This window comes from Vitiosangium sp. GDMCC 1.1324 (assembly GCF_003044305.1).
Classification (GTDB): domain Bacteria; phylum Myxococcota; class Myxococcia; order Myxococcales; family Myxococcaceae; genus Archangium.
Map to the genome: position 1 here is coordinate 1 of NZ_PZOX01000041.1, position 41,536 is coordinate 41,536.

Consider the following 41,536-nt stretch of genomic DNA (forward strand, 5'->3'; position numbering starts at 1 on the left):
AAAGGGCTCGCCCAGCTGAAGACCGTCGCCGAGGGCAAGCAGGTAGCAACAGCGGCCGCTGGCGCGGCTCAGGCTGACGCCGACAAAGCCGCCGCCGAAGAGTAGGCGTGCGGGAAGAATTCTCAGCAAGACGCACTTCTGCGCCTTCGCCATGCTCACGCTGGAGGTCGAGGACATCCAGGGTTCGCTGCGCGGGAACGCTCAAACTGCCTGGCTCGATGAAGGTGTGCGGAGCCGAGTGGATGGGAGGATAGGGGTGCTGGGAAGGACGGCTGCTCTGACGGAAAGGCATCCCCTATGTGGAGGGGGCTGGATGCTTCAGCCAGAACTTGCGTCCCCTACTTCGTAGGGCTGCCTCCAAGAACTCCGAGAAGGACGTGGCGATCTGTTTGCACTGCTTTGGATCCGGCCATGCTTCATGCCACCCGTCGATGAGGGGATAACCGCCGTCTTCCTGGCGACTCACGTCCACCACGACGTAGTCGCCATCCTGTAGATAGCAGAGCGCATACACCGAGGCTGGACCCCACTGGTCGTCATCTTCGTCGTAGATGGCCACCCTCGCCCGGATGATCTCGGACAAGGGAAGGATGCGGTAGGGACAACCTGGTCGCTGCTTGAACAGCTCGGCCCCGTTGCAATGCAGATAGAACGCTCGAAGGTCCGGATCCAATCGCCAGCCCACTCGCTGCTCGAACTCGTTGATCTCCTCGGGTGTGGCGGGGGGATACGGAAAGTGGTCGCGGGAGACCTCTTCGAGCAGGCGACTCATGGACGTGGCCATTATCAGTTGTCCGTGTACGGAAGGTCGGGGCCTACTGAATTCCAGGGCGATTGGCCTCTGTAGCAGGCGGGGTACGCCTTGTTGAAGAGCTTGTGCGTACCCGGCTGCGCGGGAATGATGTTGTTGCGATCGACCGGGTTGCCCCCGTGCTTGAGATCGCGAATGTGGTGTCCTGGCCAATTCTCACCCTTGTCGGTGGGCCACTTCCCGAATTTCTTCGACCAGTCTTCCCGGAAAGAGTCTCTGAAGTCGTCCCAGCGATCGCGCAGGGTCTCTTTCTCTTCAGTCGACAGCTCGGGGTAGTTGCAGCAGCAGTGATAGACGCCGTATCGGCTACCGGCTTTGACGGGGATGGGTAGGGCCACGAGGCTGCCCTCCCAGTCCAGCTTGATATCGGCCAGCCACATGCAGCCCATGAGCGGGTAGCCCTGCTGAGCGCACTCCTTCTGGCACCCGTTCATGAACTCCTGCCTGCACTGCCAGGGACCGTAGAAGAGTGTCGTCTTCATCCGCCCACCTGGCACGTTCAGCCAGGGCAGCTCCTTCTTCGTCGCGGGCCTGGCTCCTGGTGATGGCGAGGGGCTGGCTCCGTCCGCTCCGTGGGCCGTCATGCATGGGGTGAGCAGTACCAGCAGCACCGCCCTCCATCCTGGATTCATGGGGATTCTCCCGGGGTGATGGCCCCTTTGATTGGGCTGCCCTGACGGTAGTCGAACCCGTGCCCACCCCTGCACGGCTCCGTGCAACGCCCTGCACAGCGACGACTCCTCCCTCCCGTAAGGGGGGTGGACTGGGCATCGCGGCCCGGCCCGTGCAAGTCTCGTTCGGAGATGAACACCGTGGGACTCATTCACACCGGGACGGCGCTGGCGATGCTGGTGCTGGTGTTGTTGGAACTGCGCGACCCGCAGTTTCGCGCGGACAGCTTCGCGGCGGGGCCGAGGCGCCGGCGCAACTGGGCCTTCTTCTTCACCAGCTTCGTGCCGACACTGGTGGTGCAGTCCGCGGCGGCGTGGTTCCACTCACACCTGCCGACGCTGATGCGGCCGGGGACGCTGCCTCTGGTGGTGGACTTCGTGGCCTGCACGCTCGTGGCCGAGCTGGTGAGCTGGGTGAGCCACTGGGTGAAGCACCAGCACCCGTTCCTGTGGCGCTTCCACTTCCAGCACCACCGCGAGGAGCACTTCAGCGTGTGGATGGTGACGCACACGCACGCGCTGGAGGTGGTGTTGTCGGGCACGGCGCTGGTTGCACTGCTGGCGGGGCTCGGCTTCTCGCCCGTGTCGGTGCAGCTCTACTTCGCGCTGTACTCGGTGGTGCTCACCTACCACCACTCGTCGCGTGGGTACTCGCTGGGGTGGTTGGACTGGCTCATCATCAGCCCGGCCTACCACCGCCACCACCACCGGCGCGTGGGGACGGGCAATTACGGTGGGACGCTGACGGTGTGGGACGTCGTCTTCGGCACCGCGCGCTGGCCCGAGCCCGAAACGGCCACCGCTCCCGTGGGGCTGCCTCCGCACGCCCGTGAGCCGTTCGGCTTCCGCAAGGAGATGCTGTACTTCCTCTCCGGTTGGCGTAGGCAGCGGTCGTGACCTGGCTCGTCTTCTTCGAGCGTCTGCTGGCGCACCGGGGGCGGCTCGGTCTGGGTCTGCTCGCGTTGTGTGTGCTGGCGGGACTGGGCGCCGCGCGTGTGCCGATGGACCCCTCCATCGAGCGGATGCATCCCATCGGAGACGCGGCCAAGACGGACTTCGAGCGCTACCGGCGCGCCTTTCCCGGCGAGGACTCGCAGGTGTTCGTCATCGCCGAGGGCCCTGATGTCTTCTCTCCCGGGGGCCTGGCCATGCTGGCGAAGCTGGAGGAGGAACTGCGCGGCCTGTCCCGGGTGCGGCATGTGGTGGGGCCCGCCTCGGCCCGGAGTGCGGAGGGACTCCTCTTCCCCGAGGAATCCCGGGGGCGGGCGGAGGAACTCCGTGAGGCGCTCGCGCGGGCTCGGAAGGAGCCGTTGGCCCGGACGATGGTGCACCCCACGCGTGAGCTCGCGGTGGTGCAGGTGTCGCTCGCGTCGGGGGCGGGCGTCGAGCGGATTCTCGCCGAGCGCGCCTTCACCCTCCAGGCCGGAGAGGTGCTGGCCCGCCATGCGGGGCCGGAGCTGAGGCTGACGCTCTCGGGGGCTCCCGCGGTGCGCGCCACCCTGGCTCGCATGGTGGAGGAGGACATGGGGCGGCTGCTGCCCCTGGCTCTGCTCGTCATCCTCGGCCTGGTGGCGTTCGCCTATCGCGACCTCTGGTCCGTGCTGGCCACGGCGGCGACGCTGGTGGTGGCGTGGATGTGGATGGTGGGGGCGATGGGCTGGGTGGGAGTGCCCTTCGGAGTGCTCACCTCGTTCGCGCCCATTGTCATCCTCATTGTGTCGCTGACGGACACGGTGCACGTGCTGTCGGACCTGGAGGAGCGCCGGCGCTCGGGGACTCCGTATGCGCGAGCATTGACCGAGGCCATGGCGGGCGCCGCCGGGCCGTGTCTGGCCACCGAGTTGGTCATCGCCTCGGGCTTCCTGTCCATGGGCTTCATCGGCCTCACCGCGGTGTGGGAGTTCGGTCTGGCCACGGCCATGGGCGTGGTGCTGGCGTGGGTGGCCAACATGCTGGTGTTGCCGTGGATGCTGTCCCTGCGCTCGCGGGCCTCGGCGGCCCGGGCGCGGCGGGAGCTGGAGTCCTCGCGCACTCGGCCCCTGGACTCGGTGCTGGGGTGGGTGGAGCGGCAGGTGGTGCACCGCCCTCGGCGGGTGATGGGGGCGGCGGCGGTGGTGGCCCTGCTGAGTCTGCTGTGCATGACCCGGCTGCGGCACGAGTACCGCGTGTTCGATGATCTGCGGCCGGACTCTCCACTGGCGGCCGAGCTGACGTACGCGGAGGGTGCGCTCGGGGGGTTGGTGCCGCTGGCCGTCTTCCTGGAGCCAGAGAAGGGGCGCGAGGGGGCCGCGCTGTCGCCGGAGGCCATGGACTTCCAGGAGCGGGTGGATGCGTACCTCGCGGCCCTGCCCGAGCACCCGCCGGTGGTGAGCCTGCCTCGCCTGGTGGAGCCGGTGCACCGGGCGGTATTCGGGCCGCTGGGATTGCTCACCAGGACCGAGGAGACCACGGCGAAGGCGGTGACGCGGCTGGCGCGCTACCAGCCCCTGGACTCGGTGCTGTCGGAGGATCGGAGCGCGGCGGGAGTGGTGGCGCTGCTGCCCAACGTGGGATCGGGGCGGATGCACGAGCTGGTGGAGTCGGCGCGGACGTTCGTGTCGCGCGAGGTGCCCCCGGGCTACCGGGCGACGGTGACGGGCAACCTGGCGATGACGGAGCACGTGACGGGGATGCTGACGCAGGGGCTGCTCCAGAGTTTCCTGTCCGCGCTGGCGGTGAGCTTCCTGGCGTTCTTCCTGGTGCTGCGCAGCGCGAAGCTGGCGCTCATCGGGCTGGTGCCCAACGTGTTGCCGGTGGGCGTGCTGTTCGGGGTGATGCCGCTGCTGGGCATCAGCCTGAAGCCGTCCACGGTCATCATCGCCAGCATGGCGCTGGTCATCGCGGATGACGACACGTTGCAGTACCTGGTGCGTTTCAAGCGGCGCTATCTGGCGCTGAAGGCCGAGGGGGCTCAGGCGCCTCACGAGCGCGCGGCGCTGGAGTCCCTGGCCGAGTGCGGACGGGCGATGTTCGTGACCTCGGCGGCGGTGGCGGGAGGCTTCCTGCTGTTGCAGTTCTCGCGCTTCGAGGGCATTGCCCACCTGGGCCTGCTCACCGGGCTGACGCTGTGGGTGGCGGGCCTGGCGGATGCCTTCCTGAGTCCGGTGTTGTTGATGGCATTGAAGCCGGAACTGCGCCCGTCCCGCGAGCGCTGAGGTGCGGAGAGGGGCCCGTGCGCTCCTTCCTTTCGTTGCTCGCAATCAGTCCAAAGCCGGTGCTGTTCCTCCCTCAGGAGGGGTCGTGTCCGACTCTCATACCGAGGTGCAGGCGCACGGCGCCCTGGTGACGTCCTCCGGCGAGGGTTCCGGCGTGGGTGCGGAGAAGACGCTGCGGGAGATCCAGCAGGTCCTGCTCTGCCAGCGCCGGCTCGACGCCCTGCGCCGCACGGCCCTCCTGGACACTCCTGCCGAGGAGGCATTCGACCGTCTGGCGCGATTGGCCACCCGGATGATCAACGCTCCGGTGGGGCTCGTCACGCTGGTGGACAAGGACCGCCAGTTCTTCAAGAGCTGCGTGGGGCTGCCCCCTCCCTGGTGCGACGTGCGCCAGACCCCCCTGACGCACTCCTTCTGCATGCACGTGGTGGCCACCGGAGAGCCGCTCATCATCGAGGACGCGCGCCTGCATCCCGTGCTGCGGGAGAATCTGGCCGTCGATCAGCTCGGAGTGGTGGCCTACGCGGGCATGCCCCTCACCACGTCCGAAGGGGAGGTCATTGGTACCTTCTGTGTCCTCGACACCCAGCCGCGTGTCTGGACGGATGATGACCTGTATGTCCTCAACGAGCTGGCCACCTCGGTGATGACGGAAATCGAGCTGCGCACCCGCCGCGCGCTCGAGACACAGGCCCGGGCGGTGGAGGCGGCACGTGCCGAGGCGGAGGCCGCACGTCAGCGCTTCGCCCTGCTGGCCGAGCTCAGTGCCGTGCTCGCCGAGGGCTTCGATGTCCGGGCCATGCTCGCCCGGGCCGCGCGCTGGGTGGTTCCCTTGGTGGCGGATGGATGCATGGTGGAGCTGCTCGAGCGTGACGGCCGGTTGCGGCGGGTGGCGGTGGTCCACCGGGATGCGGCCGAGGAGGCGCGGCTGCGCTCCCTTCCCGAGTCCCTCGCCCTGCTCGAACCCGAGCCGAAGGATGCTTCGTTGGTGGCCGGCCATGTCCGCCTCACGGGGCCCGAGGGCGCCTGCCTCCGGTTGCCGCTGACGAGCCACGACCGGGTGCTCGGCGTCGCGACCTTCACCACCCAGCCCTCGCGCCCTCTGCGCGAGGTCGAGCTGTCCCTGGCCCAGGAGGTGGCCCGCCGCATGGCGATGGCCATCGAGAGTGCCCGGCTTTACGAGGAGGCCCACGAGGCCATCCAACTGAGGGACAGGTTTCTCTCCATCGCCTCGCACGAGCTGCGCACGCCCCTGACCGCGCTGCGGTTGCAGGCGCAGAGCCTGCTGCGGGGCATGAGCCAGCCGGTGCGGCCGCTCGCGCAGGGGGAGCTCACCAACAAGGTGCGGGGCATCTCCCGGCAGGTGGAGCGGCTGGGGTTGCTGGTGGACGAGTTGCTGGACATCTCGCGCCTGTCGGAGGGGCATCTGTCCTTCCACTTCGAGGACGTGGACCTGGTCGACGTGGTGCGCGAGGTGGCGGCGCGCTTCCGCGAGGAACTGGCGCAGGCGGGCAACGTGCTGATGATGACCGGGCTGGATGTGTCCGTGGTGGGGCGGTGGAATCGGCTGCGTCTGGAGCAGGTGGTCGTCAACCTGCTGACCAACGCCATCAAGTATGGACGGGGGCGGCCCATCTCGATGGAGGTGCGGGCGGACGTGGACCGTGCCCGGCTCATCGTGCGTGATGAGGGCATCGGCATCTCGCCTCAGGACCAGGCGCGCATCTTCGAGCGCTTCGAGCGTGCCGTGTCCGAGCAGCACTATACCGGCCTGGGATTGGGGCTGTGGATCGTCCGGGAGATCGTCCGCAAGCTGGGCGGCTCCATTTCCGTGAACAGCATGCCGGGCGTGGGCTCGGCCTTCCTGGTGGAACTCCCCCTCCATCCGGTGCCCGTCTCGCTGCTTCACTGAGAGCCACTCCGTTTCCTGGGCGCGATGCCCATCCCATTTTCCGGACAGGCGACGCACGGCCTCCCAGGGCGTGCCGCTCGGAGCGCACCCCTGGGTGGAACTGGCAGGCCCCGTGCACGGGGCGGCGCGGATGACCCCACGAGGAGACCTCATGAAGCGCCTGTGCGTCGTGCCCCTGTTCCTGTTCACCACTCTCGGCTGCGGCTCCGCGGGCCAGCGGTTCCTCGGCCTGTATGCGGTGACGGGGACCGCCCACTACAGCATCCAGGAGCTCGGCAACCCGTCCTCCCAGGTCTCCGACACCTTCCGCGTGTCGGAGGGCACGACGGCGGATCTCGTCCTCACCGATTCGGCGGGAAGGTGCTTCCTGCTCGCGGACATAGAGGGGGAGGTGGCGCGCCTCGAGCGGGGCACCTCCTGCACCTGGAGCGACAACGGCATCACCTTCACCCTGACCCTCACACACGGAACGGTCTCGCTCTCCGGGGAGAGCGGCCGGTTCGACATGGCCGGCACCGTGACGGCCACGGCTCGAGGGAAGATGTACCCGGGCTCCTTCTTCCAGAACGCCACGCTCACCCGGGTCGGGGAGTAGGTACCGGCGGGCCGTAGACCGATTTTCCGCGTCGTCCGTTGAACCCTCCATTCCACTCGATTTGGAGGTCCCAACAATGGCCCGACCGGCCCTGGCCGCGCTTTGTCTGGCGCTGACCCTTCCCGCGTTCGCGCAGGCGCCCAACACCTCGCCGCCCCCCGCTCCCCCGGTGAAGTGCGAGCTCCAGCCCCCGCAGGTGGCCGCGTCACGGGGTGACCCGAAGGCCCGCGAGGCCGCGCACAAGGGACTGGGATATCTCTCCCGCTCCAGCGCGCAGTGGACCGCGCAGCACCAGTGCTTTGGCTGTCACGTCCAGGCCGTCACGCTCGAGGCGCTCACGGCCGGCAGGCACCACCAGTACGACGTCGCCCCGAAGGACATCGACGCCATGGTCAAGGCCCTCAAGCTGGGCGTCACGGCGGGCGGCCATGTGACGGGCGTCGCCTTCGAGGGCTCGGCCTGGGCCCGGTACGACCGGTGGGTCGACTCCAAGTACACCGATGAGCTGCTGCGGTACGCGAAGGAACTCGTCTCCCTCCAGGCGCAGAACGGCAGCCTCCCGGATGACGATGCGCGCCGTCCGGTGACGGGGGGCACGATGCAGACGACCTTCCAGGCCGCCCAGACGTGGCGTCAGGCCCATGCCAGGACGGCGGATGCGAAGTGGCTCGCGCCGCTGCGCAAGGCCGAATCGTTCCTCACCTCGACGTCCGCCCAGTGGCAGCGCTCGGGCGCCGACGTCTACCTCCAGGACATCAACTTCGCGCTGCTCGGCCTGAATGCCGCGGGCGTTGGCCGCGCCGAGCCCGGCTCGCTCCGGCTCCAGCGGATGCTCCTCGAGCGGCAGAACCAGGATGGCGGCTGGGGGCTGGAGAAGGGCAAGAGCGATGCGTTCGCCACCGGCCAGACGGTCTACACCCTCAAGCTCGCGGGCTACTCGGACGCGGACGCGCCCATCTCCCGTGCCATCCGCTACCTGGTGCAGCGCCAGGACGCTTCCGGCGCGTGGAAGACGTACGCGAGCGGCCAGGGCGGCGCGGAGAAGGCGGAGACCATGTGGGCCGTGCTCGGGCTCGTCACGGTCGACGTCGCGAGCATCGCCGTGAACGGGCTCGTGGATGGTCAGCACGTCACGGACACGATGAACCTCCAGGTGGAGGCCTCGGACAACCAGTCCGGCGGTATCGCCCGGCTGGAACTGCTCGTCGATGACCTCCCGGTGCACACGGCCTGTGGCGGGAAGCTCTCGTACGCGTGGCGCACCGCGGGCCTGAAGGATGGCAAGCACGTGCTGGACATCGTCGCCACCAACGCGAAGGGACAGACGAGCCGTCGCCGGTTCGAGGTGTTCGCCGGCAATGTCTTCATGACGCAGGTGGGAGCGAACTTCGACGAGGCCTCGCAGCGCTCGCTCATCACCCTGCGCGACCTGTCTGCCCCGGGCTCCGGTGGCACCATCGCGTTCGAGGTCTGGGACGTGGGCGAGGGCAGCGAGGCGAAGCCGAAGTCCAAGGTGTTCTCCACGACGCGGAAGGGAGAGGGCGGCGCGGTCGAGCTCGCCTGGGACGGGAAGGGGAGTGACGGCAAGGCGAGGCCGCGCGGGCGGTATCAGGCCCGGATCACGTACCAGGACGCGGGCGGCAAGGTGTTGCAGACCGAGAGCGTGCTCTTCTTCCACGACAGCGAGTCCGTCCAGCGCCAGCGGTACGGGGAGATCGAGGGGCAGCTCTCCCTCGCCGGAGGCCAGGGCCAGTCCGCGAACACGCTCATGGAGCTCGTCGACGAGAAGGGCAACGTCGTGCAGTCGACCATGACCACGGAGCAGGGCAACTACCGGTTCAAGAACGTGGACAAGGGCAACTACCGCGTCCGCGCGAAGAAGGAGGGGTTCCGTGATCTCGAGCAGGGCGTCTCCACGCAGCCCGCCGCCGCGCCAGCGAAGGCCAGCATGAGCTGGTGAGCAGGACGCCCGCGCCATGCCCAGATTCCCCCGGGCCTTCCACGGGGCCCGGGTGGATCCGAATCGAGGAGGTGTGGCGTGGAGAATCTGACGCTTGGCTATGGAACCCTGCTGACGACGCTCGGTGTCGGCGGGTTCGTCGCGACGGGAGCGCAGCACAAGACGGCGCTCATCCCCGCGGGCTTTGGGACGGCGGCCCTGGGGCTCGGTTTGCTGGAGCGGCGGGGCGTCCCCCGGAGACCGGTGCTGGGCGGCTCGGCGCTCCTGGGGCTGCTCGGCTTCCTGGGGGCGGCGCGTGGGCTCGTCAGGCTGCCCGCGCTGCTGCGGGGCGAGAAGGTGGAGCGGCCCGCCGCGATCGTGGCCCAGTCCGTCATGGCGGGGCTCTCCGTGGCGTATGGGGTGCTCTGCCTGCGCAACCTGTTGGCGAAGTAGTCAGCGGGAGGCCCGTGAATGACTCGCGGGCCTCCCTCCGCTTCACGGTCCGGTCATTCGCCGGCCGTCTCGTTCGCGCCCTGCTGTGAGTTCAGCAGCGGGAGGACCCACAGCTCGTTGCCGTGGACCGCGTCATTGGCGACGAAGAAGACCTTCGAGCCCACGCGGGTGAAGCTCCGGGGGTAGGAGGCATTGGGTCCCGGGGCGATGTCCTGCAGCAGCCGTGTGTCCTTCACCGTCCCGTTGGTCACCCACAGCTCCAGGCTCGTCGCGCTGTCGAAGCCGCTGAAGAGGACGCGGTCGTCCAGGGCGAACATCGTGGACCCGAACTCGTCGTTCAGGCTCAACGGGCGGTGCAGCAGCTTCGTCCCGGAACTCGTCCCATCGCTCACCCAGAGCTGTGAATCCACCGGGGCCGGGCCGAAGCCGAAGAAGGCCAGCTCGAAGTACAGCTTCCCGTTCGCGACGACGGATTGGAGGATGGTGCCATCCACGTTCGGTTGGCTGAAGGGATTGGGCAGGGTGGTGACGAGCTTCACGTGAGCGTCACCCGTGGCGTCCTTCAGCTTGTACAGGCGCGCCCGGCGGGTGGAAGGATCGGACGTCGAGAAGTACAGGCAGTTCCCGATGGGCTCGAGGACCCGGATGAAGTTGCTGTCCGGGCCCGGCGTCACGTCCGCGATGAGCTCCGTGCCGGCGCTGGTGCCATCGCTCCTCCACAGCTCGTTTCCGTGCGCTGGCTCCGTGGCGGTGAAGAAGACGTCGCTGCCCACGGCGCGCAGTTCGAACGGGAAGGAGCTGTCGGGGCCCGGGTTGATGTCCTTGACGAGCTGCGTACCGGCGTCGGTGCCATCGGTCTTCCACAGCTCGCTCCCGTGGGCCGGCTCCGTGAAGTTGAAGTAGAGCGTGTCGTTCACGACGAGCAGCGCGTTGCCCACGCTCGTGTCGGCCCCCAGGTCCTTCACGCGTACCGTGCCGGCCTCGGTGCCGTCGCTCTTCCACAGCTCCGTGTGCTCGGGCGTGGTGGGTGTCGCGAGGGTGGAAGTGAAGAAGAGCAGGGTGCTCCCCACGACCCTCAGGCTGTTCGGATTCGAGTCACCGGCCCCCGGTGTGATGTCCTTCACCAGGTGCGTGCCCCCGGTGGTTCCATCGCTGACCCACAGCTCCCGGCCGTGGGCCTCGTCGCTCACCACGAAGAAGAGCTTGGAGCCCAGGGGGGTCAGCTCCCTCATCGAGGAGAAGGAGGACCCCGGGAACGGCGGGAACCGCTTGATGGGCACGGTGCCCGCCAGGGTGCCGTCGCTCTTCCACAGCTCCCTGCGGCCGTCATTGAAGTTGGCGGCGAAGTAGAGCTTCCCCCGGAACTCCACCAGGCTCTCCGGGAACGGCCCGAACCAGGCGGGCACGTCTTGCTGGGGGAAGATGTCCTTGACGAGCCGCGCCGTCCCCAACGCCGGGCTGCCCCACTGCGCGGTCAACTCTCCGTCCCCTGCCTCGGCTGGTGAGCCGGCTTGCGGCCGTTCGCCTTCTTGTAGGGACTCCTCCGGGAGCGGCCCTCCACAACCCACCGCCAGCGAGCCGACCAGTGCCATATGACGCCACACACCCATCCCCTACCTCCCATGTATTCGGTGATACGAGAGGGTGGGGCGGGGAGGTCGGTTCGTCCAGTGCCTCCCGGGGACGTGCGCGACACGCATGTCACACCGGGAGTGGCTCCAGGTGCGTCTCCCAGAGGGAAGAGGGCGCGGCACGAGGTTTGCGAGTGCTCATGCGGGAGAGGACCGCCCATGACGAAGACCCCGCGTCGCCTGCTGCTCTCCCTGACGGCCCTGTCGTGCCTCGCCGGTTGCGATCCCGCCTTCACCGCGCCGGTGGAGGTGACCGTCTCCGAGCGGTTCCAGGCGCAGTGGGACAAGGGTTTCCCGGCGGAGGTGGGCATCCGCTACGAGTCCCGGGCGGGCCTGCCGAAGGACAGGACGGGCCTCCGGTTGGGCTACTTCTGTGACGCCGCCTCCGCCTCCGTGAAGCTCCTGACCACCCTGGATGAGCTGGGCTGTGTCCCGGAGGACCTGAAGGTGACGGTGTGGATCGCCCCGGCTCCCGGGCTCGCGCGGAGCCGGTGCACGGAGCAGGGCAGCACGGTGGGCCAGGAGGGGACTCCCTCCAAGCCGGAGACCACCCCCGAGCAGGGCGTGGCCAGGACGGTCACGGTGAAGGCCAGGAGCTGTATGCAGGGGGAGACCGCGTTCCTCGACTTCTGAGGGCCGGGCTCCCGGCTCGCCTGCTCAGTTGGGCCGCACGTCGAAGGAGAGGAACTGGGGCGCGCGGCACGACGAGCACTGCACGCGGAGCACGGTGATCATCCGGCCGTCGCTCCCCGTGTGCCGCAGTTGCAGGGCGTCCGGTACGCGCTCGAAGGTGCCGCCGCAGGAGCAGTGCTCGCGGCGGATGTGCTGCTCGGCCTGATCCAGGCTGTCCACGACGATGGTGGACGGACCCTTCTCCTCCCGCTCGCGCAGGTGCCGCGTGGGACGTGGCGCGGTGGCTCGCCGGGCCCGCCGCTCACGCACGAAGCCGCGGACGCGCTGGGGCAGGCGCAGCCCGAAGACTCCCAGCAGCAGCAGGAACGTGCCGCTGAGGGCGAGGCTGGTGGTCCTCGACAGTTGCCCGGGCTCGGAGCTGGAAGTGGAGGAGGTGGCCCCCGGCGGCGCGGAGAAGGACAGGCCCAGGTGCGAGCGCATCTCGCCCACCGCCTCGACGTGTTTCGCCAGCGCGTCCGGTGCCACCCGGTCCACCAGACTCCGGTACTCCGCCTGGTAGACGAACCCGCCGAACTCGGAGAGCACGGACGTCTCCAGACGCGAGGCCGGGCCCTCCACCGTGTGCTGGTCCGAGGCCACATTCAGCAGGGAGTCGGAGTGCACCTCCCAGCGGACGCGGATATGGCTCGGGTAGGGGACCGTCAGGGGGAAGACGCGCCCCTCGGTGCGGCGCGGGAGGGCGAGCTCCTCGCCGAGTTGCGTGACGCCGACGCTCAGTCCGCCGCTGGCCCAGACGTCCTCGAGCTTGTAGCGCTCCTCCAGCGTCACCGTGTTGGCGTCCTCGTCGTCCTGTGCGCGCGGAGTGCCCTCGGCTTGGAGCTTGGGAAAGAAGGCGCGAGTGCGATCCAGGGAGCGGGTGGTGAGCTGCTCCGCCGACAGGCTCGCGAGCCACGAGCGGGCCCGGTCCGCCTGCGAGCGGCTGTAGCGGGTGGTGATGGCGAGCGTCCCGGTGCCATCGTCCTCCACCGAGAGCACGTAGCGCGCATCCATCTCCGGCTCGACCGGAGCGGGCTCGGGGATGGACTCCAGGTCCGTGATGCCGGGCGCGAGCACGAGCGCCTTCCCATAGGGCAGCGGGCTGCGTGCGCCGAGCTTGCCCCGCTGATGGGTCATGGTGGCATCTACCCACTCGGTGCGCCCGGCGACCTGGGCGCGCACGATGGCGTGGTTGAAGGCATAGGGCGACGGGAGGAAGGCGGCCACGCCCCCGTGCCGCCGGGAGTGCACCAGGGCCACCTCCGCGGGGATGCCCAGCGTGCGCAGCAGGGTGGCGAGGAGGAGCGCCTTGTCCTTGCAATCACCGAAGCGCTGGGCGAGCACCTGTCCCGGTGCGTGGGGCTGGTGGGTGTTGGGGCCGAGCTCGATGCCCAGGTAGCGCACCTCGTCCTGGACGAATCGCGTCGCGGCGAGGAAACGCGCCTCCTCGGTGGGCAGCGAGCGCCAGGACTCGGCGCGTGCCGTCACCTCGGGTGAGACGGGCAGCCCCTGTTGCAGCGCGAGGCCCCAGGCGGCCACGTCCGCCCAGCTCTGGAAGCTGCTCACCTGGACATGGGGCCAGACCACCAGGTCGGAGGGGATGCCGTCCTCCGGGGTGAGGGGACGCACGTCCTTGCGCTCCCACCGGTACTCGCGCAGGGCACCCCGCTCGCGCACCGTGGGCTCGGCGGCCGCCGCGCCGTGCGTCTTGAAGGTGAGCTTCAGGTCCGCTGGCGCGAGCAGCCGGTGGACGAGATGGCCCGTGGGGACCTCGCTCACCAGGGCGATGGACTCCAGGAGATGCCCGCGGAAGAGCGGATGGGTGTCCTCCACCGTGTAGGACTCCTCGATGAGGTCGCCCACGCGCACGTCCTGGAGGAAGACGAGGGCGGTGCGCTCGTCGCTGTAGATGCCCATGTCCAGCGCGCGCTCCTGCTGGAGCAGCTTCACGTCCTCGGCGCGCAGTAGTTGGGTGCGCACGCCGTCACGGGTGCGCCAGATGCCGTGCAGGCGCAGGCGCTCGTGGGCGTTGCGGAAGTTCACCCGGAGCTCCGAGCCCGTCTCCACACCGCGGCTGCTGACCACGCGCCGCACCTGGCGCACGAAGCGCTCGGTCATCTCCGGCGAGACGCGGACCTGCTCCTCGGACAGCAGCACGTGGAGCCCCGAGACGGCGTCCTCCGCACGCAGCGGGCGCTCCCCGTCCACGGGCGTGGGCTCCACCCAGGCAGGGGGCTCGGTCACCACGAAGCCGGCCTCGGCGCGGGCGGGCAGCGTGGCGAGTGCGGACAGCAACACCAGGAGTCGCGGAAGGGACATGACCGGCGCATCCTCCCAGGAGGGGTCACCGGGAGGGAAGCGGCCCGGGGTACATTCCCGCCACGGCTCAGCGCGTGGGCTTCAGCGTCGAGAGCGAGCGCTCGACGCGCGACGAGCCCGGGCCGTAGTCCCGCTCCGGCGCGGTGTAGAGGACGAACACGGAGCGATCGCCGAGCGGAAGGAAGTACACGAGGGTCCGGGACGTGCCTTGCTGGAACTCGTAGCGCGCCACGGGGCCCGCGGGGAGCGTGCCCTGGGTGGCGTTCAGCCGTCTGCCCGGCACCGCGATGCCCGCGGCGCCCAGCACCTCCTCGGGAGCCGCCTCGACCTTGGGCGGCGTGCCCTGCACCGAGCGCAGCTCCAGACCTCCCTCGAAGTGGGCCACGGCGGGAGGACCGGGCTCCTCGGTGCGCAAGGCCATGCCCGAGGGGGGCTCGTACTGAAGACCGAGCGTGTTGGACTCCAGCTTGCGCGAGCAGGCCACGGCACAGGACAGGAGCAGCCACAGGACGAGTGCGGAGCGGTTCACGGACGCGACTGTGCCACAGGTGTGATGCAAGGGAGCCCTTTCATGGGAACCCGCGGCGGCGCGCGGTGTCTGGTGTTTCGCCAACCCATCGGAGGCCACCATGGCCATTCCCGTGAGACTCAAGGTCTTCAAGGGGGACGTGCTCGTCGCGTCCCGGGAGTTCGAGCGCGACATCATCAAGCTCGGCCGCCTCGCATCCGCGCATCTCTGTCTGGAGGACGAGAAGGTCAGCCGCATCCACGCCGTCATCGAGGTGGGGGGCGACGGCGGTCTGTTCATCACCGACATGGGCAGCGTGGGTGGGACGCTCGTCAACGGGAAGCGGGTGTCCAAGGGCCGCATCACCTTCGGAGATGAGATTCGCGTGGGGGACACCACCCTGCGTCTGGAGAATCCGGTGGAGGTGGCCGCACGTCAGCTCGCTTCCGTCGTCGCGAGCACCGGGCCTGTGGCCTCGCCCTCTCCCGCCGCCGTTCCCGAGGTCTCGCCGGGTGTGAGCCTGTCCCAGGCCGCGCAGGCGTCCGTTCAGGTGCCGCAGGCCGTTCCCAGCGAGCCCACGCCTCGCGTGCGGCGGAGCGCGTCGCACAAGACCCGGGGGCCGCTCGGCGTGAGTCTGCGCTTCCTGTGGGGTGATCGGAACGTGGGCGAGTTCTTCGTCGCACCGGGCACGCGCAAGGGCTTCAGCGTGGGCAGTGCCGAGGGCGTGGACTTCGTCATGGGCGACGCCCGGTTGGGCACCCCGTGCTTCGAGGTGCTGCGCGCCGAGGGGCAGGGTTTCACCGTGTGCTTCACCGGAGGGATGCGGGGCGAACTCGCCCGGAGCGGGGACACGCGCGACCTGCGGGACGTCATCGAGTCCGGTCTCGCCTCGCACGAGGGCGAGGCCTATGCCCTCACCCTGGAGACGGAGGACGTCCTCTGGATGGACCTCGGGGGCGTCCGGCTCGAGGTGTGTTTCCTGCCGGTGCCGCGCCGCGCGGTGTCGCCGTGGATGGACTCGCTGGACTTCACCGTCGTGAACATCTTCCTGGTGACGTTCTTTCTCGCGGCCTTCTTCGTCATCAGTGCCGCCAACCAGGACGCGAGTGGAGCCGCGTACGCGGACGAGCTCGCCGGCAACGGGTCCCGCATCGCCAAGTTCCTCGTCAAGACGCCCGAGGTGCAGAAGAACCGGCTGCTCCAACAGCTCGATGCACGGAAGGAGGACGAGGCCCTGCGCAAGGCATCCAGGACCCGTGAGAGCAAGACCCCGGTGGCGAGGACCCAGAAGTCCGAGTCGGGTCCGAGCCTGCCCACGCGCAGCTCGAAGCGGAAGCCCTCGGAGGCTCGCGACTTCGCGCGAAGCCTGTTCAGCGGGGGCGGCGCCTCCAAGCTCTTCCAGGGCTCGGGCCTGAGCCACACGCTCGCGGGTGCCCTGGGCAACCTCGGCAACACCCGGACCAGCAGCCTCGGCAATCTCGGCCTGCCGGGGGTTCGCAACGGGCCCGGCGGGAACGGCTCCACCCAGACGGTCGGCCTCATCGGCAATGGCGGGATCCGGGGCCGCTCCAACGGAGAGGACGACTACGGCGGAGAGATGGCGAAGCTCGGCCCGAAGACGGGGGTGAGCGTGAGCATCGCCTCCGAGGAGCCCCTGGTCTCCAATCCCCTGGACAGGGAGCTCGTGCGCCAGGTCATCCAGCGCAATCGCTCGCAGGTGCGCTACTGCTACGAGAGCCTGCTCAATCGCTACCCGACGCTGGCCGGCAAGGTGTCCGTCCGCTTCGTCATCTCGGCGGAGGGTTCGGTGGCCACTTCGGACGTGGCGCAGGCCACCACCGGCAACCCCGAGCTGGAGAAGTGCGTGGCGGGCAAGGTGCGCGGTTGGGTGTTCCCCAAGCTCAAGGGGGGCGGGAGCGTCGTGGTGACGTACCCGTTCCTCTTCAAGTCGGCCGGGGAATAACGCTCGGCCGGGTGCGCTGGGCGGCCCGCGCTGCCCGGCGGCTCAGAATAGACAGATGCCGCAGTCCAGGGTGCACTGCACGGTGACCAGGCCGATGCCACACGACTCGGTGAACTGGCAGACACCGTCGCCGCACATGTAGATGTCATTGGGATGGAGCCGGGTGGTGATGGCGGCGTAGGAGATGCCGTTGCGAGTGCACCGCGTGTAGTACTTGTTCGTGGGGTCGGGCGTGCAGTTCGCCGCACAGCTTCCCACCTGAGTGATGGGCGCGCACGCGTTGCGTCCCTGCCCGAGCGCACAGGCCCGCACGCTGCTCTCGTTCCAGGCCAGCGGCCTGGCATCATGGCCAGCGAAGACGCCCTCGTGGGTGAAGAGGTTGCCGAAGAAGCACCCCTCCCGCTGCGCGAACTCCTGGAGCTCCGCCGGCGGGGTGGGGATGGGCTCTCCCCTCGCGTTGTTTCCCTGGACGGAGATGGCCACCTTCCGCCCGAACTTGTTGACGTGGGCGGCCAGGCACCCGGAGATGAGCTGCTGCTCCGTCACCGTTGCCGGCTGGCCATCGGCCCAGTCCGGCGTCAGCCCCAGCGAGCCCGTCCACACATACGTCTTGCCGGTGCTGCCCGTGAAGGTGCGCGTCTGTCCCGCGGGCACGGCGCAGCCGACGACGTACTTCATCACCACGTCGGCCAGCGCCGGGTTCTGATCGAACCAGGCCGAGAAGGCCTGGCTGTTCAGCCCGTTGAAGGCGAGGCCATTGAAGGCCAGCCCGTTGAAGGCAAGGCCATTGAAAGCCAAACCGTTGAGCCCCACACCATTGGCGGACTCGAGCTCCTGGGCCAGGGGGGTGGGCTCCTGCTGCTCGGCGGGGTCGGCTGCCGGGTCCACCTGTCCACAGGCCACGGTGAGTGCCAGCAGCCACGCGGCGGTCCACTGTCCAGCTCCGAAACCTCGATGGGTACAGCGGCTCTCCTGGGTCACCGTGGTCTCCATTTGCTTCCCCCCAAAGCCATGGGCCGAAAGTAGGTTTCTGGAGAAAATGCGGCGATTCAGGGATTCGTTGTAAGACCTACCTGACGTTCTTCCGTCCGAACGTCGTGCCCGGGATGTTCCAGACGTAGGGCGGCGGACAGTTCACGAGGATGCCGTCCACCGGCGGACGCTTGGGTAGGATGGCGGCGCCGTCAGGGAGGACGGCCCCATGTCCGCACCCAAGCACCAGGCCGCGTCCATGTTCGTCGACTTCGAGCGCGAGGCGTGGCGGTCCCTGCGCGCCGCGACTCCGCTCCCTCTCACCGCCGAGGAGGTCGAGGGCCTGCGCGGCCTGGGGGAGCATCTGGACCTCGAGGAGGTGGCGGACGTCTACCTGCCCCTCTCGCGGCTGCTCAACCTGCACGTGGCGGCGACGCAGAGCCTCTGGGCCGCGCAGCAGGCGTTCCTCGGAGGCTTCACCCAGAAGGTGCCCTTCATCATCGGCATCGCGGGCAGCGTCGCGGTGGGCAAGAGCACCACGGCGCGCATCCTCCGGGCGCTGCTGTCGCGGTGGCCGGACCACCCCCACGTGGAGCTCGTCACCACGGACGGGTTCCTCTTCCCCAACCGCGTGCTCACCGAGCGCAACCTCATGCACCGCAAGGGCTTCCCGGAGAGCTACGACCGGCGCGCCCTGGTGCGCTTCCTCGCGGAGCTCAAGTCCGGACGCGCCGAGGTGACCGCGCCCGTCTACTCGCACCTCGTCTATGACATCGTCCCCGACGAGGCGGTGACGATCCGCCGGCCGGACATCCTCATCCTGGAGGGGCTCAACGTCCTGCAGACGGGGCCGCTGGCGGGCGGGAAGATGCCGCACACCTTCCTCTCGGACTTCTTCGACTTCTCCATCTACGTCGACGCGCACGAGCAGGACATTCGTGGCTGGTACGTGGACCGGTTCCTCCACCTGAGGCAGACGGCGTTTCGCGACGAGCGCTCCTTCTTCCGGCGCTTCGCCGAACTCACCGAGGAGCAGGCCATCGCCCGCGCCGAGTCCGTTTGGGGCGAAATCAACGGCCCCAACCTGGCGCAGAACATCGCGCCCACCCGCTCGCGTGCCCGGCTCATCCTCGTGAAGGGCCCCGATCACAAGGTGCGCCGCATCCGCCTGCGGAAGACCTGACGGAGCGGGCGGTTCCAGGGCAGGCGAGCGAGCGGCGGAATTCTGGGGGCGCCGTTATGTTGGCCGGCCATGGAACTGCGCCACCTCCACTACTTCATCGCCGTGGCCGAGGAGCTCCACTTCGGTCGCGCGGCGGCCCGGCTCGGGATGGCCCAGCCACCGTTGAGCCAGCAGATCCGCCGCCTCGAGGAGGAACTGGGGGTGCTTCTCTTCGAGCGCAGCCAGCGTCACGTGAAATTGACGGAGGCGGGCGAGGCCTTCCTGCGCGAGGCCCGGCTCGTCCTGAGCCAGACAGAGCAGGCGGCGCTCGCGGCGCAGCGGGCCTCGCGAGGACAGCAGGGCTTCCTCACCGTCGGTTTCGTGGCCTCGGTGGCCCTCCACTTCTTCCCGGCCCTGCTGCGCGCCTTCCGCCGCCGCTACCCCGACGTGGAGCTGTCGCTGCAGGAACTGCGCTCGCAAGACCAGGTCGTGGCCCTCCATCAGGAGAAACTCAAGGTGGGCCTGTTGCGCCCGACGAAGGTGCAGGATGCCGCCGGGCTGCACCTCGAGCATCTGCTGGAGGAGGACTTGATGGCGGTGCTCCCCGAGGGCCACCCCCTGGCCGCGCGCTCCCAGGTGGACATGGCGGTGCTCGTCCGCGAGTCCGTCATCCTCCCTCCTCGCGAGAGCGGGTGCGGCATCCTGTACGACCTGGTCCACCAGGTGTGTCAGCGCGAGGGCTTCACTCCGCGCATCACCCAGCATGCGACCGAGCTGCAGGCGCGCATCGGCCTGGTGGCCGGGGGCCTGGGAGTCGCGCTGGTGCCCGTGTCGATGTTGAAGTTCCGCTGCGACGGGGTGGTGTACCGGCACCTGCAGGAGCCCACTCCCAAGCTGGAATTGGCGGTCGCGAGCCGGGCAGGGGAGCGCTCGCCGCTGGTGCGCGCCTTCATCGAGGTGGCCCGAGAGGTAGCGGCGGCCGAGCTGGCGAGCCGAGAGGGACGCGTTGTGTCGATATCCCAGAAGTCTTGATGACGTGCCTCCGAAGTATTGGACGCCGAGGGCATTCGCGCGTCATTAGAGGGGCCATTCATCAGGGGGGGACCTCCGCGGGCCCCACATAGGGAACACCGCCGAGAGGTCCTTCCGGGAGTGGTACACCCGTGTGGATCGTCCGGTTGGCGCTGCGGCGCCCCTACACCATCGCCGTCCTGTCGGCGCTCATCCTGCTCTTCGGGGTGATGTCGGCGGCGCGGATGAAGGTGGACATCTTCCCGGCCATCGACATCCCGGTCGTCATCGTCGTCTGGAACTACCCGGGGCTGTCGGCCGAGGACATGGAGCGGCGCATCGTGCTCATCAGCGAGCGCGCCTACTCGACGACGGTGGATGGCATCAGCCACATCGACTCGCAGTCGATCTCCGGGCTCGGCATCCTCAAGGTGTACTTCGAGCCGGATGCGGACATCGGAGCGGCGATCGCGCAGATCGCCAGCGTGTCGCAGACGGCCAGCCGCATCATGCCCCCGGGCATCCAGCCGCCCAACGTCATGCGGTACAACGCCTCGAACGTGCCGGTGGCGCAGGTCACCGTCTCCAGTGACAGCCTGCCCGAGCAGCAGCTGTACGACCACGGCATGAACTTCATGCGCGTGCGGCTCTTCACCATCCCGGGCATGTCCATCCCCGCGCCCTATGGCGGCAAGGCGCGGCAGATCATGGTGGACGTGGATCCGGCGAAGGTGGCCGCCAAGGGGCTGGCCCTCCAGGACGTGGTGCAGGCCGTGTTGCAGTCCAACGTGCTCATCCCCGCGGGCACGGTGCAGATCGGCCAGACCGAGTACAACGTGAAGCTCAACGCGAGCCCGCCCAGCGTGGACGCCTTCAACGCGCTGCCGGTGCGCGTGGTGGACGGCGCGCCGGTGTTCCTGGGGGATGTGGCCCGGGTGCGTGACAGCTTCGCGGTGCAGCAGAACATCGTGCGCGTGGACGGCAAGCGCGCCACCTACCTCACCCTGCTCAAGCACGCCAACGCCTCCACGCTCGCGGTGGTGGATGCCGCGCGGGAGATGCTGCCCGCCCTCCAGGCCTCGGCGCCCGAGGGCATGGAGCTGAAGATTGGCTTCGACCAGTCGGTGTTCGTGCGCGCGGCGGTGAAGAACGTCATGCACGAGGCACTCATCAGCTCCATCCTCGTGTCGCTGATGATCCTCGTCTTCCTGGGGAGCTGGCGGAGCATGCTGCTGGTGGCCACCTCCATCCCGCTGGCCATGGCGGTGGGCGTGGGCGGGCTGTTCCTGATGGGGCACACGCTCAACATCATGACGCTGGGCGGACTGGCGCTGGCCATCGGCATGCTGGTGGACGACGCGACGGTGGCCGTGGAGAACATCCACCGCAACCGCACGCTGGGGCTGCCGCTGACCCCGGCCATCCTCGTGGGCGCCGAGCAGATCGCCGTCCCCGCGCTCGCCGCCACGCTCACCATCTGCATCGTCTTCTTCCCCGTGGTGCTGCTGGAGGGGCCCTCGCGCTTCCTCTTCACTCCGCTGGCGCTCTCGGTGGTCATCTCCATGATGGCCAGCTACTTCCTCAGCCGCACCCTGGTGCCCACGCTGGCGCGCATGCTGCTGGAGCACGAGGCGCATGGTCCCGAGGCGGAGCAGGGGGCCTGGGGGCGGTTCAACGTCTGGCGCGACCGCCTCTTCGATCGCTTCCAGGAGACGTACGCGAGAGGCTTGTCGCTCGTGCTCGCCCACCGCGGCTTCGTGCTGGGGTGCGCGGCGGCCCTGGTGGCGTGCACCGCGGTGCTGCCCTTCGTCGTGGGGCTCGACTTCTTCCCCTCGGTGGATGCCGGGCAGATGCGGCTGCACTTGCGCGCCCCCACCGGCACGCGCCTGGAGGAGACGGAGAAGCTCGTCGAGGCGGTGGAGCAGCGCATCCGCACCCTCATCCCGCCCGAGGAACTGGAGACGATCAACACCAACATCGGCCTGCCGCAGGCGTTCAACCTGGCCATGGTTCCCACGGACAACATCGGCAGCCAGGACGCGGAGTTCCTCATCGCGCTCACCGAGCACCACCGGCCCACGCGCCAGTACATGCAGGCCATCCGCGACACCATTCCCCGCGAGTTCCCGGGCGTGAGCCTCTACTTCCAGTCGGCGGACATCGTCAGCCAGGTGCTCAACTTTGGCCTGCCCGCGCCCATCGACATCCAGATCGCCGGGAGCGACCTGGACAAGTCCTACGAGCTGGCGCGGGAGCTGCGCGACCGGCTGCGGGAGATTCCCGGCACCACGGACGTGCGCATCGCCCAGGTGATGGACCACCCGGCCTTCAACGTGGAGGCGGACCGCACGCGCGCCGCCCAGCTCGGCATCACCCAGCGCGACGTGGCCAACAACCTGCTCACCACCCTGTCCTCCAGCTCCACGGTGTCGCCCTCGTTCTGGGTCAACCCGCAGAACAACGTGAACTACATGGTGGCCGTGCAGACGCCGCTGCCCCGGATGAGCACCGTCGGCGATCTGATGAGTACGCCGGTGAGCGGAGGCACGGCGCCGCTGCGGCAGTCCACCCCGCGCACCGTGGCGGACACGAGCGCCTCCACCACCACGTACCTGGGGAGCCTCGCCACGCTGTCGCCCTCGCAGGACAAGGCACTCATCAACCACGCCACCATCCAGCGCGTCATCAACGTGCAGGCCTCCGCCGAGGGGCGCGACCTGGGCAGCGTCACCCGCGACATCGAGAAGGCCATCGCCGGGCTGAAGGGCGTGCCCAAGACGACGCGCATCACCGTGCGCGGCCAGAGCGAGAGCATGTACTCCTCGTTCCGGAGCCTGGGCATGGGCCTGCTGCTGGCCATCGTGCTCGTCTACCTGCTCATGGTGGTGCTGTTCCAGAGCTGGATGGACCCGTTCATCATCATGGCGGCCGTGCCGGGCGCGCTGGTGGGCATCCTCTGGATGCTGGCCGCCACGGGTACCACGCTCAACGTGGAGTCCTTCATGGGCTCCATCATGGCGGTGGGCATTGCCGTGAGTAACTCCATCCTCCTCGTCAACTTCGCCAACGACGTGCGTGTGGAGCGCGGCCTGTCCGCCCTGGAGGCTGCCCTGGAGGCCGGCCGTACCCGCCTGCGGCCCATCCTCATGACGGCCCTGGCGATGATCATCGGCATGGTGCCCATGGCGCTCGCGCTGGGCGAGGGCGGTGAGCAGAACGCTCCGCTCGGCCGCGCCGTCATCGGCGGACTGCTGGCGGCCACCGTCACCACGCTCTTCTTCGTCCCCGTCGTCTACTCGCTGCTGCGCAAGGCGCCGCCCCGCCAGCACGAGCTGGATCAGCGCTTCGAGGCCGAGAGCGCCCTCGTTCCTTCTCCTTCTTCCGGAAGCCACCCATGAGCACCGAAGCCACTCCTCCGACTCCTCCGCCCCCCTCTCCGGTGGCACCCGCCCGCCCCTCCGCCCGTGGGCTGTACACGGTGGGGCTGCTGGGCATCTCGATCGCCGCGGGAGGGGTTGCCCTCCTGGCCACGAGCCGCAGCCATGCCGAGGCCCGCGAGGCCGAGGCCCGCAAGGCCGTCGTGGCCGCCGGGCCCCGTGTGCGTGCCGCGACGGTGAAGCTGGCCGAGGCCGAGCGCACCGTGACCCTGCCGGCCGAGGTGCGCGCCTGGGCCCAGGCCACCCTCTACGCCAAGGTGAGCGGCTACCTGCGCGACATCCGTGTGGACAAGGGAGACCGCGTCTCCAAGGGGCAGGTGCTCGCCTCGCTGGAGTCCCCCGAGGCGGACCAGCAGGTGGCGGCGGCCCAGGCGGACGTCGAGGTGAAACGTCAGTTGCTGCAACGCCACCGCTCGCTGGTGTCGTCCGGCGTCAGCTCGCAGCAGCAGGTGGATGATGCCGAGGCCGCGGTGAAGATCTCCGAGGCGGCGCTCGCGCGGGCGCGGGCGCAGCAGGCGTATGGGACCATTCAAGCTCCCTTCGCGGGCGTCATCACCGCGCGCTACGCGGACCCCGGCGCGCTGCTGCCCGCGGCCACCGGCTCCACGCAGAGCGCCCAGCCCGTGGTGGAGATCGCCGACATGGATCGGCTGCGCGTCTACATCTACCTCGGGCAGGAGGACGCGGACGCGGTGCGCGAGGGAGACCCCGTCACCCTCACCGTGGACCAGCGCCCCGGGCTTTCCATCCAGGCGAAGGTGACGCGGATGTCGCGCAGCCTCGACGCGCGCACGCGCACCATGCTGTGCGAGGTGGACATCGACAACCACGAGCTGGGCCTGTACCCGGGCAGCTTCGTCCACGCGACGCTCCACCTGCAGGCGCGCCCCTGGCCGCTCGTGCCCGCCGAGGCCCTCTTCACCCGGGGCGAGCAGCTCTTCGTCGCGGTGGTGAAGGACCAGAAGGCCCACGTGGTGCCGGTGAAGGTGGGCCAGCACGATGGCCGGACGGCGCAGATCCTCTCCGGGTTGCAGGGCGGCGAGTTGGTCGCGCTCAACGCCGGCAGTGAAGTGAAGGACGGAGGCCCCGTGGACGCCGTGGTGGCGACGGCGGAGCGCCGGTGAGGGAGGGCGTGATGCGACGGCGGATGTGGAAGGGCTCGCTCGCCCTGGTGCTGGTGGCCGGGCTGGCACGAGGCGCGGAGCCCTCTGAGCAGGCTCCGGCGGGACCTCCGGCGGTGTCCTTCGATGATGCTCTGCGGCAGGCGCTCGGGCGCAACCCGAGCCTGGGTCAGGCCCGGGCGCAGGTGGAGCGGGCCCGAGCGCTGGTGACGGAGGCGCGCGCCGCCTACTTCCCCGTGCTGACGGCCAATGCCGCCTATACGCAGCTCGACAGCGCGCGGCTCCAGGGCGATCGCGTCCTGCAGCCGGCGAGCGCGGTGAATGCCAACCTCATCCTCACGGTGCCGCTGTTCGTGCCCCAGCGCTGGCTCCAGGCGGAGCGCACCGAGCAGGCCGTCGAGGTGGCGCGCACGGGAGAGGCCGACGCACGGAGGCAGGTGGCGGTGGTCACGGCCCAGGCCTACCTCGCCGTGGTGCTGCAGAAGCGCCTGCTCCAGACGAACCTCCAGGCGAGGGACACCGCGCGCAACCACCTCGAGTTCGCGAAGGCACGGCGCCAGCAGGGACTCGGCAACCGCCTGGACGAGGTGCGCGCGGAGCGCGAGCTCCACGACAACGAGGCGCGGGTGAGTCTGGCATTGGCGGGTGTTGCCCGGGTGCAGGAGGCGCTGGGCGTGGCTGTGGGCCAGGATGGCCCCCTGGATGCGGCGGGGGACATCGTGCTCACCGAGCCTCCTTCCATTGAATCCGCGCTCGAGTCCGTGGGGAACCGCGAGGACGTCGTGCAGCTCCGGCAGCGGTTGGGACTGGCCGAGCGGACGGTGCGCGAGAGCTGGACGGACTTCATGCCGACGCTGACCGCCGTGGGGCAGCCCTTCTTCCAGACGCCCGCCACGCCCACGTTGCCCACGTGGGGCTGGCAGGCCCAGGTGTTGCTGGCGGTGCCGCTCTATGACGGGGGGTTCCGCTATGGCGCGCGACACGAGCGCGAGGCCCTGGCCTCGGAGGCCCGAGCCGTGTTGGACACCACGCTCCAGCGGGCGCGAGGCGAGGTGCGCTCGGCCGCCGAGCAACTGGAGGGCGCGGAGGCCTCGGCGGTGGAGCAGCAGCGCTCGTCCGCCGCGGCGCGCGAGACGCTCGAGCTGGCCAACCTGGCCTACCGCGCGGGCGCCACGACGAACCTCGAGGTCATCGACGCGGAGCGAGGCGCGCGGGACGCGGAGACGTCGGAGTTGCTTGCGCAGGACTCGGTCCGGCAGGCCCGCCTCAACCTGCTCGTCGCCAGCGGCCTGTTCCCGGAGCTCCCCTCACGCTGAGGGCTGTTTCGAGGGGGGGCAGAAGCGTCAACGTGGGAGCGGGATGAATCGTTCGCGCGGCGTTCCATCCACCGCCATCAGCCGCTCCGTCGGCAGTTTCAGGACCAGTCCGGAGTGGGTGAGTTTGTGATCGGAGATGGCGCCCAGCAGCCCCGCCATGGGATCGCCAACGACTTGCGCTCCGATGGCATGGAAGCCGATGGCGAGCCCCTCGCCCATGCTCCCGGTCCAGCGTCCGACGCGAACGAGGACGGGACCCTCATGGTGCTTCCCGGCCCTCGGTAGCACCTGCTCCACCCATTGGCGGGGGATCCCGGTCTCCCGCTCCTCGGCGGGGAGGCTGTGCACCTGATAGGCGCCTGGCTTCGACACGAACCAGCCCATGAGCGCCCGGGCGACCACCGTATTGCCGCCGCTCGGCGTGTCGCTGAGATCCAGGATCACCCGTTGCCCCGGCCGCGCCTGGGCCATCGCCGTGTCAAAGGCCGCGATGACCTCGTCATCACCGAGGGAGTCATGGAGCTTGATCAAAAGGTCGGCATCTGAAGCGCTGGTGGTGAGGAGGGGGCGCTCGGGCGCAACCTTCACCGTGTAGAGGTTTGGCAGGACCATCCGGCGCGGCTTGCCCTGGTCACGTTGAAACGAGAGGTTCCGCGGCCGGTCCCGCCTGCCCGCGGCCAGAACACGGGCGGCGAAGCCCGCCCGCTCCTCGTTCGAAGTCATACCGAGGTCCGCCCAGAAGGAATCGACCGCCTGCGCCGTGGGCACGCCCTCGATCGCGATCAACCGGTCCCCCACGCGGAGCCCCGCCTGCTCGGCGGGTGAATCCCGCCGCACGGCCTCCACCCGGAAATCGGCTCCACGCTTCTCGATCCAAAGGTCGGAACGGCTTGGAACGAGCGCCCAGCTATCGGCCAGGGAGCTACCGGTGATGGCGTGATGATCGGCGAGGGAGAGTAGTGCGCGTTCGGCGAAGCGGATCAGCGATGGCTTGTCGTGGACCTGTTCCGCCTCCGCCCGGAGCTTCGCGGACATGGGCATCCGCCCATCCGGGAAACGATCAAGATAGGCGTACTGGTCATTGATCAGTTTCTCAATCGACCGTGCGTCGTCGAGGAAGCCATTGGCTTCAGCGGCGTGAGCGCCGGAACCGAGCAGCAGGAGACATAGAAAGAGACGAAGCATCGAAGTCCTCACCCGTCGAGAGCCACTGTGCCAGTCTGCTCCTGGGGCGCGACGAGCGATTGCCGCTCCCAGGCCCGGCTCCTCCAGCGGTACCAGAAGACCAATCCGCGCGTCCATTCGTCCGCCGCGATCGCCAGCCAGATGCCGGGCAGGCCCAGCTGGAAGTGGAAGACGAGCACGTAGCCCAGCGGCAGGCTCATGCAGACCATGGAGACGAAGGCCATGTAGACGGCGAACTGCGCGTCCCCGGCAGCGCGCAGGGCGTTCACCAGGACGAGGTTGAAGGAGCGTCCGGACTCCAGCAGCAGGCTGAGCAGGAGGATCCGCGCCGTCAGTTGCACGATGTCCGCGTTGGCCGTGAACAACCCCACCAGCGGCTGACGCACCAGGATGACGAGCACGTCCACCAGGACGGTGATTGCCACGGCCCACTTCAAGCTCACCAGGGCTTGCCGGTAGGCCTCGTCCGGCTGGCGCGCTCCGACCATCCTCCCCACCAGGATGGCTGTTCCCATGCCGAGCGCCAGGCTGAAGAGATAGACATACTGGGAGATGGCTATCGCGTACTGGCGTGACGCCAGCGCCGTGGCTCCGAGGAGCGTGACGAAGTACAAGAACACCGTCTGGCACGAGTGATAGGTGACCTGCTCGACGGCGGCGGGAACGCCCACCTTCAGGATCTTGCGGATGTACTCCTTCGTGAACGTCATGTAGTCGCGCGGCACCATCCGCACGTCCATCACCCGGTAGAGCATCCACACGAAGACGACGAGCGCGGTGGCCCGGCTCAACCCCGTGGACACCGCCGCCCCGGTGACCCCCAACGCCGGCAGTCCGAAGTGGCCGAAGATGAGGGCGTAGTTACACGCCACATGGAGCACGTTCATGCCCAGTGACACGTACATGGATTGCCGCGTGAAGCCATAGGTGCGGATGAGGCCGGCGAGGACGTTGATGAGGGCTTGCAGGAAGATGAACCCGCCCGCGATGCCCATGTACGCCCGCGCGTGAGCCAACACCGGGCCCGCCAGGTTCATGTGGCTCAAGATGGGGTCGCCGAGCACGAGCAGGGTCGCGCTCACCACGAGCCCGAGCAGGAGGTTGAGCGTGATGGCCAACGCGGAGATTCGCGCCGCCTCGGCGCTCCGGCGCGCTCCGAGGTACTGCGCCACGACGATGGAGGCGCCGTGGCTGATGACATTCATGATGAGGATGCACAGGAAGATGTACTGATTGACCACGCCCACGGCGGAGACGGCGTCGTCCGAGACGCCACTGAGCATGAGCGTGTCCGACGTGCCCATCAGCATGAACAACAGCAGTTCCAGCAAGATGGGCCAGGTCAGCCGGAACAGCCCCAGGGTGGGGGCCGGGGCCGAGGTCTGATGCGGTGCGTCCATGTTCCCGTGTGTTGCATGCGCCGCGAGCGCTGTCGAGTCCTGCCTGTCCGCTTGCTTCGAGGCTCACTCGCGATTCTGGCGCACGTCACTTCGTGCGCAGGAACCAGAGGTTCGTCTTCGACGACGGTAGCAACACGAAGCCCTTCAAAGCCGGTACGTAGCGAAATCGGTTTTGCACCCCCGCCGGGCTCGCCGCGGCAGGAACGCCGGTCACTTCCTTGAGCCGGATCGTCCACGGCCCGGAGTCGACCGGCGTCACCGCATAGACACGTTCTGGAATCGGAGCGAGTCGCGCACCCGCCCAGCTACCGCCCGCGTAGAACAAGAACTCGTCGTTGAGCGGATCGTAGTCCATCGCGGCGTACATCGGTTGGTCGGCCTTCAACTGCTCCAGGGCCGCATTGCTGGTGAAGGTCACACTCAGCTGCGAATGGCCATCAATTGGAATGCGCGAAGCCGAGAGTCCAGTGTCTGCGCCCTGGCCGTCACCCCATTGCAAGGTGAAGATCTGTCGGCGTTTCGAGTCGTACGCGCCTGGGAAACGAACCTGGTCGGCAGTGCGGGTGGTGATGGGTTTGGACCACTGCTTCGCCAACGGATCGTACCGTTCGAATGCCGTGGTCCACACGTTGCCGTCGCTGTCGCGCACGAACCCATACCCACCCGTCGCCAGCGGATGAACACCCTCGCCGTCCCAGGTGTTGGTGCTGAGGTCGAACCCATCGTTGGTGTTGACGTCCCAGGCCGATGGATACGTGTACCGCGGTCGCACTCTCAAGACGCGATCGGTAGTCGGTGAATAGTGCGTCGATTGGTAGGTGTGCATCGAGGCGGGTTGGCCATCGGCGTTGTACCCGACGTTGTTTCCGGCCACCGGTGATGCCGCTTTGCGCACCACCCACACAGGCGCATCGACGTCGATGCGAATGGAGACGGTGCGATTGTCGGCACTGTCGCCATGCCCGCCGGCGGCAGCGACGATGAGCTCGCTGGTGCTTTCTTTGATGGCCATGCCGCTGAAGGCATCCACCGGCGCACCGCCTGCCCCGCTGGTGCCGGGAATTTCAATCCATTGATTGACTGCGGCGCCCGTCAACCAGGCTGGCGTGCTCCCATCACTGGGTAGGCCGGCATCCAAGGTCCCAGCGTCGCTGCTCGCACCGGCGTCGGGCGTTGGACCGGCATCTCCTGGTCCACTGCCTCCGGTCACGTCGGAGCAGCCGCACAGCACGAGTGCCAGGACAGCAGCGGCTGTCACGAGATTGCGAAACGAGAGAGATGGTTCGTTCATTGGCATGTCGGTGAGCATAAGACGGATAGGGGCTCTGGTGAGGCTTCGCCTCGCCTGGCCCTGGGCCTCAGCGGCTCGCGCGGCGCACGTTCACCTGCTTCTTCGCGTCGTCGAACGTGAGCTCGCACTCCCGCAGCGTGACGGCCGCCCCTTGCGTTCCTGCCGCCTCGCAGAGCCTGAAGTCGCAGTGACAGGCGACCCCTTCATTCGCGGAGGCGCACTCCGGTACCTGCGGCGCCACCACGGCGTAACCCAGACGCGCCATCGCCCGCTCCAATGGGGCGCGAAGCGTGGGGTTGCCCCGGAGCGCCACGGCGAACAGCAGGCTGTCCTTCGGCTGCTCGCACAGTGCCTTCGCGTCGAGCACCACCCTGGCCTCGACGGGACAAGGCGCCTCCGAGCGGTGGAGCAGTTCCAGCGCGGGCGCAGTGGCGAAGCCGTCCTGCAGCGCCCGACACGCCAGCACCTGCAGCTGCGGCTCCGCGCCCAGGAGCGAAATGATCGCGGCGATGGACGAGTCGCCAGGCGCCCAGGTTTGAGGGGAGAACGCGTGCTTGAGGCACTCGAGAAACCGCTTCCGCGCCTCGGGTTCGGCGCCCAGGTTCAATCGCTCCGCGTTCAGCCGCTGGGCGCTTCGCACCGTCTGGTTGCCGCAGAGGTCCTCCGCCACCTCCGCTTTCAGCCGGGCCTGCTCCTCCAATGGCAGTGCGTCGACGGCCGCTCCCCACTGCTCGTCGGGGAAGGGACTCCAGAACGCCTTGCGCAAGAGCGGCGCGGTGGGCCTCAGCTCCGGGAAAACGGTTCGCAGCTCCGTCCAGCGCCACACATCCGCCACCCTCAACGCCTCATCCTGGAGGTCTTTGGCCCTGGCCCAGTTCATGGGTTCGGAGCCGGGCGAGCCGGACTCCGACAACAGCGCGCGCTGCTCGCCGAGGTAGACGACCGTCCAATCCTCGCTGCCGCAATGAAAGGCCAGCCGCTTTCCCGAAGGGTGGGCGACGAGCTCCCCATCATTCGCTTCACAACGCACGCTGAGCGGTTCGCGCCCATCCACGAGCAGCTCCGCTGTGGCGCTCCTGTGCCCACCAATGCCCCACTCGTCCACCACGTGGCGCACCAGCTTCGCGCTGACGGGCCGGTCCACGGTGGCCACCACGGGATCGGACTTGAAGGTGCAGCCCATGGCCGTCACGCAGGTGAACGTCCACAGCGCTTTGTGCATGGCGCGGAGAATCATCCGCCGAGGTTTACTTGAATCCCCACTTCGAGAACACCGGAGATGGACGGGGCCGTCGAGGACGAGAATCACTGACACGAGCGGTGGCTGCGCTTCTCGAGCGGAGCTCCCGCCTTCAGTCCGGAAGCGTGAGCTGCACGTTGCCGGAGGTGAATCCGCACGAGGTCTCCTTCACGGAGACGCTCTGTTGCGCGGTGCGAGTGCCGTCCGCGCTCGTCGCCTGGACCAGATAGTTCCCGGCTCCATCGCCGCCTGTCCACCTCTCACAGTTCTGCCCGGTCCCAGCTGACTCGGCGCACCAGGCAGGCTGCTCGGATTCTCCCTCCGGGGTGAAGGTGACGCGGGCATCCCGGATCGGATTGCCCCGCGTGTCCACCACGGTCACCATGAGGATTCCGTTGGGCGTGGCCGAGCAGTCCCCGGGCTCACAAGCGGGCAACAGCGGGAGGACGGCGAGCAACAGGGACGCACGAATCAGACGCATGGGCTCCTCGGGTTCTAAAGAGAGGCACCGCTCTTGTGCATACAGTATGCAGCCGGAAGTTCGGCTACGCACGCTTCCTCTACGCCGTTCGCACCCGCTGAGCTTGCCCTCAGCGCACCAGGTACCTGCCTCTCTCGAGCTTGTCCATCTGTGCCGGGGTGAGCGCCGCCAGCAACTCGAAATCGCTGTCGTGTGCGAGCGAGTGCAGCCGGAGCGGTAGCGCACGCGCCTCGGCCAGGGCATTGAGACGTGCCGCATAGTCCGCGAGCGATTCGTTGCTTTCGTCCGGTTCGGGCTCTACCGCGCGCGGCGGCAATCCCAGAATCGGGGGCAGGTGCGCGGCGGCGTCTTCGCGGTCCCACCGGTGGTCATCCGCATACAGCCATGCGGCATGCTCCCGGTATGCGTCCGGCGCCAGCCCTCGCAGCTGGGCGATGTGGTGCAGGAGCTCCGAGAACTCCTCGGCCTCGAACTCATCGTCGGAGGGGAACTGCTCGTCGAGCGACACCTCCGCATCGGGCTCGCGCAGGAACTGGTTCAACCGCTTGAGCGTCAGCCCACTGAAGTGCCCGGTGATGCGGGTCACCGCCTTGAGCCACGTCCCGGGGCGATGGCGCTTGCGCGCGGGTTTCCGGCTGGTGGGAACGATGAGCGCGGGGATCACGCGGCCGCTGAAGGCCGAGCGCTTCCAGGTCACCGCTACGGGCTCCCCGGGTTGTAGCCAACTGGCCGCGCCGTGCATCTCCTTGCGGCTCTGTGTCTCCGGATCGTACCGCCACAGGGTCACATCGAAGCCCACCTCGGTCTCTCCCTCTCGCGAGAGGGCACCCAGTCCGCGCTCGTATTCGAATCGGGCCACGACCCAGTCGTGCGGCATCTGCTCGGGTTCACGTGAATCGTCCGGATGACTCATGAAGGGGACTTACCCCATCCGGTTCAGCGGATGTGCGGGGACGAGGAGCGGCTCGTCCCGGCTCATGCCATGTCCGGCCTTTCCAGGTGAGGGCTACTCGACGAGGAAGGAGGTCCGGTCCACGCCGGTGTTGCCCGTGACGGGGTCGTACGCGGTGACGGTGACCTCGTAGGCTCCCTTCTGCTGCACGGGAATCTCGCCCGCGAAGGTGCTCGTCTTCCCCGCGTACGACAGGGGCACGGTCGTGAGGGGCTTGCCCTCGAGCTTCACCACGGCCTGGATCTCATACCGGTTGGAGTCCCACAGCCCGCCCGGTTCGGTGGAGCAGCCGCACATCAGCACGACGTTGGCCCGGACGGGGACCATCAGCTTGCCGCCGGTGAGCTTGAGGCGCTCATGCGCCTGGGGCGCGAGCGCGTCCACCACGAAGCCTGGAACCTCGAGGATGAGGCCGTCCCCCTGGAGGTGCTTGCCTGGGAGCAGCCACACCTGGGTGGAGCTGAGGACGCGCGCCTGCCGTTGGGCCTCGGGGGCGGAGACCTCCACCGTTACCAGCCGGGGCTCGTCGAGGTTCAGTGTCGTTTCGAACTTCGCGGCCTGCTCGTCGGTGAGCGGTGTGCCACGGGCGTGCGGCTGCGTCATCAACCGTTGGGTGTCTCCCGTGGTGCCAGTGGTGAGTCCGCTGGCCAGCACCTGGCCGGTTTCGGTGTCGCGGAGCACCACCCGGGCTCCGCCCATGGAGGTGCCGATGAACTTGCCATCCCTGGCGCGCGCACGCACCACCACACGTGTCTCGGCGGCGAGCGCCGGGAGGGAGAGCAACAGCACGGTCAACGCGATGAATCCACGCATGAAATGATTCCTCCGGAGGGAATTTTGGAGAGCTACTACCACACAGAGCCCTGCTTCATCCGGTCCGGCTGAGGCGATGGAATAGCTCGTCACGGAGGAGGGCGTCCTCGAGATACCTTCCCGGACGCGGGGTGAGGGTCTCCAGAGCGGCCGCGGGCTCAGGGAGGGGCGGGCTTCGCGGTCTCGGGGGGTGGCTCGCGCGTGAGCGCGGTGTACGGAGCGTTGCAGGAGTGACAGCGTTCCATGGGCGCGGGAGGGGGCCAGAACCACGCGAGGCTGTCAAAGGACGCGGAGTGTGCTTTTCAGCGCGTGGCGCTGGAGGCCTTCGCGGCGAAGTATAACCGTCGGCCGTGCGGCGGGCCGGTGTCCTACCGCGGGCCATCCGAAAGGGGCCCTTGGGCCGTGCCTCCCGTCCTACGTCTCCACCGGCGCGCTGCAGTCGCTCGTGCACTCCTCCCGGCACCTGCCCAAGCGCGTGACGCTGCTGCGCGACTTTCTCTCCCAGTACCTCGTGTCCTGCGAGCGGGCCTTCGAGCGGCCCAGCCGGCCTGCGTGACACCGTGGCCCGGTGGGTCCCGGGTACATCCAGTGGAGTCGGCGGGAATCGAACCCGCCGCCCGGGTGTCGCGTTTTTGCAATCCGGGTGCGGCGCCAGGGGATATTACACGGCCCAGCCTATCCACCGCGGGAGCTGCCGGTGGCGGAGACACGGTGGCTCTCACTGAACCCGGAGAGAGACGATCATGACGAAGCGTGCGAGCGGGGCCTTTGACGTCAAGTTGACCCGCATGGTCCCGGACGCGGACGCCGGTGACTCCCCCATCGGCCGGATGACCATCGACAAACGGTTTCACGGCGAACTGGAGGCGACCAGCAAGGGGCAGATGCTCGCGGCGGGAACGGCCGTCTCGGGCTCGGCGGGGTACGTGGCGCTGGAGCGCGTCAGCGGGACGCTGCACGGCCGCAGCGGCACCTTCATCTTGCAGCACTCGGGCATGATGAATCGCGGTGCACCCCAGCTCTCCGTGACTGTCGTACCGGACTCAGGCACTGGCGAACTGGTGGGACTCGCGGGCTCGATGAAGATCCTCATCGACGAGGGGCGGCACTCCTATGAGCTCGAGTACACGATCGCGCAGTCCCCGTGAGCGCCCGCGCCCCTCGCCTGCACTCGCGGGTTTGCCCAGCGCGAATCAGGCGGAAGAGGAGTCCTGCTTCATCCGGTCCGGCTGAGGCGATGGAACAGCTCGTCCAGGTGGCTGGAGGTGATGGGCTGCTTCTGTCCAGAGCGCTGGGCGCAGACATGGCGCGCGGCGATCTGCCCGCGGAGGAGGGCGTCCTCGGGAGCATGGCCCTCTAGCATGTGGCCGGTGAGGAATCCCACCGCCAGCGCGTCTCCCGCTCCGTTCGTGTCGACGACAGGCGCGTCCAGCTCCACCGGTGGGAAGAACCGGACTCCATCCCGAGTGCCCAGGACGCAGCCCCGAGCCCCCATACCTCCGATGACCATCCGGTCCGGGTGGCCCTGCCGCAGCCGGGAGATGGCCTCGTGTGGGTCGGGGAAGTTCACCGTGGAGAAGAAGAGGAGATCGGCTTGCTCGATGAAGTCTCGCCGGTAGGGGTCATCCAGCGAGGTGACGTCCTGCAGGTCGCACGAGACCACCACGCCGAGCTGTCGCGCGAGGGGCAGCAGCTCGCGGCACCAGTTCTCCAGGTGCACATGCAGCACGCGCGCACGGGAGAGCAGGGCGCGGCAGGCCTCGAGGTCGGGGCGGATGTCCATGTGCCCCTTGCCGTCGTAGAAGTTCTTCCGCCGCCCGTCTCGGTACATGAAGTTGACGCTGCGGTGCGTGCCGAGCGGATCATCGAACAGCAGGGGCTCGATACCCGCCCGGCGCAGCTCGTGGCGGATGTGCTCGCCGTGCCAGTCGCGGCCCACCGAGCCGATGAAGGCCGTGCGCAGGCCCAGGCTCGCGAAGCCGAGCGAGGAGTAGCCACCCGCCTGTCCGACACAGTCGATGTTCTGCGAGAAGTTGGCCTCGACGTTGAAGTCGATGTCGGCTCCGTACAGGTAGACATTGGTGTCCACCCCGATGCAGCCGGCGACGACGGCATCGATGTTCCTGCTGCTCTGCCCCACGGACCGCTCCTCCATCACCCGCGCTTCGGGCGAGGCACGAGCATACCAGCGCGCCGTCAGGGCTCGTTCAGATGCCGCCTTCCCGGACGGTCAGGGGGCTCTCCAGCGCGAAGCGGGCGATCTCGTCCTTGCGCAGGAACACCACACCCGGCTGCTTCTGGGCGTAGGTGATGAACTCCTCCAGCACCTTGACGCGCGAGGGGCGGCCCGCGATCCGATCGTGGGTGCTGATGGACATCATGCGCCGCCGCGTGGCGGCCTCGGCATAGAGCACGTCGAACTCGTCCTTGAGCTCTTGTCCGAAGGAATGGGCCGAGGCGTTGCGTCCCTCGAACTGGACGATGTCATTCATGCCCAGGGTATAGGGCACGACCGCGAAGGGCTTGCCATTCACGAGAATGAGGAACGGCTCGTCCCGGCTCACGTCATCGATGTGGTAGGTGAACCCGAGGCTCTGGAGGATCTCCAGCGTGTGGGTAGTCCCTCGCAGCCAGAAGGCATTGAAGCCCACGGGCCGCGTCCCCGTGGCGCGCTCGATGCTCCGCACATTGGCCTCGTACGAGGCCCGCTCCTCCTCGGGCGTCATCGAGAACTGGGGCGTCCAGGTCTGCCCATGGGCAGCGGCCTCGTGGCCCCGCTCGACGATCTCCCGCGCCAGCTTGGGATTCAGGTCCACCGCCTGCCCGACCATGTGGGACGTCACCTTGATGCGCTTGCGCTCGAAGAGCTCGAGCAGCCGGGGAATGCCCTCCTTGATTCCATACGCGTACCACGTGGCGGCGGGCAGGTCCGGGTACTTCGGGTCGATGGGAGGGAAGGGGCTGCTCGCTCCCCGTTCGGGTTGCGCGCCCGCTTCGAGCTGCATGGAGAGGGAGATCACCAGCCGCGCGCCCTCCGGCCAGAATTGCTTGGAAGAGGAGCGCTCGCCGCGCGCCGGGGAGGGCTCTCGCGGGGCCGAGGGCGTGGGGCTCGCGGCCAGCGTGTCGGAGGAATGGGCCGCCACGACGAGTGTGCCGGCGGCGAGCATGCCGGAGTGGCGCAGGAAGTCGCGGCGCTCGGGGAGGGTGGGGGTGGGTTGTGAGTCAGCGGAGGCCATGGGGTCTTCCTTGGAGACAGCGATGGTGGGTGGAGGGAACGGGGTGGGGTGACTCGCGTGCTTCAGGGGACCGGCGCGGGGCTCGTCGTGGGTTTGGGAGCCGGGCTGCTTCCGCGGGCCCTGGCCCACCATGCATCGACGGAGAGGCGGTTGAAGTGGGCCGTGGCCATGAGCGCGGAGTAGAGGGCCGCGTAGATCATCTGCAGCCCCACCGTCTCCCAGTCGCTTCGCAGGGCGGTGCCGAAGATGAGGGACACCATGAGGAGGCCACCGGTGAAGAGGGCGGTGCGCGTCAGCAGCCCGAGGGTGAGCAGTACGCCGAGGAGCGTCTCGAGGAAGGGCAGCACCAGAGCGAAGAGGCGCACCAGCGGAGAGGGAATCCAGGTGTTGGCGAAGAGCTGCACGAGGGTGTCGGCGAAGGCTCCGGGGTTGCCGATCCGGACCAGGCCATGCCCGAGGATGTTGATGCCGAGGGCGAGCCGCAGCAGGAAGTGGCCCGCCATCGCGTGGCTGACGCCGAGGACGGAGGGCGAGGTGTCCTCTTGGGAGGTCGGGGTCTTCATTGCGTCTTTCCAGTGCGGTGCGGGGAATCCCTCCGAGCAGGGGCTCCAGAGCGGAAGGGGTGAGGGCCAGGGCCGCACAGGGTCCTCACGCCCTCTTCTTGCGCTTTGTCCCGGTGGTTGAGAACGTGGTCCGGAGGAAAGACACTTGTGCCTGAACGGAAAAAGCAGAGTCCGGTGCTGCTCGAGGGGTTGATGCCCCTGGTCGTGTTCGTGCGAGCCGTCGATGACAAGGGATTCTCGGCGGCGGCGCGGCGGTTGGGCCTGACTCCTTCCGCGGTGAGCAAGCAGGTGGCCCACCTGGAGGAGCGGCTCGGGACCCGGCTGCTCCGGAGGACGACCCACCACCTGAGCCTCACGGAGGCGGGCAGCATCTTCTACCAGCGCTGCCAGCGGATCCTCGGGGAGCTGGAGGATGCCCGGCTCGCGATGGCGGCACTCGACGAGCGCCCGCGGGGAACCCTGCGCATCTCCGCGCCCGCGGTGCTCAGCGAGCTCCACGTCGGGACCGCGGTGGCGGCGTTCCAGGAGTCCTTCCCCGAGGTGCAGGTGGAGCTCGAGGCGAGCGATCGGGTGGTGGACCTCGTGGAGGAGGGCTTCGACGCGGCGGTGCGGATCGCCGGCAGCTTGAAGGACAGCGCGTTGGTGGTCCGGCGTCTCGCGGCCGAGGAGCGTGTCCTATGCGCGAGCCCCTTCTATCTCCAGCGTGCCGGCAGGCCTCGCGCTCCCGAGGAGCTGGTCCGCCACGAGTGCCTCCTCTTCAAGCCCGGCCGCGTGGTGAGGGAGTGGCAGTTCCAGGGGCCCGAGGGCACTCGGAACGTGAGGGTCCAGGGCCGCTTCATGGCCAACAACAACCTCGTGCTGCGGCAGGCGGCCCTCCTGGGACGGGGGATCGCCAACCTCCCGCGCTACCTGGTGCTGGAGGAGCTGCGCTCGGGTGCCCTGGTGGCGCTCCTCACCGAGCACGTGGTGGCCCATCGGTACATCTACCTCGTCTACCCGCACCGCCAGCTGACGCCGCTCAAGGTGCGGGCCTTCGCGGACTTCCTCGTCCGCTATTTCCAGCGCATCCTGGGTCAGGCCGAGCCACGGCCGTGAGAGGGCCCGGTCCCCGCGCTGGCTCCTGCCCCGGGTCCGGTGTGTCCCCAGTTTCCCTGAAGGCGACCGCCCGGGCCCACGGCCCGGTGTCATGTCTCTCCCGCGGTCGCGGAGGTGCATGCCATGAGCCAGCTCGTCATCAAGAAGTTCGCGCAACCCGATGAGCGGCGACTCTTCGTCGCGCACGGACATGTGGATCTCATCCGGCTCAAGGGTGGCAGTATCGGAATGGGTGTCTTCGAGCCGGGATGGAGGTGGTCGACGGACGTCCAGCCGATCGCGGGCACGAAGAGCTGCCAGGTCGCACACACCTTTTACATCGTCTCCGGGAGCATGGAGATCGTCATGGACGATGGCTCCCGGGGGATGCTCAGTGCGGGGGACGTGGCCTACATCCCCCCCGGACATGACGCGTGGGTGGTGGGTGGCGAGGCCTGCCTGATGGTGGACTTCGAGGGGATGTCCGACTACGCGCGGCGCGGCGAGTCACTCGCACAGCAGGCGGAGGCGCAGCAGTCCACGCCGGCCATGCAGTAGGGCGTAGACTCCTGGAGATGAACCCCAAGAACGAGGCGGCCTTTCGACGGGCGTACGACGAGCTCCTCTCGCTGTGGACGGCCGCGCCCGAGTCACGGGACATCGAGACTCCGAGCGCGCGCACCCGGGTGCAGGTCTGGGGGAGGGAAGGGGCACCGCCGCTCGTGCTCCTCCACGGCTTCAAGGTCACCTCCGGGATGTGGGCCGCGAATGCCCTGGAGCTCGGGAAGTCCTTCCGGGTCTACGCCGCGGACACTCCGGGCGATCACGGCTTCAGCGTGCCGCACCGTCCCCTGAATCGCGCTGGGGAGCTCCTCGGCTGGCTGGATGAGCTCCTCACCGCACTAGGGCTGTCGCGGACGAACCTGGGAGGGATGTCGTATGGAGGATGGCTCGCCGCGCAGTACGCCGCGCGAGCCCCGGAGCGGGTGTCGAAGCTGGTGTTGATTGCGCCCGGAGCCACCTTCCTTCCCTTCAATACGGACTTCGTCCTGCGTGGAATCCCTTTCATCGTCTGGCCGCGCCGCGAGTGGGTCCACGCCTATCTCCGCTGGGCGGCGGTTCCGAAGACGGAGGCGGGTGCGCATTACGACGCGGTGATGAGCGGGATCGCGGACGTGATGTGGACGGGGCTTCGTTACTTCGGGTGGTACCGGGGTCAGTGGCCGGGGGTGGTGAAGGAGGAGGTCCTGCGAAGCATCCGCGCACCGACGCTCCTGCTCGTGGGCCAGCAGGAGCGCATCTACGACGCGGAGCCGATGATGGCTCGGGCGCGCTCACTCATTCCGCACATCACCTGCGAGGCCATTCCAGACGCGAGCCACGATCTGCCCATCCGGCAGCCGGAGATCGTGGTCGCGCGCCTCCGGGAGTTCATCGGGACGTGAGCGGGAGTCGGGTGCTCCCACGGAGTCACTGCTGGGTGCCCATCACCCTGGCGGCCCAGCGGCGCGTCTCGTCATCCACGTGCTTCATCAGCGAGTCGAAGCGCCCAGTGCGCATCAACTCGACCAATCGCTCGTCCCGCGCAAGGATTTCCGTCGCATGCCAGGGAAAGAGGAGGTCCGTTTTCCCATTCTCCTGGTAACGAGGCTCCGCGACCAGGGCCTCAAGGTAGCGCGAGTAGCTGTCGAAGAAGCGGTCTACGTTCGAGGCGATGGGCATGACCTTGGGCTCGTACTCGTAGGTATCCACATACACCACGGGCTGTCGTCCCCACTCATCCGCGAGACCAGGAACCGTAGCATAGGTGTGAACGTAGCCACCGAAAACAATCACGGGCTCCCCCAATTCTTCCCACCAATTTCCCCGCCACCACTTGTTGTCATCCTCCAGTCTGTGCACTTGGTCGTCGGAGTGGGTGAGAACCCAGCACTTCACATTGGTGGCGAAAGCTGCGCGTCCCAGGCGCGCATAGACGCTCGCCAGCACCGGGTCGAAGGGAACACCCTCCAGCAAACTCCCATCCTTCAAAGGCTCACGAGCGGGCGGCGAAGTCTCCAGCCCAAGATTCAACCGCTGGCATACTTCCATCAGCCGCTCCAACCCGGGCAGTGTCATGGGCTCCATCGTTCCTCCTCAGTGTGGAGAGAGAGCAGGCCAGGCACTCACACCTGGGTGCCCATCACCTTGGCGGCCCAGCGGCGTGTCTCGTCGTCCGCATTCTTCATCAATGAATCGAAGCGCCCCGCGCGCATCAATTCCGCCAACCGCTCGTCCCGCGCGAGGATTTCGATCGCGTCCCAAGGAAACCTGAGATCCAAGTCACCTGCCCCCTGGTAGTGCGGGTGTAAGACCTTGGCTTCTAGATAGCGCGCGCAGGTATCGAAGAACCGGTCTACGTTTGAGGCTATGGGCATGACCTTGGGCTCGAACTCATAGGTGTCCACCATCACCACGGGCTGCCTTCCCCACGTATCCGCGAGGCCAGGCACGGTGGCATAGGTGTAGACGTCACCACCAAAAACAATCACGGGCTCCCCCAACTCCTTCCACCACTTCTCCCGCCAACGCTTGTTATCCTCCTCCAGCCAATGTACCTGTTCGTCGGAGCGGGCGAGCACCCACCTCATCACTTTGGTAGCGAATGCCGCATGTCCCATGCGCGCATAGACGCCCGCGAGTATTGGATCGAAGGGAACACCCTCCAACAAGCTCCCAGCCGTCAACGGCTTACGGGACGGTGGTGAGGTCTTCAGGCCCAGATTCAACCTCAGGCATACTTCCATCAGCCGCTCCAAGCCGGGCAGCGCCATGGACTCCATCGTACCTCCTTGGTTAGTCGAGGCCAGGGAATCGATTCTGCAACTCGCGCAATGCGGCTTCCTTGGCTTGTTCGGCGGTTTTCAAGAGCCCTGGTGGATTATCGACGCGGTGGTACCAGGGGTCGAACTGCCTATCAATGATTTCGGCTACTCGCCTCACTTCATCCGCTGTCGGGTTGGGGCGAGCTCTTCGGAACCTCCCCCACAAGAAATTGATTTCCTCGTGGACGTACTCTTGCAACATCGCCAGGTTCTCCCCAGCATTGATGTTTTCATCTGGGAAGAGGTGCGCGTATAGCAGTGGACGCCGATGGTGGATGGGAAGCCTGCGGCCCTGCTCATCCAAGATTTCAGCGAACTGCGGATACAGCTCCGCATAATACGCACGAGCATCACGTCGCAGCTCGTTCTTCAGATCAACGTTTAGCGGCTCCTGGACGGCTTGTTCGAGGCGGATGAAGAGGCCCCGCAGCATCTTGCGCTCGCTCCGGCTCAGGGCCTGCTCGCCTTCCAGCGCCACCTTGCTCCAGAGCTGCTCGAAGGCCGCTCGCTCCTCGCCGGACAGGCGCTTGATCGCGGTGCGCAGCCAGCCGGCTGCTGCTTCGGGCTCACGCCCCAGCGCCCTCGTCACCCACTCCAGCCCCTCCGTCGCGAAGAAGCCCAGGCCTTTCGCGATGATGCCTGCCGCCATCCACAGGGCCAACTCCTCCACGCCCCGCTGCGCCAGCCACGCCGAGCCCTCCACCACCCCTTCCCGCCAGCGCAGCAGGGTGGCCTCGTGCATGGACAGGTACC

The 41,536-nt window shown here is 68.1% G+C and carries 36 protein-coding genes; 17 read left to right on the plus strand and 19 right to left on the minus strand.

Going from position 1 to position 41,536, the window contains the following annotated elements; genetic code table 11:
* Positions 1-295: 295 nt before the first annotated feature.
* Positions 296-784 (minus strand): SMI1/KNR4 family protein, encoded by a 489-nt coding sequence (locus tag DAT35_RS55970; protein WP_108077689.1) that lies wholly within the window; start codon positions 782-784, stop codon positions 296-298.
* A 2-nt stretch (positions 785-786) separates the two neighbouring features.
* Positions 787-1,443 (minus strand): hypothetical protein, encoded by a 657-nt coding sequence (locus DAT35_RS55975; RefSeq protein ID WP_233262296.1) that lies wholly within the window; start codon positions 1,441-1,443, stop codon positions 787-789.
* Positions 1,444-1,623: 180 nt separating this feature from the next.
* Between DAT35_RS55975 and DAT35_RS55980 the strand changes: the two genes are divergently transcribed.
* The 6 genes from DAT35_RS55980 (at position 1,624) to DAT35_RS56005 (ending at position 9,575) form a co-directional block, all read left to right on the plus strand.
* Positions 1,624-2,379 carry a sterol desaturase family protein gene (locus DAT35_RS55980; protein WP_158502390.1) on the plus strand — a complete coding sequence of 252 codons (756 nt, stop codon included), beginning with the start codon at positions 1,624-1,626 and terminating at the stop codon, positions 2,377-2,379.
* Positions 2,376-4,676 (plus strand): RND family transporter, encoded by a 2,301-nt coding sequence (locus tag DAT35_RS55985; protein WP_108077691.1) that lies wholly within the window; start codon positions 2,376-2,378, stop codon positions 4,674-4,676. Before DAT35_RS55980 ends, DAT35_RS55985 begins: the two co-directional genes overlap by 4 nt.
* An 85-nt stretch (positions 4,677-4,761) precedes the next feature.
* Entirely contained in the window at positions 4,762-6,588 is a 1,827-nt protein-coding gene (locus tag DAT35_RS55990) for an ATP-binding protein (RefSeq protein ID WP_108077692.1), read from the plus strand.
* Positions 6,589-6,739: 151 nt separating this feature from the next.
* Positions 6,740-7,183 carry a hypothetical protein gene (locus DAT35_RS55995; protein WP_108077693.1) on the plus strand — a complete coding sequence of 148 codons (444 nt, stop codon included), beginning with the start codon at positions 6,740-6,742 and terminating at the stop codon, positions 7,181-7,183.
* A gap of 76 nt (positions 7,184-7,259) precedes the next feature.
* Positions 7,260-9,143: a carboxypeptidase regulatory-like domain-containing protein gene (locus DAT35_RS56000; protein WP_108077694.1), complete on the plus strand. Its 1,884-nt coding sequence runs from the start codon at positions 7,260-7,262 to the stop codon at positions 9,141-9,143.
* A 78-nt stretch (positions 9,144-9,221) separates the two neighbouring features.
* Complete coding sequence (locus tag DAT35_RS56005; protein WP_108077695.1) at positions 9,222-9,575, plus strand: hypothetical protein; 354 nt, start codon at positions 9,222-9,224, stop codon at positions 9,573-9,575.
* A 53-nt stretch (positions 9,576-9,628) separates the two neighbouring features.
* Here the strand turns inward: DAT35_RS56005 and DAT35_RS56010 are convergent, their stop codons facing one another.
* Positions 9,629-11,053, minus strand: coding sequence for an ELWxxDGT repeat protein (locus tag DAT35_RS56010; RefSeq protein WP_158502392.1), 1,425 nt, complete (start codon positions 11,051-11,053; stop codon positions 9,629-9,631).
* Between the two features lie 312 nt (positions 11,054-11,365).
* Between DAT35_RS56010 and DAT35_RS56015 the strand changes: the two genes are divergently transcribed.
* Positions 11,366-11,839 (plus strand): hypothetical protein, encoded by a 474-nt coding sequence (locus DAT35_RS56015; protein WP_108077697.1) that lies wholly within the window; start codon positions 11,366-11,368, stop codon positions 11,837-11,839.
* A 24-nt stretch (positions 11,840-11,863) separates the two neighbouring features.
* Here DAT35_RS56015 and DAT35_RS56020 read toward each other — a convergent pair whose 3' ends face one another.
* Both DAT35_RS56020 and DAT35_RS56025 read right to left on the minus strand, forming a co-directional pair.
* Entirely contained in the window at positions 11,864-14,194 is a 2,331-nt protein-coding gene (locus DAT35_RS56020; RefSeq protein ID WP_108077698.1) for a DUF3857 domain-containing protein, read from the minus strand.
* Positions 14,195-14,261: 67 nt separating this feature from the next.
* Positions 14,262-14,723 carry a hypothetical protein gene (locus DAT35_RS56025; protein ID WP_233262297.1) on the minus strand — a complete coding sequence of 154 codons (462 nt, stop codon included), beginning with the start codon at positions 14,721-14,723 and terminating at the stop codon, positions 14,262-14,264.
* Between the two features lie 100 nt (positions 14,724-14,823).
* On the opposite strand from DAT35_RS56025, the gene gltG reads away from it, so the two are divergent.
* Complete coding sequence (gene gltG, locus DAT35_RS56030) at positions 14,824-16,665, plus strand: adventurous gliding motility protein GltG (protein ID WP_108077699.1); 1,842 nt, start codon at positions 14,824-14,826, stop codon at positions 16,663-16,665.
* 42 nt (positions 16,666-16,707) lie between these two features.
* Here gltG and DAT35_RS56035 read toward each other — a convergent pair whose 3' ends face one another.
* Positions 16,708-17,658 (minus strand): hypothetical protein, encoded by a 951-nt coding sequence (locus tag DAT35_RS56035; protein ID WP_199243313.1) that lies wholly within the window; start codon positions 17,656-17,658, stop codon positions 16,708-16,710.
* Positions 17,659-17,866: 208 nt separating this feature from the next.
* On the opposite strand from DAT35_RS56035, the gene coaA reads away from it, so the two are divergent.
* From coaA to DAT35_RS56060, 5 genes are all read left to right on the plus strand, one after another.
* A complete protein-coding gene (coaA, locus tag DAT35_RS56040) occupies positions 17,867-18,820 on the plus strand; it encodes a type I pantothenate kinase (protein ID WP_108077700.1) in 954 nt (317 codons plus the stop codon).
* Positions 18,821-18,889: 69 nt separating this feature from the next.
* Positions 18,890-19,831, plus strand: coding sequence for a LysR substrate-binding domain-containing protein (locus DAT35_RS56045; RefSeq protein ID WP_108077701.1), 942 nt, complete (start codon positions 18,890-18,892; stop codon positions 19,829-19,831).
* Between the two features lie 131 nt (positions 19,832-19,962).
* Positions 19,963-23,208, plus strand: a complete 3,246-nt coding sequence (locus DAT35_RS56050) for an efflux RND transporter permease subunit (protein ID WP_108077702.1) — start codon at positions 19,963-19,965, stop codon at positions 23,206-23,208.
* Positions 23,205-24,371 (plus strand): efflux RND transporter periplasmic adaptor subunit, encoded by a 1,167-nt coding sequence (locus DAT35_RS56055; protein WP_108077703.1) that lies wholly within the window; start codon positions 23,205-23,207, stop codon positions 24,369-24,371. The genes DAT35_RS56050 and DAT35_RS56055 overlap by 4 nt, the downstream gene beginning before the upstream one ends.
* Positions 24,372-24,382: 11 nt before the next feature.
* Entirely contained in the window at positions 24,383-25,684 is a 1,302-nt protein-coding gene (locus tag DAT35_RS56060) for a TolC family protein (RefSeq protein ID WP_108077704.1), read from the plus strand.
* Between the two features lie 27 nt (positions 25,685-25,711).
* On the opposite strand, the gene DAT35_RS56065 is transcribed toward DAT35_RS56060, so the two are convergent.
* The 7 genes from DAT35_RS56065 to DAT35_RS56095 all read right to left on the minus strand — a co-directional run bounded on the left by DAT35_RS56065 (position 25,712) and on the right by DAT35_RS56095 (position 33,046).
* On the minus strand, positions 25,712-26,869 hold the full coding sequence (locus tag DAT35_RS56065; protein WP_108077722.1) for a S41 family peptidase: 1,158 nt from the start codon (positions 26,867-26,869) through the stop codon (positions 25,712-25,714).
* A gap of 8 nt (positions 26,870-26,877) precedes the next feature.
* Positions 26,878-28,269, minus strand: a complete 1,392-nt coding sequence (locus tag DAT35_RS56070; RefSeq protein ID WP_108077705.1) for an MATE family efflux transporter — start codon at positions 28,267-28,269, stop codon at positions 26,878-26,880.
* A gap of 85 nt (positions 28,270-28,354) precedes the next feature.
* Entirely contained in the window at positions 28,355-29,578 is a 1,224-nt protein-coding gene (locus DAT35_RS56075; RefSeq protein WP_158502394.1) for a hypothetical protein, read from the minus strand.
* Between the two features lie 49 nt (positions 29,579-29,627).
* Positions 29,628-30,782 (minus strand): hypothetical protein, encoded by a 1,155-nt coding sequence (locus DAT35_RS56080; RefSeq protein WP_146210307.1) that lies wholly within the window; start codon positions 30,780-30,782, stop codon positions 29,628-29,630.
* 130 nt (positions 30,783-30,912) lie between these two features.
* A complete protein-coding gene (locus DAT35_RS56085; protein WP_108077708.1) occupies positions 30,913-31,281 on the minus strand; it encodes a hypothetical protein in 369 nt (122 codons plus the stop codon).
* A 109-nt stretch (positions 31,282-31,390) separates the two neighbouring features.
* Positions 31,391-32,194, minus strand: coding sequence for a hypothetical protein (locus DAT35_RS56090; RefSeq protein ID WP_146210308.1), 804 nt, complete (start codon positions 32,192-32,194; stop codon positions 31,391-31,393).
* Between the two features lie 93 nt (positions 32,195-32,287).
* Entirely contained in the window at positions 32,288-33,046 is a 759-nt protein-coding gene (locus tag DAT35_RS56095; RefSeq protein ID WP_108077710.1) for a hypothetical protein, read from the minus strand.
* Between the two features lie 743 nt (positions 33,047-33,789).
* On the opposite strand from DAT35_RS56095, the gene DAT35_RS56100 reads away from it, so the two are divergent.
* The gene (locus DAT35_RS56100) at positions 33,790-34,194 is read left to right on the plus strand and encodes a DUF3224 domain-containing protein (protein ID WP_108077711.1); all 405 of its coding nucleotides are present in this window, start codon (positions 33,790-33,792) and stop codon (positions 34,192-34,194) included.
* Positions 34,195-34,262: 68 nt separating this feature from the next.
* Here DAT35_RS56100 and DAT35_RS56105 read toward each other — a convergent pair whose 3' ends face one another.
* From DAT35_RS56105 to DAT35_RS56115, 3 genes are all read right to left on the minus strand, one after another.
* On the minus strand, positions 34,263-35,201 hold the full coding sequence (locus DAT35_RS56105) for a carbohydrate kinase family protein (protein ID WP_108077712.1): 939 nt from the start codon (positions 35,199-35,201) through the stop codon (positions 34,263-34,265).
* A gap of 52 nt (positions 35,202-35,253) precedes the next feature.
* Positions 35,254-36,282 carry a polysaccharide deacetylase family protein gene (locus tag DAT35_RS56110; protein WP_108077713.1) on the minus strand — a complete coding sequence of 343 codons (1,029 nt, stop codon included), beginning with the start codon at positions 36,280-36,282 and terminating at the stop codon, positions 35,254-35,256.
* Between the two features lie 62 nt (positions 36,283-36,344).
* Positions 36,345-36,845: a DoxX family membrane protein gene (locus tag DAT35_RS56115; RefSeq protein ID WP_233262298.1), complete on the minus strand. Its 501-nt coding sequence runs from the start codon at positions 36,843-36,845 to the stop codon at positions 36,345-36,347.
* Between the two features lie 147 nt (positions 36,846-36,992).
* On the opposite strand from DAT35_RS56115, the gene DAT35_RS56120 reads away from it, so the two are divergent.
* The 3 genes from DAT35_RS56120 to DAT35_RS56130 all read left to right on the plus strand — a co-directional run bounded on the left by DAT35_RS56120 (position 36,993) and on the right by DAT35_RS56130 (position 39,364).
* Positions 36,993-37,940 carry a LysR family transcriptional regulator gene (locus DAT35_RS56120; protein ID WP_146210309.1) on the plus strand — a complete coding sequence of 316 codons (948 nt, stop codon included), beginning with the start codon at positions 36,993-36,995 and terminating at the stop codon, positions 37,938-37,940.
* A gap of 123 nt (positions 37,941-38,063) precedes the next feature.
* The gene (locus DAT35_RS56125; RefSeq protein WP_108077715.1) at positions 38,064-38,477 is read left to right on the plus strand and encodes a cupin domain-containing protein; all 414 of its coding nucleotides are present in this window, start codon (positions 38,064-38,066) and stop codon (positions 38,475-38,477) included.
* A gap of 17 nt (positions 38,478-38,494) precedes the next feature.
* A complete protein-coding gene (locus DAT35_RS56130; protein WP_108077716.1) occupies positions 38,495-39,364 on the plus strand; it encodes an alpha/beta fold hydrolase in 870 nt (289 codons plus the stop codon).
* Between the two features lie 25 nt (positions 39,365-39,389).
* Here the strand turns inward: DAT35_RS56130 and DAT35_RS56135 are convergent, their stop codons facing one another.
* From DAT35_RS56135 to DAT35_RS59670, 3 genes are all read right to left on the minus strand, one after another.
* A complete protein-coding gene (locus tag DAT35_RS56135; RefSeq protein ID WP_146210310.1) occupies positions 39,390-40,037 on the minus strand; it encodes a hypothetical protein in 648 nt (215 codons plus the stop codon).
* Between the two features lie 47 nt (positions 40,038-40,084).
* Positions 40,085-40,741 carry a hypothetical protein gene (locus DAT35_RS56140; protein ID WP_108077718.1) on the minus strand — a complete coding sequence of 219 codons (657 nt, stop codon included), beginning with the start codon at positions 40,739-40,741 and terminating at the stop codon, positions 40,085-40,087.
* A 13-nt stretch (positions 40,742-40,754) separates the two neighbouring features.
* A partial coding sequence (locus DAT35_RS59670; RefSeq protein ID WP_158502396.1) for a hypothetical protein occupies positions 40,755-41,536 on the minus strand: 782 nt, incomplete at its 5' end.

What these genes read in the sequence shown, in the direction of transcription:
- DAT35_RS55970 (WP_108077689.1), bottom strand. Translation starts at nt 784, where the DNA reads ATGGCCACGTCCATGAGTCGCCTGCTCGAAGAGGTCTCCCGCGACCAC.
- DAT35_RS55975 (WP_233262296.1), bottom strand. Translation starts at nt 1,443, where the DNA reads ATGAATCCAGGATGGAGGGCGGTGCTGCTGGTACTGCTCACCCCATGC.
- DAT35_RS55995 (WP_108077693.1), top strand. Translation starts at nt 6,740, where the DNA reads ATGAAGCGCCTGTGCGTCGTGCCCCTGTTCCTGTTCACCACTCTCGGC.
- DAT35_RS56000 (WP_108077694.1), top strand. Translation starts at nt 7,260, where the DNA reads ATGGCCCGACCGGCCCTGGCCGCGCTTTGTCTGGCGCTGACCCTTCCC.
- DAT35_RS56015 (WP_108077697.1), top strand. Translation starts at nt 11,366, where the DNA reads ATGACGAAGACCCCGCGTCGCCTGCTGCTCTCCCTGACGGCCCTGTCG.
- DAT35_RS56020 (WP_108077698.1), bottom strand. Translation starts at nt 14,194, where the DNA reads ATGTCCCTTCCGCGACTCCTGGTGTTGCTGTCCGCACTCGCCACGCTG.
- gltG (WP_108077699.1), top strand. Translation starts at nt 14,824, where the DNA reads ATGGCCATTCCCGTGAGACTCAAGGTCTTCAAGGGGGACGTGCTCGTC.
- DAT35_RS56035 (WP_199243313.1), bottom strand. Translation starts at nt 17,658, where the DNA reads ATGGAGACCACGGTGACCCAGGAGAGCCGCTGTACCCATCGAGGTTTC.
- coaA (WP_108077700.1), top strand. Translation starts at nt 17,867, where the DNA reads ATGTCCGCACCCAAGCACCAGGCCGCGTCCATGTTCGTCGACTTCGAG.
- DAT35_RS56045 (WP_108077701.1), top strand. Translation starts at nt 18,890, where the DNA reads ATGGAACTGCGCCACCTCCACTACTTCATCGCCGTGGCCGAGGAGCTC.
- DAT35_RS56055 (WP_108077703.1), top strand. Translation starts at nt 23,205, where the DNA reads ATGAGCACCGAAGCCACTCCTCCGACTCCTCCGCCCCCCTCTCCGGTG.
- DAT35_RS56060 (WP_108077704.1), top strand. Translation starts at nt 24,383, where the DNA reads ATGCGACGGCGGATGTGGAAGGGCTCGCTCGCCCTGGTGCTGGTGGCC.
- DAT35_RS56065 (WP_108077722.1), bottom strand. Translation starts at nt 26,869, where the DNA reads ATGCTTCGTCTCTTTCTATGTCTCCTGCTGCTCGGTTCCGGCGCTCAC.
- DAT35_RS56070 (WP_108077705.1), bottom strand. Translation starts at nt 28,269, where the DNA reads ATGGACGCACCGCATCAGACCTCGGCCCCGGCCCCCACCCTGGGGCTG.
- DAT35_RS56075 (WP_158502394.1), bottom strand. Translation starts at nt 29,578, where the DNA reads ATGCTCACCGACATGCCAATGAACGAACCATCTCTCTCGTTTCGCAAT.
- DAT35_RS56080 (WP_146210307.1), bottom strand. Translation starts at nt 30,782, where the DNA reads ATGCACAAAGCGCTGTGGACGTTCACCTGCGTGACGGCCATGGGCTGC.
- DAT35_RS56085 (WP_108077708.1), bottom strand. Translation starts at nt 31,281, where the DNA reads ATGCGTCTGATTCGTGCGTCCCTGTTGCTCGCCGTCCTCCCGCTGTTG.
- DAT35_RS56090 (WP_146210308.1), bottom strand. Translation starts at nt 32,194, where the DNA reads ATGAGTCATCCGGACGATTCACGTGAACCCGAGCAGATGCCGCACGAC.
- DAT35_RS56095 (WP_108077710.1), bottom strand. Translation starts at nt 33,046, where the DNA reads ATGCGTGGATTCATCGCGTTGACCGTGCTGTTGCTCTCCCTCCCGGCG.
- DAT35_RS56100 (WP_108077711.1), top strand. Translation starts at nt 33,790, where the DNA reads ATGACGAAGCGTGCGAGCGGGGCCTTTGACGTCAAGTTGACCCGCATG.
- DAT35_RS56105 (WP_108077712.1), bottom strand. Translation starts at nt 35,201, where the DNA reads ATGGAGGAGCGGTCCGTGGGGCAGAGCAGCAGGAACATCGATGCCGTC.
- DAT35_RS56110 (WP_108077713.1), bottom strand. Translation starts at nt 36,282, where the DNA reads ATGGCCTCCGCTGACTCACAACCCACCCCCACCCTCCCCGAGCGCCGC.
- DAT35_RS56115 (WP_233262298.1), bottom strand. Translation starts at nt 36,845, where the DNA reads ATGAAGACCCCGACCTCCCAAGAGGACACCTCGCCCTCCGTCCTCGGC.
- DAT35_RS56125 (WP_108077715.1), top strand. Translation starts at nt 38,064, where the DNA reads ATGAGCCAGCTCGTCATCAAGAAGTTCGCGCAACCCGATGAGCGGCGA.
- DAT35_RS56130 (WP_108077716.1), top strand. Translation starts at nt 38,495, where the DNA reads ATGAACCCCAAGAACGAGGCGGCCTTTCGACGGGCGTACGACGAGCTC.
- DAT35_RS56135 (WP_146210310.1), bottom strand. Translation starts at nt 40,037, where the DNA reads ATGACACTGCCCGGGTTGGAGCGGCTGATGGAAGTATGCCAGCGGTTG.
- DAT35_RS56140 (WP_108077718.1), bottom strand. Translation starts at nt 40,741, where the DNA reads ATGGAGTCCATGGCGCTGCCCGGCTTGGAGCGGCTGATGGAAGTATGC.